The following is a 57,671-nucleotide window of genomic DNA, read 5'->3' as shown; positions in this document are numbered from 1 at the left end:
CCAGGGTGGCTCCGATTGGGATGATATAGATGGATACGATATCCATCCAAGGGCCCCACTTGAAAATGGGCTCCATGTTCAGGCCAATGCCCAGGCAGATGACGCACAGCAAAGCCAGCATGGCCTTCCGGTTCAGCCTGGGGAAGCGGTGAAGCAGAGACTCGCCCACCGCCTCAAACATGTTTTGCAGGGAGCTCACCCCGGCAAAGACCATGGCAGTATACAGGATCACCGCGAACAGCCGGCCCAGGGGGATGTCCTGCAAAATCCGGGGCAGGGTGACAAAAAGCAGGGAGGGACCGGCCCCCACGTCCAGCCCGTAGGCAAAGCAGGCGGGAATAATCACCAGGGCGGCCACCAGAGCGGCAATGGTGTCAAACAGGGCGGTCTGCTTGGCCAGGGAGACCACATCCTCCTCAGAGTTGAGGTAGGCCCCGTAGACAATCATGCCGCTGCCCGTGATGGACAGGGAGAAGAAGGCCTGGCCCATGGCCCAGATCCACACCATGGGGTCCAGCAGATCGGCCCAGCGGGGGGTAAACATATATCGGTAGCCCTCAGCCGCCCCAGGGAGAAAGGCCACCCGGACGGCCAGGATCAGGAAAATGATAAAAAACACAGGCATCATCACCTTGTTGGTCCGCTCAATGCTTTTGGCCCCCAGCAGCAGGGTGAGCAGGGTGCCCACCACCACAACAACATGGAAGGGGACCACAGAGTAGTCCGCCAAAGAGAAGGAGTCAAACCAGGCACCGGTGTCCACCGTCATCAGCGACCCGCCCGCCGAGGCGGCAAAGGCTTTCAGCACATAGGCGATGATAACGGCGTAGCCAATGGCGATACACATGGACCCGGCCAGGGGCAGCCAGCCCAGGGTGGCTCCGGCGGTTCCCAGCTCCTTTTTGCGGCTGGACCAGGCCATCCGGTAGGAGCCCAGGGTGCCTGTGTGGGCCCGGCGGCCCACGGCGTACTCAGCGGACAGGCCCACCGTGCCGAACAGCATGATAAAAAACAGGTAGGCCAGCAGAAAGGCCCCGCCGCCGTTGCTGCCCATCTTGGCCGGAAAGCCCCATACATTGGCCATGCCCACGGCGGAGCCCACCGCCGAGAGGACAAAGCCCCAGCCGCTGGAAAATCTATGCTTTTTTGTATCCATAAAATCTCCTCATCCTCACTGTGTTTCTTTCTACAGACCGAGTATAATATAATCTGCACAAAAAAGCAACGAATAAATCAGAGCCAAAACCGAAAATTTACCAGAGTGGGGTTTTACAGGTGTCTATAGCAAACGTCAAAAATCCTGGAAAACGGGTCGGCCAGGGGCCGACCCCTACAGATGATTTGCAGGGGCAGCCTTTGGCCGCCCGCCTGTATAGGCGGGGCCATTGTTTCTGCAGACGGCCCAGGCCGCCCCTGCGGCTTCGGTGTCAGCGATTTTGAAGCTTGCTGTAAATATAAAAATAGTCAAAACAATGGACGATATTCCAGATTATTGGTGAAATCGTCTCTTTCCTTTTTCCTGTTCAGGCGCTACAATGGGAATACCAAAGGAGCAGTATTATTTTTTATATAAAGGAGCGGTTTTTATGTCTATTCTGGTCTGCGGCGGAGCCGGCTATATCGGCAGCCATACCTGTGTGGAGCTTATCCAGGCGGGCTACGACATTGTTGTGGCGGACAACCTGTACAACTCCAGCGAGGAATCTCTCCGCCGGGTGGCGAAGATCACGGGGAAGGAAGTCCCCTTTGTCAAGACTGAGTTGTGTGATGAGCAGGAGGTGGAGGCCCTTTTCGCCCGGTATCCGGATATCGACGCGGTCATCCACTTCGCCGGGCTGAAGGCTGTGGGCGAGAGCGTGGCCAAGCCCCTGGAGTACTACTCCAACAACCTCATCAGCACCCTCTATCTGCTCCAGGCCATGCGCCGCCATGGGGTGAAGAACTTTGTCTTCTCCTCCTCCGCCACGGTGTATGGCGACCCCGCCACCGTTCCTATCCGGGAGGACTTCCCCACCGGCGGCACCACCAACCCCTACGGCACCTCCAAGCTGTTCCAGGAACAGATGCTTATGGACATCTGCGCCGCCGATCCGGAGCTCAACGTGGCCCTGCTGCGCTATTTCAACCCCATTGGCGCCCACGACAGCGGCCTGATTGGCGAGGACCCCAACGGTATTCCCAACAACCTGGTCCCCTATATTGCCAAGGTGGCGGTGGGCCAGCTGGAGAAGGTCCACGTCTACGGCAACGACTACCCCACCCCTGACGGCACCGGCGTGCGGGACTATATCCATGTGGTAGATCTGGCAAAGGGCCACGTGGCCGCCTTGAAAAAGCTGGCTGCCAACTGCGGCCTGTTCGTGTGCAACCTGGGCACCGGCAACGGCTACTCCGTGCTGGACGTGCTCCACGCCTATGAGAAGGCCTGCGGCCACGACCTGCCCCACGTGATCGACCCCCGCCGCCCCGGCGATATCGCCGCCTGCTACGCCGACCCCGCCAAGGCCCGGGAGGAGCTGGGCTGGCAGGCCCAGCTGGGCATTGAGGAGATGTGCGCCTCCTCCTGGAAGTGGCAGTCCATGAATCCCAACGGGTACAAGGGATAAGACCTCTGTGCAGGGCGCGACGGCCTCGGCGCGCCGCCCTTCAGCGCGATTCAATTACGGCGGGCCGAGTCGTCCCGCCCTGCGCACAGTGTGCATACACCAAAACAAATATTTAGGAGGATAACAGTGAACAAACCCGTTCTTGTCATCATGGCCGCCGGTATGGGAAGCCGGTACGGCGGCCTCAAGCAGCTGGACCCGGTGGGGAACCACGGCCAGCTTATTATCGACTACTCCATCTACGACGCCAAGCGGGCCGGCTTTGAGACAGTGATTTTTATCATCAAGCCGGAAATCGAGGCCGATTTCAAGGCCGCCATTGGCGACAGGGTGTCTCAGGTGATGGACGTGAAGTACGCCTATCAGCTCAAGGAGGATCTGCCTGAGGGGTACACCGTCCCCGCCGGGCGGACCAAGCCCTGGGGCACCGCCCACGCCGCCCTGGCCGCCCGGAAAATTGTGGACGGCCCCTTCGCCGTCATTAACGCCGACGACTACTACGGCCCCGAGGCCTTTCAGGAGATTTACCAGTACCTCTCCGCCCACCCCGATGGGGACGTCTACGAGTATGTCATGGTGGGCTATCTGGTAAAAAACACCGTCACCGAGAACGGTACTGTGGCCCGAGGGGTGTGCGAGGAGACGGAGGACCACTACCTTGCCCAGGTGGTGGAGCGCACCAAGATCGAGAAGGGTCCGCCCCCCCGCTTCACCGAGGACGACGGGGCCACCTGGACCCAGCTGGACGAAAACACCATTGTGTCCATGAACATGTGGGGCTTCAACCGCAGCTTTTTAGACGAGGCCCTGGCCCGCTTCCCCGCCTTTTTGGATAAAACCCTGGCGGAAAACCCGGAGAAGGGGGAGTACTTCCTGCCCACGGTGGTCAGCCAGCTTATCGACGAGGGCAAGGCCCGGGTAAAGGTGCTGCGCAGCGCCGACAAGTGGTACGGCGTCACCTACCGGGAGGATAAGCCCACAGTGGTGGCCGCTATCGCCGAAAAGACCGCGGCGGGGCTCTATCCCGACCGGCTGTGGGAGGTGTGAGCCATGGTTCAGGCAGAACAGACCCTTCAGGAGGTACTGGAGGCCTTTGATTTCGGCGCCCCTGTGGTGGGCGCCATCCGGTACGGCTGCGGCCATATCAATGACACCTTTGTGGTCCACACCCAGCCGGAAAACACCTGCTGCCGCCGGTTCATCCTCCAGCGCATGAGCTCCGCCGCCTTCAAGCGCCCCGACCAGCTGATGGAGAACATTATCGGCGTAACCGAGTTCTTGGGCAGGGAAATTGAAAAGCACGGCGGCGACCGCAGCCGTGAGGCCATGGAGGTCATCCGCCCCAAAAACGGCCAGTCCTTCTACACCGACAGTCAGAACGGCGCCTGGCGGCTGTACCCCTTTGTGGAGCACACCGTCTGCCACCAGGCGGCGGACACCCCTGAGCTCTTCGCCGCCTCTGGCCGGGCCTTCGGCCGGTTCCAGCAGCTTTTGAAGGACTACCCCGCCGGCACCCTCTACGAGACCATCCCCAACTTCCACAACACAGAGGACCGGCTGGCCAGGTTCAAGGAGGCCGTCCAGGCCGACAAGCTGGGCCGGGCGGCGGAATGCAAGCCCGAGATCGACTTTGTCCTGGCCCGTGAGGCCGACTGCTCCGTGGCTCTGGACGCCATGCGCTCGGGCAAGCTGCCCCTGCGGGTCACTCACAACGACACCAAGCTGAACAACGTCCTTATGGACGAGGCCACCGGCGAGGGCGTGTGCATTATCGACCTGGACACCGTCATGCCCGGCCTGGTGCTCTACGACTTTGGCGACTCCATCCGCTTCGGAGCCAACCACGCCGCCGAGGACGAGACCGACCTGTCCAAGGTCAATCTGGACATAGACCTGTTCGCCGTTTACACCGCCGCCTTTCTGGAGGGCACCGGCGGCTCCCTCACCGACATGGAGATCGCCTACCTGCCCTGGGGAGCCAAGCTGATGACCCTGGAGTGCGGGATGCGCTTTCTCACCGACTATCTGGTGGGGGATGAGTACTTCCATATCGCCCGTGAGAAGCACAATCTGGACCGCTGCCGCACCCAGTTCAAGCTGGTGGCCGATATGGAGTCCCACTGGCCTGAGCTGGAGTCCATTGTCAACCAATACCAAGGCAAATAGACAAGGAGGAGACAAGGTTGGACATTCTGTTTGACGAGGAACAGCTGCTTCAGCTGGTCACCAACCTCTACGTCCTCACCGGGCTGACCGCCAACATTCTGGACCCCCAAGGGCGGGACATTCACCTGTTTAAGGACCACCCTTCCTTCTGCCGGGCTATCAACAACCTGCCCGAGGGCCACCAGCGCTGTGTGGACTGCGACATGTGGAAGGTACGCAACTACACCGCCGAAAAGGGCTTTCAGTTCTACCGCTGCCACGCCGGGATCTGTGAAGCGGTTATGCCCCTTTACGACAAGAAAAATCCTCTGGCCTACCTGATTTTCGGCTGCTATCTGGACGACTCCCCCATTGAGGAGCAGTGGGAGCGCACCCGCCCGCTGCTGGAGTGGTGGCCTGACGGCCCCGACGCTTTGAAGGACGCCTTTTTCCAGTTCCTCCAGTACTCCCAGCAGGAGATCCAGGCCTACGCCGAAACCCTGGAGGCCCTGTCCGCCTACATCCGCCTCAAGGGCATGATCCTCACCACCGAGCAGACCGACACCCAGCGGCTGGAGCTGTTTTTGGACCAGCACTACATGGATAAGCTGTCACTGGCCTCTATCTCCAAACAGCTGCACATCGGGCGCACCAAGCTGTGCGCCCTGGCCAAGGAGCTGTCCGGGGGACAGACCCTGTCCTACCTCATTGCCCAGCGGCGCATTGGCGCGGCCAAGCGGCTGCTGCTTCAGAGCAACATGCCCATCTCCGCTGTGGCGGAGGAGGTGGGAATCAGCGACTACAACTACTTCTCAAAGGTCTTCCGCTCCATGACCGGCACCACCCCCAGCGCCTTCCGCAAGAAGGTGCGGGGCAGGGGCAGCGAATAAAACTGTCATATTTTGCAAGAATCGCTTCAAAATCGTACGAGCTTTCGTTGGTTCGTACGATTTTTCTAAAAATTGTACGTTTCACACTATAGATTCGCACAATGAACAAGTATAATTGGATTTGAAAAGACGTATTTGTGAATTATCTCTATACGTCTTATTTCGCGCAGATCAAAATCAATTCAAGAAGGAGAATGAAAATGAAAAAGATTCTTGCGACCGTCCTTGCCAGTGCCATGGTACTGGCACTCGCCGCCTGCGGCGGAGGCGGCGGCACCAGCACCCCCGCCAACAGCACCCCCGGCTCCAATCCCGGCACCAGCACCCCCTCCAACAGCGGAGACAAGATCGCTATCAGCGTGATCGCCGCCGAGTATGGCCAGAAGACCAAGGACTGGTGGGCCGGCTTCCAGAACGACTTCAACTCCACCCATGACAATATCGACCTCACCGTAGAGGTTGTGTCCTGGAACGACATCTACGCCGTGGTCAACACCCGTATCGGCGGCAACAACGCCCCCGACATCCTGAATATCGACGTATTCGCCGATTTCCAGGCCGACGACCTGCTGCTGCCCGCCCAGGAGTATGTCTCTGAGGAGACCTACGCCAAGTTCTACGACGCTTTCCTGGAGCAGTCCGTGGTGGACGGCACCGTGTGGGCCGTGCCCGACCTGGCCTCCGCCCGCGCCCTGTACTACAATGTGGACATTCTGGAGGCCGCCGGCGCCCAGGTCCCCACCACCTGGGATGAGCTGGTTGAGACCTGCAAGAAGATCCAGGCCTACGACTCCAGCATCTACCCCTGGGGTATCGACATGACCACCGACGAGGGCCAGGCCGCCTTCGCCTACTACATCTGGAACAACGGCGGCGACTTCACCGACGCCTCCGGCAACTGGACCCTGAACAGCGACGAGAACGTGGAGGCCATTGAGTTTGCCATCAGCCTGGTCAAGGACGGCTACACCAACACCGACCCCGCCAACGAGACCCGCTATAAGCTCCAGGACCTCTTCGGCAACAGCCAGCTGGCCATGATGATCGGCCCCAACTCCATCCCCACCTACATTGCCGTTGACAAAGACCCCAGCGAGGTTATTAACTACGGCACCGCCTCAATCCCCACCAACGACGGCAAGCCCTCCGTCTCCGCCGGCGTTATGGACCGCTTTATGTGCTTCGACAACGGCCACTCCGCCGAGAAGATCGAGGCCATCAAGGAGTTCTTCGACTTCTTCTATGAGGACACCCGGTACTCTGAGTGGGTGCTGATGGAAGACTTCCTGCCCGCCACCAAGACCGGCGGCGAGATTGCCGCCGCCGCTGACGAGCGCATGGCCGCCTGGGTTGAGATCGTGGGCTCCTGCAAGTTCTATCCCACCGCTCAGGCCAAGTGGAACGACGTGAAGCAGGGCGTTATCAACGTGGAGCAGCAGGCTCTGCTGGGCGGCAACGTCAAGGAGCTGCTGGACAATCTCCAGTCCGAGATCGCTGGCTGATTTCCTTCCCCGGTCCAAGCCTGAAACACACATAACCGCGGGGGCCGGGCCAAAACGGCCCGGCCCCCGCTTCTTCCAGCCGTTTTCAAAGGACGGCTCTTTCCGCCTTTTGAAAACGGCCGGAAGCCCAACTAAAATAGGGAGGTGTCTCCGTGAACGCAGCAGCCCCCAAACAATCCAAATCCACCCCCGCTAAAACCGCCCCTGTGAAAAGCACGCCCGCCCGCGGGCGTACCCTGCGCAGGGTAGAGCCCTATATCTGGATCGCCCCCAGCATCATCCTGATGGGCATTTTCATCCTGGCCCCCATTTTCTCTGTGTTCCAGCGGTCCCTGAACGATGTCAGCCGGACAGGCAAGCTGAAGGGCTTTAACAACTTTGCCAATTTCACCAACGTTCTCAAAAGCTCCGCTTTCAGTATGGTGCTGAAAAACACCATTGTGTGGACCATTGCCGTGGTGGTTATCTCCACTGTATTGGGCTTTATGCTGGCCCTGGTGCTCAACAATGAATTCCGCGGACGCAAGGTGGCCCGGGCCATTGTGGTTTTCCCCTGGGCTACCACGCTGGTGGTTCAGGCCAGCGCCTGGAACTTCATCATTGACAAGGATTACGGCACCCTGAACACCCTGCTGCTCAAGCTGGGCATTATCCAGCAGTCCGTCAACTGGACCCCCACCCCCGCGGCCTACTTCACCTGGGAGATCGCCTGCGGCATCTTTGTCACCATACCCTTTGTCACCTTCTGTGTGCTGTCCGGACTGCAAAGCATTGACGCCTCCTACTACGAGGCCGCCACAGTAGACGGGGCGGGCTACTTCCAAAAGCTGTTCAACATCACCCTCCCCCTGGTCAAGTCCTCTCTGACGGTGTCCACCGTGCTGAATATCATCTATGTGTTCAACTCCTTCCCCATCATCTGGACCATGACCAAGGGCGACCCGGCCAACACCACCGACACTCTGGTCACCTACCTGTACAAACTGGCCTTCTACAACAGCAAACCGGGCGAGGCCGCCGCCGTTTCGGTGATTGGCTTTATCATCCTGCTGATGTGCGCCAGTGTGTATATGATCTACACCCTGCGGAAAGGAGATGACGATCTATGACCCAGACGAAAAAGCCGGTCTCCATGAAAAAGGTAATTTTGCGCCTGCTGCTCTACTTTGTGGTGCTGGACGTGTGCATCATCACCCTGTACCCCTATTTCTCCATGCTGTGTACCGCCTTGAAGAGCCGGACTGAGATCTTCTCCGCCAATGGAACCATTCTGCCCATTCACGCCCTTTGGTCCAACTTTATCGACATCTGGAGCCGGGCCCCCATGGCAAAGTACCTGATGAACTCCGTGCTTATCGCCGGCGGCTCCACCCTGATTGCCATGCTGTGCGGCATCCCCGCCGCCTACGCCCTGGCCCGGATGAAGTTCAAGGGGCAGACCGCCTTTTTGGGCTTTGTTATCGTCTCCCAGATGTTCGCCCCGGTGGTGCTGCTGGTGGGTATCTATCAGGTTATGCTGTCAATGGGACTGACGGACAGCATTTGGGGCCTGATTTTCATCAACGCGGCCTTTAATCAGGCCTTCACCATCTGGCTGCTGCGGGGCACCTTTATGGGCATCTCGGCGGACATGGAACAGGCCGCCACCATCGATGGCTGCAACCGGGTCCAGTCCATGCTGCGGGTCCTTCTCCCCGTGGCCGCCCCCGGCATTGTCACCACCCTGATTTTCATCTTTATCAACGCCTGGAACGAGTATACCGTGGCCCTGTGCCTCATCTCCACCGACACCCTCAAGCCCCTCACCGTGGGCATCAACACCTTCAACGGGTATAACATGATTGAGTGGCAGTACCTCTTCGCGGCCTCCATCTTCGCCATTATCCCTGTGGTCATCCTCTTCATGTGCATTGAGAAGAACCTGGTCAGCGGCCTGGCTTCCGGCGGCGTGAAGGGCTGATTTTCCATCCATATCAGTACTTGCAAATCCCCAAAATCTGTTATAAAATAAAGGAGTCATGTATTATGAGAATCTATCGTGAAAAAGACTACGAGGCCATGAGCCTCCGGGCCGCCCAGGTCATGGCCGCCGAGATTATCCACCGCCCTAACTGCGTACTGGGTCTGGCCACCGGCTCCACCCCCATTGGCATGTACAAGCGGCTCATTGAGCTGAACAAAGAGGGCAAGCTCAGCTTTAAAGAGGTCCGCACCGTCAACCTGGACGAGTACAAGGGCCTGTCCCCCGAGCATGACCAGGGCTACCGCTACTTTATGCAAAAGCAGCTGTTCGACCATGTAGACATCCTGCCTGAGAACACCCGGGTACCTGACGGCCTGGCCTCCGACCCCGACGGCGAGTGCACCGGGTACGATGCCTATATCCGCTCCCTGGGCGGCATCGATTTGCAGCTGCTGGGCGTGGGCCACAACGGCCATATCGGCTTCAACGAGCCCGGCGACGTCTTTGTCAAGCCCACTCACGTGGTGGACCTGACCGAGCGCACCATCGACGCCAACGCCCGCTTCTTCGCCACCCGGGACGACGTGCCCAAGCAGGCCTTTACCATGGGCATTGGCCCCATTATGGCCGCTAAAAAGATTCTCCTCATTGCCAGCGGCGAGGAGAAGGCCGAGGCCGTTTACAACACTGTCTGCGGTCCCATCAACCCCCACTGCCCCGGCTCTATCCTCCAGCTCCACTCTGACGTGGTTCTGGTGGCTGATGAGGCTGCCCTCAGCAAGGTGATTGCCGCCGGGGTGGTCAAATGAGGATCACCGGCGGTCAGGTCTTTGACCTGGCGCAGGGCTTTGTCCTCCGGGACGTCTGCACCGACGCGGCGCTGATTGCCGAAACCAGCGGGGACGGCGCCGTTCTGGACGCCGCCGGGTGCTACGTCATCCCCGGTCTGGTGGACGTCCACTTCCACGGCTGCGTGGGGGAGGATTTTTCCGACGCCACCCCAGACGGTCTGCAAAAAATCGCTGACTACGAGCTGTCCCAGGGGGTCACCTACATCTGCCCCGCCGGTATGACCCTCCCCGAGGACCAGCTTACCGCCATCTGCAAAAATACCGCCGCCCACCGCCGGCAAAATACCGGCGGTGCCGAGGTGGTGGGCGCCCATCTGGAGGGTCCCTTCCTGTGCATGGCCAAAAAGGGGGCGCAGAATGGAGATTACCTCCATGACCCGGACGCCGCCATGCTGAAACGGCTGCAAGAGGCGGCGGAGGGCTGTGTGCGTTTGGTCACCCTGGCCCCTGAGCAGCCCGGGTCCATTGAGTTTATCCGGGCAGCAGCGGAGCTGGGCATTCACGTCTCTGTGGGCCATACTGTGGCCAACTACGAAACGGCCAAGGCGGCCTTTGAGGCGGGAGCCGACCACGCCACCCACCTGTATAACGCCATGCCCCCCCTGGCCCACCGGGACCCCGGTGTAATCGGCGCGGCCTGGGAGGTCCCCACCGTCAAGCCCGAGCTGATCTGCGACGGCATCCATGTCCACCCGGCTGTGGTGCGCCTCACCTTCGGCCTGTTCGGCAAGGAGCGGATGATTATCATCTCCGACTCCCTCCGGGCCACCGGCATGCCCGACGGGGAGTACCCCTTCGGCGGCCAGATGATCGAGGTCCACGGCAACCGGGCCACCATTCTGGGTCACCCGGAGACGCTGGCCGGCTCCGTCACCAGCCTGATGGGCTGTCTGCGCCAGGCCGTCTCTTTCGGCATCCCTGTGGCCGACGCCGTCCGCGCCTGTACCTACAACCCCGCCCAGTCCATTGGCATTGACCACCGGACCGGTACCCTGGACGTGGGCAAGGAGGCCAGTATTGTCCTGCTGAACCAGAAAGACCTGTCCATCAAGGCTATTGTTTTTAAAGGACAGCAGGTGTAGGAGCTGGAAAAAGCCTCCCTCTCTGAGGGAGCCTTAATCCGTTGGAATGAGCGGACCCGTTCGCTTTTCCAAATATAATCCAAGGGTCGGGACGCTACTCCATCTCGGACCGAAGGCCGCTCAGCGGGAACTGATCCGGACAGGGCCCAAGTGCGGATAAAAGTCTTACATAGCGCCCGGCACCAAAACAAAAGGAGGAAACATACCGCCGCGGCTTGCGGTGCAGCAGTGTGGAGACCTGCTGTAAAGCCCCTGAGGACTACGCTGCCCCAGGGCGAGGTGGAAAGGCGGAGGCCGCTCCATCAAAGCCGAACATTATGGCAACTCTGAACCTGAAGAACATCCAGAAGATTTATCCCCACAGCAACGACCAGAAGAAAGCCAAGAAAAAGAAGGGTGAGCCTGAGAAGAAGACCAACCTGCAGGTTACGGATCAGGGCGTTATCGCTGTCCAGTCCTTCAACCTGGACATCGCTGACAAGGAATTCATCGTGCTGGTCGGCCCCTCTGGCTGCGGCAAGTCCACCACTCTGCGCATGGTGGCCGGCCTGGAGGAAATCTCCGGCGGCGAGCTGTACATCGATGGCAAGCTGATGAATGATGTGGAGCCCAAGAACCGGGACATCGCCATGGTGTTCCAGAGCTACGCTCTGTACCCCCATATGACGGTGTATGAGAACATGGCCTTCCCCCTGAAGCTGCGCAAGATGGACAAGGACGAGATCGACCGCCGGGTGAAGGAGGCCGCCGAGATCCTGGATATCACCCAGTATCTGGACCGCAAGCCCAAGGCTCTGTCCGGCGGCCAGCGCCAGCGTGTGGCCATTGGCCGCGCTATCGTCCGTGAGCCCAAGGTGCTGCTGATGGATGAGCCGCTGTCCAACCTGGACGCCAAGCTGCGTAACCAGATGCGCGCCGAGATCATCAAGCTGCGCCAGAAGATCAACACCACCTTTATCTACGTTACCCACGACCAGACCGAGGCTATGACTCTGGGCGACCGGATCGTCATCATGAAGGACGGCTTCATCCAGCAGATCGGCACCCCTCAGGAGGTCTTTGACCACCCCGCCAATCTGTTTGTGTCCGGCTTTATCGGCATGCCTCAGATGAACTACTTCAACGCCAAGCTGGTCAACGAGGGCGGCAAGTACGCCGTGACCGTGGAGAACTGCAAGGTGGTGCTCTCCGAGGAGAAGCAGAAGAATCTGGCCGCTCACAAGGTACAGCCCCAGGACATCACTCTGGGCGTGCGTCCCAGCCACATGGTGCTGGCCAAGCAGCCCGGCAACACCCTGTCCGCCACGATCGACGTGTCCGAGCTGATGGGCTCCGAGGTCCACTTCCACGCCAACGCCAACGGCAAGGACGTGGTGGTGATCGTGCCCACCATGAACTCTGAGGGTGAGCGCATCGACTCCTACCACGCCGGCGACAAGCTGAACCTGACCTTCAGCGGCAACGTCTGCCACCTCTTCGGCAAAGACGGCAAGAATCTGGAGTTCTAAGCAATCCTTCCTCCCCGCAAAATCACCGGCCCCGCCTTTGATGGAAAGGCGGGGCCGGTTCAGTTTTTCTCAATGATCCGGGCGGTGTGTTTCAATTTCCAGTCTCCAGTATTGCGCCGGTTCAACCTGGCAACCAGAGCGGAAATTTCCCCCTGGGCCTGCTCCACCTCCGCCTTGAAGGAGCGGGCGGACAGCCGCAGGGCGCCGTGGCCCAGGATAATTAGCTGTTCCAGCCCGTCGGAGGTGGCCACCCGCACCCGGTGGTCCTTTCCCAGGTCGTAGGTGGCCTTTTCAATGTAGGCGTCCGCCGTTTCGGCCTCCTTGGTGTATACCACGTAGATGTTGTTCTTTTTCTCCACCGATCCCGGATTGCCCTTCACCTTGTAGGCGTCAAACACCAGAATCACCACGCACTTGCGAAAGCCTTGGTAATTGGACAAAATGTCCTCCAGAGCCCCCCGCGCCGCCGCCACATCCTGCCGGGCCAGCTCCTTCAGCTCGTCCCAGGCAAAGATAATGTTGTAGCCGTCCACCAGCAGATATTCCGGACCTGTTTTCTGCTCCCGGATGGTATACTTTTTGTCGTCCAGACTGGTACGGGCGGGCTTTTTTGTGGGCTGGAAGGCAAAATCCCGCTCCACCTTGCCGTATGTGCGCTCAAAGACGGCCTGGAGCTCCTTGTCCTGCTCCAAGCTGCCCCCCCGGTACTGCCGCTGTCCCCCGGCGGGGGCGGAGGGCTCCTCCCGGGGCGGCTCCACCCCCAGCCGCAGGCCGCTGTCCACATGCATATGCTCTCGCACCTTGTCCCATTTTACGGTGACCCCCGCCCCATGGGAACAGAAGACGGAGTCGGGCGGATTTTCAAGGTCCCGCTCCGGGTCGTAGCCGAATTGGGAGACAATCTCCTCCTGATTGGCGCAGGGCTCGTACCCCCGGAGGGAACAGGACAGCCGCCCCCGGCCGTGGGTGTAGGCAGTGACCTCTTTCCAGTAGTCCCGCAGGCCGGCCACCGGGGCGTGGCCGGTGAGGAGGGACAGCTCTCCCTCCTGTTCCGGGCCCTCCACGCTGCCCCCCATGGTCTGGAGGTCGTTCATAGCCCGGCCCACACAGTCGGGGGGGAGCTCCAGGGAGAAATCGTAGTGGGGCTCCAGCAGAACGCTCTCCGCCTGCATCAGGCCCTGCCGCACCGCCCGATAGGTGGCCTGACGGAAGTCGCCCCCTTCGGTGTGCTTGATATGGGCCCGGCCCGCTGCCAGGGTGATTTTAATGTCGGTGATGGGCGCCCCGGTGAGCACGCCCCGGTGGCGCTTCTCCATCAGATGGGTGAAGATGAGCCTCTGCCAGTTCAGGTCCAACTGGTCGGTGGGACAGGCGGAGGCGATACGCAGTCCGCTGCCCCTGGGGCCGGGCTCCAGCAGCAGGTGGACCTCGGCGTAGTGGCGCAGAGGCTCAAAGTGACCCACCCCCTCCACCGCGTTGGCGATCGTCTCCCGGTAGACAATCTTCCCTGTGCCGAAGGCCACTGTCACTCCGAACCGCTCCTGGATCAGCCGGGTCATCACCTCCAGCTGGACCTCCCCCATGAGCTGGAGATGGATCTCCCCCAGCGCCTCGTTCCAAACCACCCGGAGCTGGGGGTCCTCCTCCTCCAGCTGGCGGAGATTGCGGAGCATGGTGTGGACGTCGCAGTCCGGAGGCAGGATCACCTGGTAGGTAAGCACCGGCTCCAGCTCGGGCTCCAGGGAGGGCGGCTCCGCCCCCAGCACATCCCCCGGCCGGGTCCGGGTCAGGCCGGTGAGGGCGCACACCGTCCCGGCGGGGGCCTCGTCCACTGTCCGGTACTTGGTTCCAGAGTATATCCGTATCTGGTTCACCTTCTCCTGCCAGCCCTCCCCCTCCAGAACGGTACGCACCTTGAGACTGCCCCCGGTGAGCTTCAAATAAGTAAGCCGGTCGTTACCGTCCCGGGCGATCTTGAACACCCGGGCCCCAAAGTCACTGGGGTAGCTGGGGGGTACGGCGTACCGGGACAGGCCGTCCAGCAGCTCCTCCACCCCCTCCAGCTTCAGCGCCGAGCCGAAGAAACAGGGAAACACCAGCCGCCGGGCGGCAAGGGAGGCTGTGTCCTCCGCCGTTATTTCCTCGCCGGACAGATACCGGTCCATCACCTCCTCGTCGCAGGAGGCCAGGTCCTCCTGAAGGGGTTCCAGCCCGGCGGTAAAATCCAGACAGCCGCTGTCAAATTTGGTCTGTAATTGAGCCAGCAGGGCGTTTCGGTCGCTGCCCGCTAGATCCATTTTGTTAATGAAGAGGAAGGTGGGGATGGCATGCCGGGCCAGCAGCTGCCACAGGGTACGGGTATGGCCTTGGATGCCGTCGGAGCCGCTGATGACCAGAATGGCGCAGTCCAGCACCTGGAGGGTGCGCTCCATCTCAGCGGAGAAGTCCACATGCCCCGGCGTATCCAACAGGGTGAAGGCGGTGTCCGCCCAGGAAAATTCCGCCTGTTTGGAAAAGATGGTGATTCCCCGCTCCCGCTCCTGGGCGTCGGTGTCTAAAAAGGCGTCCTGGTGGTCCACCCGGCCCAGCCTGCGCACCGCGCCGCTGAGGTAGAGCAGCCCCTCGGACAGGGTGGTCTTCCCCGCGTCTACATGGGCCAACAGACCCATACAAATTCGCTTGACTGGCTTTTTTCCTGGTCCATCACCCATTACGTTCACTTCCTGATCTCTAATTACTTTATAAATATTTTATGAGGAATTATATCACATGAAAAATCATTAGTCGATAGACATTTCTGAATAGGGTGCAGTTCGCCCGTGAAAAATTGCTCTTTTTGCATAAAGGATAATAAATAGAGGTGCACGCGGGCTATTTTAGAGAAAATCAGGCCATGATACCAGAAAGCGAGGAAAAGGGGCATGGCAAAGCGAGAGAGATATCCCCTAGGGACGTTGCTGAAACAGTTTTCAACTGAGAGTCAGTGTCGGGAATATCTGGCAACGCTGCGGTGGAAGGCGGGGTATGTTTGCCCGAAATGCGGCTGCCGGCACCTCTGTCCGGCTGAGTTAAAGGGATAACCACATTTAAAAATTGTGTGGTTCATATGATTGCCTCCTATGGTTTACTCTGATTGTCATTTGTTTTCCCTTTCGGTACTTGTATATTAACTCTTCTGTGTGTAATTTGTGGGGTTGTTTTGTGTTAAACAAGTGAAAGTTTACACTTCATATTTTGTGGACAGATGCAAAAGATTGTGTACTATATGCGTCTCTCTTCTCTTGACTCATACGTAAGATACGTGTATAATGAGGATAGCTAAAGAGGAGGGATAGAGATGCCGATGACGCCGCATGAGATGATAAGGCTCCTAGAGGCTAATGGCTTCCGGTTGGAGAGGTCAAACGGTTCTCACCACTTCTTCCGAAATGAGGAAACAGGAAAAACCACCACGGTGCCAAAGCACAGTAAAGATTTGAAAAAAGGCACGGAACAGAAAATCCTGAAAGATGCAGGTCTGAAATGAGGAGGTTGCGATATGGATAAGCTCTACTACCCGGCAATCATGCATCCAGAAGATGAGGGCGGCTACAGCGTTTGGCTGCATGATGTCAGCGGGTGCATTTCACAGGGCGAGACCTTGCCCGAAGCGGTTGAAAATATCAAGGATGCTCTCGGCTTGTACTATGAAGATGCCGCAGAGGGAAAGTCGACGCTCCCCGCTCCGTCTGCTCCGAACGGCGCAGAACTGGAAAGCGGTGAGTTTGTGGTCATGATCGAGTTCTCGCCCAGCGAGTACCTCAAGGCCAGCTCTACTAAGGCGGTCAAGAAAACGCTGTCAATCCCCGCATGGCTTAATAATATGGCGGAGGCCCAGCAGTTGAACTTCTCCGCTGTACTCCAATCGGCGCTTGTGGAGCGGTTGAACGCAGGTCTGAGCGAGTAAAAAAATAAGCACAGTGGTTTCTGTAGCCGCTGTGCTTATTTGGATGACGCAGTTATATAAAACCCTAAGAGCCTGTTTAAAATCTTCTAATTTGGATATTGATGCATCCTATCCTCATCTCCTGTCTGTTTTCCCTTATTATCTACTTCTCTCCCCCTCTTGTCTAAAGTTTTTAAACAGGCTCTAACGCCTGATTGATTTTGGCCTCGTTGTCGGCGTCCAAGGATGCCGTGGATTCATCTAACAGCAGAATCGGCGCGTCTTTCAAAATGGCTCTTGCTATGGCGATCCGCTGCTTCTCTCCGCCGGAAAGCGTGTTGCCGCCCTCGGAAAGATGGGTATGATACCCCTCCGGCAGTTTCTCTATAAACTCATGGCAATGGGCGGCTTTGGCGGCGGCAATCACTTCTTCCTCTGTTGCGCTGTCCCGTCCGGCCTTGATGTTGTTGTAGATCGTATCCGCCAGCAGCGTATTTTCTTGAAAGACCTCGCTGATATAGTGCAGCAGCCCGTCAGGGTTCAGCTCCCGCACGTCCCGTCCGCCGATGCGGATGCAGCCCTGGGTCACATCCCAAAAACGTGCGATCAGGCTTGCCACCGTTGAATCAGGCGTTGTTCCTGCTGAAAAATTCTGACTATGGCATCGCCGCGATTGCGGCTAAAGTTGGCTATCACGGTTCCGGCTATTTCGCCAAGCTGTTCAAAAATGCCTATGGCATGGGGCCGAAGGAATATAGAAAAATATACGGGATTAAATAATCAGTCTGGATACGGATGTCAAAACAGGCAGAGCGGAGGACGTGTTGCATGCTCCGTTCTGCCTGTTGAAAATCCTGCTTTCTGCTATTCAGATGTGATTGCTTGATATAGTATGGCTGTCCAGTCACGCTCTCAAATCGTCTATTCACGTCAATCGGCTTTACTCAAGCGCCCATTTGAACGAATAATGTATAGAGGAATGCCACCATGATAAGAATTGCAATTTGTGATGATGAAGCCAATACCCGCGCCTATCTCTCGTCATTGATTAGGGCGCAGTCCTGCCCCTGTGAGATCGTGGAGTACGCTTCTGCCGGTGACTGCCTTGCAGACACCCAAGAACTTGACCTTCTTTTTCTGGACATAGAGCTGGCCTCCTCCGGCGACCGCCTGGATGGTATGGCTCTGGCCCGGACGATCCGGGAACGGACGACCGGAACGCAGCCGGTCATTATCTTCGTGACCGGCTATGAGCGGTATGTGTTCGATGCCTTTGACGTGGGGGCATTCCAATATCTGCTGAAGCCGGTGGACGAGGAAAAGTTTGCCCAAGTTTTTACCCGTGCGGTGGAGCAGATACAGACCCGCCGGGAAAACCCGCAGAAGGGACCTGTGCTGACGCTCCAATCCGCCAACGCCAGCAAGACCGTACCGCTGGACAGCATCTACTACATCGAAAGCAGCAATCACAAGGTCGAACTGCATTTGAAGGATGGCGTATTTGCCTGTTACGCAAAAATCGGAGATTTGGAGTTGGAACTGCAAGACCAGTTTTTCCGCATCCACAAGGGGTATCTTGTCAATCTCTCCTATGTGGACGGATACAGCAAAACGGAAGTAACACTGACAAATGGGGAGAGGCTTTTACTTTCAAAGTATAAGTACCAGGACTTTGTAAAAGCGTATCTTCATTTCTTGAAAAAAGGAGCGGGCCTATGAGTGAAACGGGATTCCGCATTTTCAACAGTGCTTTTTCCGCTGGGGCAGAACTGACCTACGCCATCCTGCTCACCGCATTTTTTAAGCCATTTGTCCCCGCCCAGGGCCGGAAGTGGCGAAAGCTGCTTATTGTTTTTTCTGCGTACATCCTCTTTGAGCTGGTATGCAACCGGGCGGCGCTCCCGCAAGGTTCCTTCGGGCTGATTTTGGCTGTGATGCTGCTGGCGGCGTCAAAATGGATTGGCCTGGAAAAATCCTTCATATTCCTCTTGACGCTGCTCTATTTTAACGCCAGGATTTCCAGCGGCCTGATGGTGCAAAGCCTGTACTTCATCGTGGAGCGGTCGCTGCCCTTCCAACTGGAACCGCCAAAGGCGGTCTTTCTCCGCGCCGCCCTGCTGGTTATGCTGTTCCTGGTGTCCCATGCCACTCTGTTGGCTGTCATGCTCTATGCCCTCCAGCGTCAAATGAGAAAACAGCGAATGACGCTCCAACGGCGGGAACTGTGCTATATCAGCTTAGTGCCAACGGCGGGGATTTTGTTCGGGCAAATGATTTCCCGACTGCTGATTGAGTTCGAGGACGGCGTTCTGCTTCAGCTCTATGAGCGCCACCCGGCGTTTTTGGCGGTAGTGCCGGTACTGGCCCTGCTGTTCTACGCCGGGGCCTGGCTGACCATCGCCTTTCAGCAGGGGATGGCGGCGCTGCGGGAGGAACAGGGTACCTATTTTATGGAGCGTCAGCAGACACAGGCGATCCGGGCGCGCATCCATGAGGCGGAACAGTTCTACGCCCGCATCCGCCAACTGAAACATGAAATGCGGGGCCATCTGACCAATATCAAGGGGCTGGCCGGTCGCGGCGAGTACGCCAGCCTGGAGGACTATATCGCCAAGCTGGACGAGAGCATGAACGGCTTTGAGCTGACGCTCCAGACAGGCAACCCGGTCACGGATGTGATCGTCAACGATACACGGCGGCGGAGCCTTGACCTGGGCATCCGTTTCCAGGTGGAGTTCCATTACCCCGATCCAGGGGCCTATGATGCCTTTGATGTGGGTATCATCCTTCAAAATCTTCTGCAAAACGCGGTGGAGGCTTGCGAGAAGGTCAGCGAGGGTGAGCGGTTTATCGTGCTGATTGGAAAGAGAAAAGGACGTTTCTTTCTGATCGAGGTCAAAAACTCTTTCACGGGTGAGGTGGTATTCGGGCAGGACGGCTTGCCTGCCACAACGAAACAGGAGGACGCCTCCATGCACGGCATCGGTCTTGCCAACGTGCGCCGGGAGGCGGAGAAGTATATGGGAGAATTGGAGTTGAAAGCAGTTCAACAGGAATTTTCCGCAACAGTTCTATTGCAGGAAAGGAGTAGTTTATGAGCGGCATGATTGATTGCAGATATTTGAACAGGATGTATAGCCCCCTGCTCGAAAACCGCACCGTTCGGAGTGCGGCGGCACGGACTTCCAGTTTTCTGGATATGGCGGCAAAGGTCAGCAGAGGCACGGCTGACATGCTGGAAATCAGCAGCAGGCCAGAAGTCACCAACGAGGGTGAAACATCAAATGTTGATGCTTACAAGAAACACCTGGAAAACAAATACGGACAGATCACGATTCAGAGCGTCGGAAAAGACCAAGCCAGCCTTCAAAAAGCGGGCGGTCGCATGAACGGCAACAGCGTTGTGATTGCGCCCAACATTTTAGAGGATATGGCAAATGACCCGGAAAAGGCAGCGTATTACGAGCAGAAGATTGATGATTTTTTCAATGCTACTCCAAGATTGAAAGCACAGTTCGCCGCCCAGGGCCTTAACTATGAGCCTTGCGGCGTGGTAATCCATGAGGATGGAAGTGTGACCTATATCGGTGGTTGTGGTGATTCCCCGGAGCGTGTGGCCGAGGTAAACAGGATCAATGCGGAAAAGGCCAAGAAAAAAGTGGAACAGCAGCGGCAGTATCAAGAGCAGGCTGCGGCGGCGGCAGCGGAACGCAGGGCGATGTGGGAGCGTACCGCACAAGCCGAGGCGCTGGAAAAGTCCTTTTCCAATATCGGTGATCTGCTGAAAATGCGGATGGTATCTGCCCCCACCGTTACGCCGGAGATTTCTTTACCGGCAGGAGCAAATATGTTTTTCCTCAATATGTAATGAAACAGGAAGGGTGATACAATGAGCAATACGATTCAACCGAGTTACGGGACACAGACATACAGCACCCCCACAAAGTCCCGTGAAACAAAGCAGACCGGGACGCAGGGCAGCAGCTTCATGGATATGGCGGCACAGGCCAGCAGAAGCAGGGCCGACACGTTCACCACTGGCCTGGGCGGTCTGGCAGGCATGGCGGCGATGCCCACCAGCCTGATGATGGATTTGTCGGTGCGGTCCGCCGGACAGGTGCAGGCGGCGGGTGTAGAATCCGTGGAGGCACCTTCCCTGGAAACGATGCTGAAAGCCAAGTACCCCAATCTGGTCTATCACGTCTTTGACGCCAGCAGCGGCTATTGGAGGACGCGGAACGACTACCCCCACTACCTGTTATATCAGGAGGGGGACAAAGCGAAGGAAACACTGGAGAATTGGCAGCCCACCGGGGCCAATCCCTTCTACGGCTCCATAGACGGCAGGTTTACCGCTCCCAAGGAGATTCACGCCCTGGGCAACGTCCCGCCTGGGAGCAAGGCTGTGGTCATCCATCCCAAGGTGCAGGAGCGCATGGAGACAGACAGCGCCTACGCCCAGGAGATTTTTGCGAAGATTGATACATGGTTTGCCTTTGACGCAGCGCGGAACGAGGCCATCATGCCCGGTAGTACATGGGATATGTCCCAGGCCGTTGCCATCGGTGAGGACGGGAATATCTGTAACGCCTGTTCTTCCAGTGCGGGCGGTGAGATCACCTATTCCAAGAGCGGCTCTGACGATGAAGAAAGCTGGTGGGATTTGCGTATGGCCCGCCACACCGAGTTTATGAAGCTGGCGGTGGAGAAACAGATTCAGCGGCGTATGCAAGCCTCCGATCTGCTTTCGGCCAGCGCAGCAAAATCCCAGCTTGCCGCCATGCTGACGGGCGGAAATCTGCAAGCGATCTTCGGCGACGAGATCGCCGGTGTCCCCACCGAAACCGTTCTGGCAATCACGCAGGCCCAGGTTTGGAGCGGCGTGGCAATTTTGTGATTATCCCTCTCAAAATAAAGCGGAAGGACAAGGCTTGGGCCTTGTCCTTCTGCTTCAACTCTTGGCAGGGAAATTATTTGCTGTGAAGGGTATCACAGGACATTGACTTCCGTTTTACCAATTAGGATGACAGCAACTTCATTCAAATTTACAGGAACAAGCCACTGGTAGGAGAATTTCATAGCAAGGTTGTCCTCAGTTGGACTTCCAATACCGCCGTTATTACCGATGATCTTGCCATTCTCCAATACTACCCTAATTTCTTGGTTAGAAAGGGATAGCGTTCCTTCTTCATGTGTATATTGCAAGCGTAAGCCAGTATTAGTCAATTCAATATTAGTGACTATAACCGGAATTTCTTCGTGCGTATCCAAGACCATTGCCATTACCTCGGTGTCGGGAAGTGAAATTACTTCTGGAGACTGACTACGGCCTATAACAAAGGAAAAATACCAGTCCCCTTCTAATAAGGTTTCTTGATTGTCAGTATGTGCGTCTTTTACAAGGTTCCGAAGTGTTAGCCAGACCTCTAACGGGCAAGTATCCTGATCCTGCATATGACCATTACTGCCTGCACCATTAAAATTTTCGAAAATAATCGTTGCGAAACTGGAAAAAGTATAGTACAATATGAAAAGCCTTTATTCCGTCTCGGTACGGAGCAAGGCCGCACTAGTCGGGGAGATAGCGGTGCCCTGTACCCGCAATCCGCTGCAGCGGGGATGAATCCCGGCCCCCGGACGTGTGGAGGTATCGTCTGCCCTGGAAAAGCAGTGATGACAGACCGGTCCCGCGCAACGTGGCTGGCGTGAACCGTGTCAGGCGGGGAACCGAGCAGCACTAAGCGTTTGGACGCGTGTGCCGTGGGTTCACTGGTCTTGAGCCGGCTGTCCAGGTAACGGGTATGTCCCGCGCTTCAAAGGCCGGTGTGCGGTCTTGCTCTGTGCCGAGTTAATTTTCCTCCATCAGAGAGGGAGCCTTTTGGAGGTGAACAGACAGTGTACCAGGCGTTATACCGCAAATGGCGGCCCTGTACCTTTGACGATGTGGTGGGTCAGGAGCACATCACCGACACCCTGAAGCGTCAGACGGCGGCGGGGCGGCTTTCCCACGCCTACCTGTTCACCGGCACCCGGGGGACGGGCAAGACCACCTGCGCCAAAATTCTGGCCCGGGCGGTAAACTGCCAAAATCCCCAGCAGGGCAACCCCTGCAACGCCTGCCCCGCCTGCTTGGGGATTGAAAACGGCTCCATTTTGGACGTGCTGGAGCTGGATGCCGCCTCCAACAACGGCGTGGACCAGGTCCGGGCCCTGCGGGATGAGGCGGTGTATACCCCCGCCGCCGTCCAAAAACGGGTGTACATTGTGGACGAGGTCCATATGCTGTCCACCGCCGCCTTTAACGCGCTTTTGAAGATTCTGGAGGAGCCGCCTTCCCATCTGCTGTTCATCCTGGCCACCACTGAGCTGCACAAGGTACCCGCCACCATCAAAAGCCGGTGCCAGCAGTTTGCCTTCAAGCGGATCTTGCCCATGCGGATCGCCCAGCGGCTGGAGTATGTGGCGGCGGAGGAAAAAATCCCCCTGACCCCGGAGGGGGCCGCCCTGCTGGCCCGCCTGGCTGACGGCGGCCTGCGGGACGCTCTGTCTCTGCTGGACCAGTGCGCCGGGGGTAAGTCCGCCGTGGATGAGCAGGCTATTTTGGATACCCTGGGCCTGGCCGGCAATGTGGAGACCGCCAACCTTATGGACCAGCTGGCCCGGCGGGACACAGCTGCCGCCCTGGACACCCTGGGCCGGCTGTATGCCAACGGCAAGGATGTGGGTTCGGTGCTGGGGGAGCTGTCCTCCCTGGCCCGGGACCTGCTGCTGCGCAAGACAGCCCCCCAGGGCTGTGGAGCCCTGATGGCCGGGGGCTATGATGAGGCCACTCTGCGCCGTCTGGGGGAACAGCTGTCCGCCCAGCGGCTGCTGCAAATGCTTACCCTCCTCCAGGACACCGCCGCCGGGCTGTCCCGCAGCGCCAACCGGCGCACCGATGCGGAGTTGTGCCTGATCCGTCTCAGCGACGAGAGCCTGGACCAGTCCTTTGCCGGGCTGTCCGCCCGGATCGCCCGGCTGGAGGAAAAAATTGCCCAGGGAATTTCAGCCCCGGTATCTGCCCCGGCCACGGAGCCCGTCAAGGCCCCGCCCAAACCGGCTGAGCCGGCTGTGGACAGCCGTCCCCCCTGGGAGGATGACCGCCCTCCTCTGCCGGAGGAGCCCCCAGAAGAAGCTGACTTTATTTTTGACTCGCCGGAGCCCATTCCAAAGGCGGAACCGCCCAGGCCTGGGGCTGTCAGGCCCGCTCCGGCTCCCACGCAGACCACCCCTGCGGGCCAGGGGGGCGGCGACAGCCGCTTTTGGCCCTCTTTCGCGGCGGGACTGCGGGGGAAGGTGCCCCCCACAGTGATGCCCTATTTAAACAATCCCGCCAAGGTGACCGGCGTTTGGAAAAACGGGAAGCTCACCCTGTGGGTGGACAGCGAGTTCACCCGCTCTATGCTGAACAAGCCGGCGGTGCTGGAAAAGCTGGCTCAGGCGGCGGCCGCCACCTTTGGCGGACAGCCCCAGGTCAGCGTAGTTACCGGAACTCCCCCGCCGGAGGAACCAGCGCAGTCGCCCGCGCCCCCTGCGGCGGAAAAGGACCCCCTGGACGATTTGATGTCCTTTGGCGGTCTGGACAATATTACCATTCAATAATCTGCCAGAGAGGAGTTTTTTGTTATGGCAAAAGGATATGGCCGTATGCCCGGTATGGGCGGCGGAATGAACATGAATATGATTAAGCAGGCCCAGAAGATGCAGCAGGACATGCTGCGCATGCAGCAGGAGCTCCAGGAGAAGGAGTATTCTGCCGCCTCTGGAGGCGGGATGGTCACCGCCACGGTCAACGGCAAGCATGAGCTGAAAAACCTGACCATTGATCCGGAAGCCGTGGACCCTGAGGATGTGGAGATGCTCCAGGACATGGTTGTGGCCGCTGTCAACGAGGCCATGCGTGCCGCTGACGCGGACGCCGCCAGCACCATGCAGTCCCTCACCGGAGGACTGAACCTGGGCGGCCTGGGGCTGTAATAAGAAAGCCCGAACATACCAAAAGCTGCTGGTTGATGATAAAAACCGCCGTGGATTGCTCCACGGCGGTTTTTTATGTATCCCGCAGCAGTTCCGCCGCGCCAATGATGCCAAAATCCTGTTTCAGCTGGGCAAATCGAAAGTCCACCGGCTGGGGGATGTGGTTGCGGCGGTCAAATTCCGCCCGTACCCGGTCAAAGAGGAGGGGACCGAAGTTGACCAGCCCTCCGCCGAAGACGTAGAGGTTGACATTAAGCAGCTGATAGATGTTGAAGGCGCACACCCCGATATAGCGGGCGGCCTGGTCCAGCATCTCCAGAGCAAAGGGGTCCCCCCCCTGACAGGCCCGGAGCAGCTCCGCGCCGTCAAGGCCAGGTCCCAGGTCCAGGCAGGTTTGCCGCCCGGCGGATTTCTTCCGAATCTGAATGGGGATAAACCGTCCGGAGGCCCAGGACATAAAGCACCCCCGGTTCTGACAGCCGCACAGCTCTCCCTCATCCGGGGTAATCAGCATGTGGCCGCACTCTCCGGCCCAGCCATAGCTGCCCCGGAAGAGCTGGCCATTGAGAATCAGTCCGCTTCCGATTCCGGTGCTGACGGCCATGTAAATCATGTTCCGGCTGCCCTGTCCTGCGCCAAAGCGGTGTTCGGCCAGGGCGGCCACGTTGCTGTCGTTGTCCAGCACCACCCGGACCCCAAGCCGCCGGGACAGGTAGTCCCGCATGGCAAAATCCCGGATGTTCACCATTGCGGAGGTCATGCACACATATCCCTGGTCAAAGAGGATAAAGGAGGGCATGCAAAGGCCTACCCCCTCCAGCTCCCCCGGAGTGAGGCGGTTTTTCTCCAGCAGCGCACGGACGCTGTCCTCCACCATGGCGCAGAAGGCCGGGCCGTCCGCCTCCACAGGGGTGGGCTGCTGAAAGCGGTCCAGCAGATTGTTCTCCCGGTCAAACAGGCCGTAGGCCACCTTGGTTCCTCCTGCGTCAATGCCGATTCGATAAGCGCTCATAGACAATCTCCTTCCAACAAATGGGGATTTATTGGCCCTGACAGACCTGAATATCCGCCCCCTCCAGGGCGGCAGCCTGTTCCTGGGTAAGCCCGCCGTCGGTAACCACGGCGGAGACGGTCAGGTTCAGGGGGACCGTGCCCCGCTGGGCAAATTTTCCGCTCTCCGTGACCACCACCACCTGGCCCGCATGCTCTGCCATATCCCGCACGGCCTGAACTCGCAGATGGTCGCTTCCGGCAAAGCCCAGCTCCCGGGACCAGCCGTCCGCCCCCACAAAGAGGTGCTCCACATAGAACTGCCGGGCGCACACCTTGAGGATGGGGCCCACCATGACCTGGCTGTCATTCTGAAAGTCGCCCCCCAGCAGTACCACCCTGGCCCCCTCCGCCCGACGGATGTAGCTGGCGATAAAGGCGCTGTTGGTGATGATGGTGGCCCCTGGCTTGCTCTGGGCGATCTCCTCGGCCAGCAGGGCGCAGCAGCTTCCGCTTTCAATCATCACTGTCTCTCCGGGGGACACCAGCTCCGCCGCCCTTTGGGCAATGCGCCGCTTCTCCTCGTAGTGGACGGCCAGCCGGCCGTTTACATCGTCCGGACTGCCCAGCACGGCAAAGCCGTGCTCCCGGCGGAGGATACCCCGCTCCTCCAGGGCGTCTAGGTCCTTTCGCACCGTCACCTGGGACACCCCAAGCCGCTGGGCCAGGACAGTGACCTCCATCCGTCCCCACTGGGACAGCAGCTCCAGAATCTGCGACTCCCGCGCTCGTTTCATAGCGGCACCTCCCTGTTATCGGAAGGTGCAGTCCAACCCGGCGTCCAGAAAGATCTGGCGGTAATCCGTCAGGTTCTCCGGATGGAGCTGGTCTGTACCGTCGTAGTCGTAGGGGACGCCCATCTGCTGGTACTTCCGTTCCCCGAACTGGTGGAAGGGGAGCAGATGGACCTCCTTCACCTCCAGGCCGGTCAGAAGCCGGGCCAGCCCGCTGGCGTCCTCCAGCGTGCTGTTGAACCGGGGAATCACCGGGATGCGGGCGATCATAGGCTTGCCTGAGGCGGCGGCAGTACGGAGGTTATCCAGGATGAGCCGGTTGTCCACCCCGGCGCCCTCCCGGTGTTTGCCGGGGTCGAAGTGCTTGACGTCGATCAGGAGAAGGTCGATCTCCTCCAGCAGCATCCGGAAATGCTCCGGCGAGGCGAAACCGGTGGTCTCCGCAGCGGTGTGGACCCCCTCAGCCCGGGCCGCCCGGCACAGGGCGGCGGCAAAATCCGCCTGCTGGAGCACCTCCCCGCCGGACAGGGTCATTCCGCCCCCGGACTGGTCATAGAAGGGCTTGTCCTGCAAGACCTCGGCCATAACCTGGTCCACCGTCACCTCCCGGCGGCGGCACCGGTCGTCGTTGAGCAGCTGGGCCTGGACGGCATACCGGTTTTGGGACTCCGGGTTGGCGCACCAGCGGCAGGCCAGGGGACAGCCCTGAAAAAAGACGGTGGTACGGATGCCGGGGCCGTCGTTAATGCTGAATTTTTGAATGTTAAAGATATGGCCGGTCAGTTCCATGGACAAAAGCCTCCTGTCAATTGTACCACCATTATACCAGCCTGAGGGGCGGCATGTAAAGGCGCAAAAGGGCACAAAGTTACAAAAGAAAATTTGTATACTTTTATTCGTAAGTTTTCGTTGACTTGCAGATCGAGGTCTGCTATGATGAGATCAAACCTGGGGGAAGCCTTCCCCACTGGCAGTTTTGAACAGGAGGTCGCGGACTATGAAAAATACACAGCATTTTGGAGAACTGACAGCCCGGATGAACCACTTCCGGGAGGAACTTTTGGAGACAGAGCCTCAGGTGTGCGCGGAGCGGGCCATCCTCACCACCCAGAGTTACCGGGAGTACGCCGACCAGCCCGTCACCCTGAAACGGGCCTACATGCTCCAGAACATTTTGGAGCACATGAGCATTTTCATTGAGCCCGACACCCTGCTGGCGGGCAATCAGGCCTCCGCCAACCGGGCGGCCCCCATCTTTCCGGAGTACGCCATGGACTGGGTTATCCAGGAACTGGATGAGTTTGAGGGCCGGGACGGCGATGTATTCCGCATCAGTGAGAAGACCAAGGAGGAATTGCGGGAGATTTACCCCTTCTGGCAGCACAACACCCTGCTGGACAGAGGACTGGCCGCCATCCCCCCGGACAGCCGGGTGTTCTACGACCTGGGCATCATCAAAGCCGAGGGCAACATTACCTCCGGCGACGCCCATGTGGCGGTGGCCTACGCCGATCTGCTGCGGTTAGGGCTGAAGGACTATGAGGCCCGCACCAGGGCCTGCCTGGAACAGCTGGACCTGACCGACTGCAAAAATCTGAAAAAGTCCTACTTCTACCGGGCCATTCTGATTGTCATTGACGCCGTCCGGGCCTTTGCCGCCCGGTATGCCAATCTGGCGGAGGAACAGGCCAAGTCCGCCCCCGCACAGCGGGCAGAGGAGCTGACCGAGATGGCCCGTATCCTGCGCAAGGTGCCCTACCAGCCGGCGGACACCTTCCAGGAGGCGGTGCAGTCCCTGTGGCTGGTCCACCTAGTGCTCCAGATTGAGTCCAACGGCCACTCCCTGTCCTACGGGCGGATGGACCAGTACCTGTACCCCTACTACGCCAAAGACCTGGCTGAAGGCCGGATTACCGAAGACAGCGCCTGCGAGCTGATGACCAACCTGTGGCTCAAGACCTTTACCATCAACAAGATCCGCTCCTGGAGCCACACCCAGTTCTCTGCCGGGTCCCCCCTGTACCAGAACGTCACCGTGGGGGGGCAGACCCCGGACAAGAGAGACGCGGTTAACCCCATGTCCTACCTGATTCTGCGCAGCGTGGCCCAGACCCGCCTGCCCCAGCCCAACCTGACGGTGCGCTACCACGCCGGATTGTCTGAGGACTTCATGTCCGAGGCCATTGAGGTGGTAAAGCTGGGCTTTGGCATGCCCGCCTTCAACAACGACGAAATCATCATCCCCTCCTTTATTTCCCGGGGAGTGAAGGAGGAGGACGCCTATAACTACTCCGCCATCGGCTGTGTAGAGACGGCCGTCCCCGGCAAGTGGGGCTACCGGTGTACCGGCATGAGCTTCCTCAACTTCCCCAAATCCCTGCTCATCGCCATGAACGGCGGCGTGGACCCCCAGAGCGGCAAAAAGCTGACCCAGGGGGCGGGCCACTTTACGGAGATGACCTCCTACGACCAGCTGGCCCGCGCCTGGGATGTGGTAATTCGGGACTTCACCCGCCACAGCGCCATCATTGAGAATGCCTGCGACATGGTGCTGGAGGAGGATGTGCCCGACATCCTCTGTTCCGCCCTGTGCCAGGACTGCATTGGCCGGGGGCTGACCCTCAAGGAGGGGGGCGCGGTGTACGACTTTATCAGCGGCCTCCAGGTGGGCATTGCCAACCTGGCCGACTCCCTGGCCGCCATCAAAAAGCTGGTCTTTGAGGAGAAACAGCTCACTCCCGCCCAGCTGTGGCAGGCCCTCCAGAGTGACTTTGCCGGGGAGGAGGGGGAGCGCATCCGCCAGCTGCTTATCCACGAGGCCCCCAAGTACGGCAATGACGACGACTATGTAGACCGGCTGGTGGTAGATGCCTACAACGTCTACATTGACGAGATTAAGAAGTACCCCAACACCCGCTTTGGCCGGGGCCCTATCGGCGGTATCCGGTATGCGGGCACCTCCTCCATCTCCGCCAATGTGGGCCAGGGGCGAGGAACCCTGGCCACCCCGGACGGACGTCACGCCGGTGAGCCCCTGGCCGAGGGCTGCTCCCCCAGTCACGCTATGGATGTCCACGGCCCCACAGCAGTATTTAAAAGCGTGTCCAAGCTTCCCACCGCCGATATTACCGGCGGCGTCCTCCTCAACCAGAAGGTGACCCCCACCCTGTTGTCCCGAGAGGAGAACAAGACCAAGCTCATTGCCCTGATCCGCGCCTTCTTTAATGCTCTCCATGGCTACCATGTGCAATATAACGTGGTCTCCCGGGAGACCCTGCTGGATGCCCAGGTCCACCCGGAGGACCACCGGGACCTGATTGTCCGGGTGGCCGGGTACAGTGCCTTCTTTAATGTGCTGTCCCGCCAGACCCAGGACGACATCATTGCCCGCACAGAACAGACACTGTAATCACGCCCTCCAACCCATGAACCGCCCCGGCCAAAACGGATGATAGACAAAAGCCCCCAGATGCAGGCAAGCGGAAGCACTGCATCTGGGGGCAAAATATTTGAGGACTGACAGCTGAGTTTCTTTGACTAATAATTCTCACGACGGGAGAATGCGGCGGCCAGGGCCGCCATCACTATGCCAATGCTTGCGGCCACCGCCGCCAGAAGCACAGCTATACGTTTCATGGATAGACCTCCTTTTGTTCCTTTGGCCCAGTCTTTTTGGTTTGAGCAGCTTCCTCTTCTATAACATAATGCAGAAAAGGCGAAATAACCTTTTCTGCATTTAATTTACTGCATCAGCAAGTTTTTGCCCAATGATTTACATAACAGAAGCGCATAAGGAAACCTCAGGGGAGTTATCCACAGTTTCCACAGGTTTTTCCACAGTGCGGGTGACATAACGCAATATCATCCCAGGGAGATGTCTCTGGTGGCGCAGGCATTCAGGTCCCAGCCGGCTGTGCGGCCCGACTGGTACTCATAAAAGCCCTGGCAGCCGATCATGGCGGCGTTATCTCCGCAGAATTTCAGTTCCGGGAGGAAGAGCCGGTCTCCGCTGCGGGCGCAGGCGGCCTGGAGGTCGGCCCGGATGCGGCTGTTGGCGGCCACTCCCCCGGCCACGGCAATTTTCCCATAGCCCATTTTCCGGGCAGCCAGCATGACCCGAGGTACCAAGCTGTCGCTCACCGCCCGGCCAAAGCTGGCGGCAAAGGAGGGCAGGTCCAGCTCGTCGCCCTTTTGCTGGCTGTTGTGGATCAGGTTCAGACTGGCGGTTTTCAGCCCGGAAAAGGACATATCCAGCTCCGCCCCGGACACGTGGGCCACAGGCAGGACATATTTCTGGTCATCTCCCCCCTGGGCCAGCTTGTCCATGGGACCGCCCCCGGGGTAGCCGATACCCAGCACCCGGGCCACCTTGTCAAAGCACTCCCCGGCGGCGTCGTCCCGGGTGGAGCCCAGGACAGCCATTTCCGTGTAGGACCGCACGTCCACAATGGCGGTGGTCCCCCCGGAGACGCACAGGCAGACGAAGGGGGGCTCTAAATCAGGGTGGGTGATGTAGTTGGCGGCAATGTGTCCCCGCACGTGATGGACAGGGATGAGGGGCAGGTCCAGGGCCATGGCCGCCCCCTTGGCAAAGTTGACCCCCACCAGCACCGCCCCGATCAGTCCAGGGGCATAGGTGACGGCCACAGCGTCCAGATCCGCTTTTGTCAGCCCGGCGTCCGAGACAGCCTTGTCCGTCAGCGCGGAAATGGCCTCCACATGCTTCCGGGAGGCGATTTCAGGTACCACCCCGCCGTAGACGGTGTGCATCTCAATCTGGGAGGATACACAACTGGACAGTACCGTCCGGCCGTCCCTTACCACGGCGGCGGCGGTATCGTCGCAGGAGGATTCAATGGCTAAAATATTCATAAAAACACCACTTTCAAGGGGAATATCGCAGGGCGGGACGGCCTTGGCCCGCCGCTTTTCGTAAAAAGATACATGGTAACAAAGCGATGGGTTGCCGCGCACTATGGATGCTCTGAAAACTCCCGGGTCATGATGACGGCGTCCTCCTTTGGACGCTGGTAGTAGCCGGGGCGCAGGCCGGCCTGCTGAAAGCCGAATTTCTCATACAGGGCAATGGCGGGAGCGTTGGACTTGCGTACCTCCAGGGTGAGGAAGGCCAGGTTGGCCGCTCCAAACCGGCAGAACACGTCCAGCAGGGCGGAGGCCACCCCGTGCCGCCGGGCGTCGGGGGCGACGGCGATATTGTCAATGTAGCCCTCGTCCAGCACGGCGTGGAGGCCGGCGTAGCCCAGGATGTTGCCCTCCTCCCCGTCTTCGGCCACGATAAAGCTGGCCTGTGGGTCGAACAGGGCGTCCTCCAGCAGGCGCTCGCTCCAGGGGTCGGTAAAGCACTCCCGCTCCAGTGCCGCGATCTGAGGGATGTGGCTGCGGTCCATGGGGACGATTTCGTAGTACATAGAAAAACTCCTCTAAATATGAAGATACCAGATTGTCATAATGGCAAAGTCTGCGAACAAATGAATGATCCACGAATTGTAAATCGTTTGATCTCTTTCATCCACATAGTCGAAAATCAATCCACCAACTGTCAATCCAGCCACTGCCAAAAGCAGCAGCGGCAGCGGAAAGGATGCGCCAATCATGGCGATGTGATACACTGCAAACAGGATGGAACTGAACAGATATGCCGTCTTCCGGGCCGCGTATTTTGATAATTGAAGAAACGAGACGTGACGGAATAAAAACTCCTCCAAAAACGAGTTGCCAAAGGAGATATAGAGGGCGACCCAAATAAAGCTGCCGTTGTCCACCTTTTGATCGGCTGAAAGGGAAGCGACCAGGGACGCATAATCGAAAATATTGGTGGTCAGCGCGTAGCCTCCTATAATAATAGCATAGATGGAAGCGCCAAGCGCCAGTAATTTCAGGACGCTCTTTTTGTTTAAAGCAAAGGAGCGGTCAAACAACCTGATGCTTGCCGCTTTTGCGAATGTGAGTGGAAACAATAGGAAGACCACAGCTTTTGCCGCTGATTTCACAGCATACACCGGTTCGACGACCGTTTCAACAAAGGCCATCACCACACAGCATACCAGAACAAGACCCATGATCCCGTATGTGTTTCCTCTGTTTTTATCTGTCATGATGATTTTCTCCTAAACACAAAGGACAGGGCGATCAAAGCGGTTCCAACCACATAAGCCGGCCAATACAAAAAGCTCCACATAAGCAAGTAGTCCAAAAATGATGTTTTATGAAAGCCTACTCCGCTGAAATCAAGCAGACTTGTGACAAAGCAGAAGCCAAAAGCAAACACAAAAGGAGCGCTCCCTAAAAACAACAGGATTGTCCAGAGCCATTGTTTGTGTTTCATTCAGGGCACCCCCGTCAGCACCCGCAGGGCCAGCCGTCCAAAGTGGCGGGCGGTGGTGTAGACGGCGTAGCGGGTGGTGGTCTCCATGGGGTAAACGTCCTCCCCCCACTCCTGGGCGGAGGCGGGAGCGGGGCCCTCATAAATCACACAGGAGGCCAGCCGGCGCTCCAGGGAGCGGACGGTGGGGCAGTCGGTTTCCTCCACTCCGGCCAGGTGATGCCGGGCCAGAATGTCCTGCACAAAGGTGACACAGGTGTAGGCCTTGGAGATGGCGGGCCGCAGGTGGACCAGTGAGGCCAGGGCGGCGGGGGTGTTGTAGATATACTCCTCCCGTTCGTTCCACAGCCGCTCCAGGTGGTTTTGGAGGTAGGTCCACTGGGGCTCAGGCACCTCCACCCGGCAGATCTTCACCCGGGCGGCCCCGGCGAAGGATTGATACCGCAGGATGGACTCCACCACAAAGCCGCCGTACAAGGGGATGGTCCGGTGGAGGCGGGCGAAAGTGTACATCTTGTGGATGTCACGGCTGAGGGAGAGGGACACATGGTTATACCGGTTGCGGGTGGCCTTGCGGATAAGGCGGCCCATCCCGGTGGGTGTGGCAGAAAAGACGATATAAACGGCGTGTTCCACAGGAGTCCCTCCTTACTATGGACGTTTTTTCCAGAGCAGCCAGCCCACTCCGCTTCCAATCAGGCCAAAGAGGCTGGGGCACATAACCAGAATGCCCAGCAGAGCGTCCCAGTTGCTGTGCTGCTCCAGATACTGCCAGCCCCACAGAAAGCCCGCTCCGAACAGCACCGGCGGAGCCAGCCAGACCGCTTTGATGGGGCACCGGCAGAGGACCAGCTGGAGCACGCAGAAGGGCGCACTGAGCATGGCGAAGGCGGTGAGAGTGGAAAACAGCGAAAAGACCGTACTAATCAGCATTGCGGACATCTCCCTTCCGGTACAGCTTCCAAAAGCTGTATACTGCCCAGGCCAGAGCGCAGCCTATAGCCGGGGCGGCGCACCACCACGCAACAAGAATCCACCCCAGGATATACCACTCGGCAAAGCTCATAAAGCCCAGTCCGACCACAAGCATAGGCAGAACCGGGACCAGATGCCACCACCAGGGCTTGGACAGCCGGTACAGAAGCAGCTGAATCAAAAACATAGGGATGCCGTGAAGGTGCAGAACCAGCCCTTGCTGCAAAGGGGTGGGGTTGATAGGAAGCTGGGAAAAGCAGTCCGCAAAGAGAAAAACATAGACAGCCAGCAACAGCAAAAACAATGCCAGCAGAATTTTGTTGGTACGGGTTTTCATGGGATGACCTCCTATCCTGTAGAGGTGGACATTGTCCGCCCGCATGATGGGTGTGGAGTAGGGGCCGCCGCCCTCGGCGGCCCGGTCTTAGGGTCATCCTTAGTGTATCAAAGGAAAATCCTCCCGGCAAGGGATTTTGGATGGTCGGTCGTTTTTGGGGGATAAGTGGTCAGGAGCCCTATTGTCCCCGCAGGGGTAAGGCTCCCTTCGCAAAGGGGGCTCTGCCCGAAGGGCGGTGGGGGGTTTCTCCAAGAGATGGATGTATTTCGATAGGGGAAAACCCTCCGTCATGGCTTCGCCGTGCCACCTCCCTTTGCGAAGGGAGGCTTTTTCGCTGCGGCGGGACGGGAGCTTTAATGGGCCTCCGCCCAGGTTTTCCCTGCGTGGGTCTCGGCCAGCAGGGGGACGGACAGGGCGGCTACGCCCTCCATCTCCTCCTGGAGCAGCTTGCAGACGGTTTCCGCCTCCGCCTCCGGGCACTCCACAATCAGCTCGTCGTGGACCTGGAGGACCAGCTTTCCCTCCAGCCCCTCGGTCTTGAGCCGGTCCCACACCCGGATCATAGCCAGCTTGATAATATCGGCGGCGGTGCCCTGGATGGGGGCGTTGAGGGCCACCCGTTCCCCAAAGGAGCGGGTGTTGAAGTTGGAGGACTTGATCTCGGGAATCCACCGCCTCCGCCCCCACAGGGTGGAGACATACCCGGCCTGTTTGGCCTGTTCCACCACGCCGTCCATATAGGCCCGGACCCCGGCGTAGTGGGCAAAGTAGCGGTCCATATAGTCCTTGGCTTCCTGGACGGTGACACCAATGTCCTGGGACAGGGAGAAGGGGGAGATGCCGTAGACAATGCCGAAGTTTACCGCCTTGGCGCTCCGGCGCATCTGGGGGGTGACCTCCGCCGCCGGGACGCCGAAGACCTGGGAGGCGGTGATGGTGTGGATGTCCTCCCCGGACTGAAAGCCGTCAATCATGGCCTGGTCCCCGGCCATGTGGGCCAGCAGGCGCAGCTCAATCTGGGAGTAGTCCGCGTCTACCAGCACCTTTCCCACCGGGGCGGCGAACATTTTCCGCAGTTCCGCCCCCAGCTCGGTGCGGACAGGGATGTTCTGCAAATTGGGTTCGGTGGAGCTGAGCCGCCCTGTGGCGGTGACGGTGTTCTGGAAGGAGGTGTGAATGCGGCCGTCCGGGCCGATCACCTTTCCCAGGCCGTCGGCGTAGGTGGATTTCAGCTTGGTGAGCTGGCGGTACTCCAGAATGTGTTCAATGATGGGGTGCTCTCCCCGCAGCTTTTCCAGCACGTCGGCGTTGGTGGAGTAGCCGGTTTTGGTTTTTTTCACCGGGGGCAGGCCCAGGTTGTCAAAAAGGATGCGGCCCAGCTGCTGGGTGGAGTTGATATTGAAGGAGTCCTCCCCGGCCAGCTGGTAGATGGTGTTCTGCACCTGATTGATGCGCTCTGACAGCATATGGCCGAATTCCGCCAGCGCCCCCCGGTCGATCAGAAAGCCCTCCGTCTCCATCCCGGCCAGCACCTGGCACAGGGGGAGGTCCACCGTCTCATACAGCTGCCACATATCCAGCTCCTTGAGCCGGGCGGTGAGAGTCTCCCGCAGATCGTCAATGAGGAGGCTGTGGCACATCATGGCCTGGGCAGGGGGCTCCGGGTCGGACAGAGGGCTGAAGGCCTCCTCCTCCAGGTAAACTGCGGCCTTGGGGAACTGCTGGCTGTAGTAGGTCAGGCCCAGCTTTTCCAGCTCGTAGCTGCCGTCACTGGGGGCCAGAAGATAGGCTGCCACCTCGGTGTCAAACACAAAGCCAGCGGGGGTGATGCCCTCGGCCAGCAGGGCGCGGCACAGTTTTTTTACCCCGTGGGCCGCCTTTTTAATGGCGGGGTCGGAGAAGAGCGTCTGAATGATCTCGTTGTAGTTTTCCAGCTTGTCTGCTCGCAGCAGGCTGGCGTTCCAGGCGTCGTCGTTCAGGCGGCACTCCACGCATACCGCATTCAGTGAGGGAAGGGCAACAACGTGCACGACCTCCTTGGTCCGCCACAGCTCCAGCAGCTCCTGGGCGTACTCCGGAGAAATCTCCGTCTCCAGATAGCAGCCGCCTTCCACAGCGGCGGGGATGTTCGAGCCGGCTTTCACCTCCCCCTGAGGGGCTGTGAGGCGGTATTTGTCAATGAGCTTGGAGAACTCCAGATTCAGGAAGAGCTGATACAGCCGGTCGTTGTCCGGTTCCCGACGCAGGCTGTCCTCCGGCTGGAAGGTGATGGGGGCGTCGGTGCGGATGGTGGCCAGATCGTAGGACAAAAAGGCGCTCTCCCGGCCCTCGGCCAGCTTCTTCACCAGGCCGGGCTTGGCGGCCGCATTGGGGGCGGAGCAGATATCAGGCATGTGGTCATACAGGTGGGCAATGGTGCGATAGAGCTGGATAAGTGCCATGGCGGTTTTCTCCCCCACCCCCTTGACGCCGGGGTAATTGTCGGAGGAATCCCCCATGAGGGCCTTCAGGTCGATCATATTTTTTGGGTCAAAGCCGTACTCCTCCCGGAAGCTGTCCGGGGTGACATCCCTGGTGGTGGTGTGGCCCATGCGGGTGGACACCAGCTTGACGGTGGTTTTTTCCGTCACCAGCTGGAGGGAGTCCTTGTCCCCGGTGACAATCACTGTATCCCAGCCGTCCTCCTCGTCCAGCCGGGCAATGGTGCCCAGCAGGTCGTCCGCCTCCCAGCCGTCCAGCTCGTACATGGGGATGTTCAGGGCGGACAGCACCTCCTTTAAAAGGGGCATCTGGCTGGCCAGTTCGTCGGGCATCCCCTTGCGGTTGGCCTTGTACTGGTCATAGGCCAGGTGGCGAAAGGTGGGAGCGGACCGGTCAAAGGTGACGCACAGCGCGTCAGGGGAGACCTCGTCCAGCAGCTTGTTCATAATATTCAGAAAGCCGAAAATAGCGTTGGTGGGCTGGCCCTCCCGGGTGGTCAGGCTCTGGCTCACCCCATAAAAGGCCCGGTTGACAATGGAATTGCCGTCGATAACCATCAGTTTTTTCATAGCGGAAGTCTCCCTCAGTTCAAAATCTTGATGTTATAGTATACCAGCTTTTGGGACGTTGGGCAAGACGACAATGTCTGTTTTGCTAAAACCCTCTTTTTGTAAAAAAACGCTTGCATTTCTACGGAATATCTGTTATGATATCAGTCGAAGCTTTTTTAAAGGCGATTTCATAGATTCTCATAGCGAGGAGGTAAGCAACATGGCCAAATGCGAATTTTGCGACAAGGGCGTGACCTTCGGCATCAAGGTTTCCCACTCCCACCGCCGCTCCAACCGCGCCTGGAAGCCCAACGTGAAGCGGGTAAAGGCAATCGTGAATGGTACCCCCACTCACGTGTACGTCTGCACCAGATGCCTCCGTTCCGGTAAGGTCACCCGCGCTGTGTAATGGAACATAAAAAATCCTCTGTGCTTAGGCACAGAGGATTTTTTATTTCTCAAGTGATTGACAGAAAAGCCCTCTGTCGATTATACTAAAAAAGGAAAAAACCGGAGGGCTTGCCTCCGAGCATAGTGCAGAATACACAGCGGAGAGGAGACTGATCCATGTCAGAGCAGCAAAAGAGCGTGAAGCTGGGGGAGATTATCCAGGAGTTCAACCTGGAGATTCTGCGCACGGCTCCCGATTATGAGAACGTACCCCTGAGAGCCCTGGACATCAACCGGCCCGGCCTGCCCCTGACAGGCTTTTTTGAGCATTTTGATACCGAACGGCTGCTGCTTATCGGGCTGACTGAGCAGGCCTTTCTTACAGATCTGACCCCGGAACAGCGGCTGGAGAGATTTGACCGTCTGCTGGCCTATCCGGTGCCGGCCCTGATCCTCACCCGGGGGATGGACCCCTTCCCGGAGTGCCTGGAGATGGCGGAAAAGCACAATCGGACGGTACTGCGCAGCACCTTGCAGACCTCCATCTTTATGAGCGCCCTCATCAGCAGCATGTATAACCATCTGGCGCCGCAGATCACCCAATCGGGTGTAATGCTGGAGGTCTACGGCGAGGGGGTGCTCATCCAGGGGGAGTCCGGGGTGGGCAAGAGCGAGGTGGCCATTGAGCTGCTGAAGCGGGGACACCGCCTGGTGGCCGACGACGCGGTGGAGATTAAGGAGACCAGCCGCCATACCCTGCTGGCCACCTCCCCGGAGCTGATTCGGGGCTATATGGAGCTGCGGGGCATCGGCGTGATTGACATCAGCCGTCTGTTGGGGATGGGAGCCATCAAGCCCTTTCAGGAGATCGACCTGGTTATCAACCTGGAGCCCTGGAACGACAAAGCGGTATATGACCGTTTTGGTCTGGACGCCCACTTTACAGAGATTTTAAGCGTGAAGGTCCCCTGTGCCACTATTCCGGTAAAGCCCGGCAGGAATCTGGCCGCCATTGTGGAGGTGGCCGCTATGAACAACCGTAACCGCAAGATGGGCCACAACGCGGCCCAGGAGCTAACCAACCGTATGGATAAGCTGTTTGCGGAACAATTAGAAGGAGGAACAAACTGATGCATTATATTGGGATTGACGTAGGCGGCACCAATCTGGTGGCCGGTCTGGTGAATGAGCTGGGGCATATCTTCAACAAGGTCAATACCCCTGTGGCTAAGGACATGACAGCGGAACAGTTCGGCGCGGAGCTGGTACGGATGGCCCGCCGGCTGTGCGAGGTGGGGGAGGTTGACCCCTCCCAGATCAACTCGGTGGGAATCGGGCTGCCCGGCGCAGTGGACAACAAGGCGGGGCTGTTTGTCCAAAACCCCAATATGCCCTTCCGGAACAAAAACGTGCCCCTACGGGAGATGTTCCAAAAGGAGTGGGATGTCCCTGTTTTCCTGGGCAACGATGCCAACTGCGCCGCCGTGGGCGAGTACTGGGCAGGGGCGGCCAAGGGCTGCGACCCGGTGGTGATGATTACGCTGGGAACCGGTATTGGCGGCGGCCTGATTGTTGACGGCAAGCTGTTCACCGGCTTTGCCAACGCCGGCATGGAAGTCGGCCACATGATTATCCAGCCCAACGGCATCCTGTGCGGCTGCGGCGGACGGGGCTGCTGGGAGCGGTATGGCTCCGCCACCGCCCTGATCCAGCTCACCCGGCTGGAGATGGAACGGAACCGGAGCAGCGAGCTGTGGACCATTGTGGACGGCGACAGCTTTAAGGTGACCGGCCGCACACCCTTCCAGGCCGCCCGCCTGGGGGACGCCGCCGCTAAACGGGTGCTGTCCAACTACCTCCAGGGGCTGTCTGTGGGTATGATAAACCTGGTCAACATTATCCAGCCCGAAATTATCTGTCTGGGCGGCGGCGTGAGCAACGCTGAAGACGATCTGCTTCTGGCCCCCCTGCGTGAACTGGTTTGGCGGGGCTGCTTTGACAAGGCCAACCACGTCCGCATTGAGAAGGCCTCTTTGGGCAATGACGCCGGCGTCGTCGGCGCGGCGCTGCTGTGTAATCTGGTGTAATACTATCATTGTTTTCAATGGATATTTACAGCGGAAATGAAATATTCTTGTGAGCCAGCAGGACCGCTAACAGCAGCGCAAGGATGCACACAAGCTTAGAACCTGTATTCACAGGTTCTTATGTTGTATGATCTGCTGAAGGGCGGTAAAAAGAGACAGTACTCCAAGAAGGAACTGCTGAACATCATGGGCAACATTTGTGTGCTTTGTACGCCCAGTGGGCCATTGACCCACTGGATAAAGAACAAAAACCGCGTTTTTCAAGTGTGTTGACTATACTGAGCGAAAAAATCCTGGTAAGGGTAGAAGAAAACATCAAAGGGGGTGCCATTATAGAATGGCACCCCCCAGTAATTCCAAGGCTTCAATGATGAAATTATGTTTTACACATTAAACCGGAACAAGATAATATCCCCATCCTGGACCACATATTCCTTGCCCTCAGAGCGGATCAGACCCTTCTCCCGGGCGGCGGCCATAGTGCCGCAGGCCATCAGGTCATCATAGGAGACAACCTCAGCCCGAATGAAGCCCCGCTCAAAGTCGGAGTGGATCTTGCCCGCTGCCTGAGGGGCCTTGGTACCTCGGGTGATGGTCCAGGCCCGGCACTCATCCTCACCGGAGGTCAGGTAGGAGATCAGGCCGAGCAGGGTATAGCTGGCCTTTACCAGCCGGTCCAGGCCGGACTCCGCCACCCCCAGGTCGTCCAAAAACATCTGCTTCTCCTCGGGCTCTAACTGAGCGATCTCCGCCTCCAGTTTGGCGCATACAGGAATCACTTGGGCCCCCTGCTCCCGGGCCCGCTCCTCCACCTGCCTGTAGTAGTCCACGGCGGCGGGGTCGGAAAAGCCGTTCTCGTCCAGGTTGGCGGCGTAGATCACCGGCTTGAGGGACAGCAGTTCACAGTCAGGATACTCGGCCCCAATGTCCACCTGGGTATAGCTTCGGGCGGATTTTCCATCGTTGAGCCAGGAGCGCAGGCCCTCAAAGTCCTCCGCCTCCTGAAGGAACTTTTTGTCCCCCTTGGCGGCCTTTTTTGCCTTGTCGATGCGGCGCTCCACCATCTCCAGATCGGCCATCACCAGTTCCAGGTCGATGGTATCAATATCTCGGATAGGGTCGGTGGCCCCTTCTACATGTATGACATTGTCGTCGTCAAAGCAGCGGACCACATGGACAATGGCGTCGGTGGCCCGAATGTTGCCCAAAAACTTGTTGCCTAGACCCTCTCCCTTGCTGGCCCCCTTCACCAGACCGGCGATGTCCACAAACTCAATCACCGCCGGGGTGGTTTTCTTGGGGTGGTACATCTCGCTCAGCTTGTCCAGCCGGGTATCCGGCACAGCCACCATACCCACGTTGGGGTCGATGGTGCAGAAGGGATAGTTGGCGCTCTCTGCGCCGGCGTTGGTAATGGCGTTGAACAGGGTGCTCTTGCCCACGTTGGGCAACCCTACGATTCCTAATTTCATATTGCTTTACATCTCCTTAGAAAGTTCTGATTTATCAATGGTTTTCAGGTTTTGCTCCTTTGGAGCTTCACCATTACTGAACCATTTCTTCACCATTTTGCCACTAACTTATGTGCAGTTACATTTTGATGGCCTCAAATTGTCGTACGCCGGCGGTCAGTGAGTCATCTGTCACATGCACATATTTATCCATGGCGGTCTGGATACTGACATGACCCAATAGCTTCTGAAGTACCTTTTCTTCAACCGTGAGATACTTGATATCACTGGGAACGCGCACCGGCTTGGTGTATCTAACCCCGTCCACAGGATGTTTAGGGATCACACCACTCATTACAGCAGAGCAAAGCACAGTACCCATAGCGATATAGATTTGTTGGATAGTTGAGCCTGCGTAATCGGCATCCATTCCAATCAGAATGTTCTTGCAGTGCATGGGTAGCACATCCTGCAGAAGCATCCTGCCAATTACCGCTTGAATGTTGTTTACATACCTTTCACGGTAGTTTCGGCGAGTATTAGGGGCCAAATCACCTATAATGTTCTCAATCCAAAACTCAAACCATGCGTCTGCCGTCCTATCAGGTGACGCGAAGTTTTCTTCATGCGGCTCAGCACTCTGTCCTCCCTGCCATGTCAACAAATCGAGCTAAGTATAACCCATTCCTTCTCTGACAAATTCTTTTGCCACATTCTCTGCCTTTCAAGTTCTTTCCTATGCTTCGGCTTCTTTCTCACAAAGAAAGAGAGCGCACTACTACACCATGAGTATAGCAGATACCGCCCTCTTTCTCAAGCGTTATTTTCCGCTCTTTTCGATATGTCATATTATGTGGTAATACTGAAAATTGAATGGCTCCAGTAGAAGTAGATAATAAAAGAATAGCCCCTGGAGCATAGAACTCATCGTGATAGTTTCCTGTCTACCTGTAAATACATTTCCGTCACCGCCTTTGCACAGACCCCGGAGGGACAGGACGCGACCGACGACAGCGGCGTTGTCTATGAGGAACCCAAAGAGGAAGAACCCCTTATGAGAGTACACGGCACTCACCAGACTCTATTGTATTTTCTCATTTCCTTTGAGTTCTGGCAAGGCGTGGGGAAATTTGACGCTTACGTCACGGCTTCGCCGTGCCACCTCCCTCAGAGAGGGAGGCTTTCTAATAGTCTGAAACCGCCGGTACTGCCGGCGGTTTTCCTTTTTATGGACATACCTCTCCTTCCTGCTGCATAGGATGGAAGCAACAGACCCTTGGTCGTTTGACGATATAGTCAACACACTTGAAAAACGCGGCTTGCGTTTTTTATCCAGCGGGCAACGGCCCGCTGGGTGCAGGTGTTGCCTATAAAGTCCAAAGCCAGGCCGCTTATGCGGCCTTCTGCGGCGGAAATTGCCACAGGCTTCAAAAGAATCTTTTCATTCTATTGAAGTACTTTGACTATAGGAGTGTTGCTTTATGCAGACGAATAACAACAAAATCTTTCTCCGGGGGCGGCTGGCCGCCCCGCCCTCCCTCTCCCATGTAAACCACGGGGTGGAGTATATGCTGCTCCCCCTGTCGGTGTGCCGTCTGTCCGGGGCGGAGGACACCCTCCATGTGGTGGCCTCCCGGGAGCAGCTGAGCGCCCTTCCTCCTCTGGATGCGGGCAGTCCCCTCACTGTCTCGGGGGAAGTACGTACATTTAACAACCGCAGCGGCGTGGGCAGCCGGCTGGTGGTCAGTGTCTTTGCCAAAACGCTGTCCCAGGAGGAGGGGGAGGACGAGAACCACCTGGAGCTGTCTGGGACCTTATGTAAACCACCGGTTCTTCGTTCCACCCCCCTTGGGCGTACCATTTGTGACATGATTCTGGCCGCCAACCGCCGCTATGGCCGGGCGGACTACCTGCCCTGTATTGCCTGGGGCAGTCTGGCCTACCGCTGCGGGGCCATGGAGGTGGGCGACCGCCTGGCCTTGGAGGGCCGCCTCCAGAGCCGGGTATACACCAAGGAGATCGACGGCCAGATTCAGGAGCGCACCGCTTTTGAGGTATCCATCATGTCTCTGGCTGACGAAAACAGCAGCATCAATCAAAACGCATAATTTCCCTGAAACGGCAAAACAATAGAGATACACTCATTTTCAAGGAGGTATCTCTATGAAACGCGGCAATTCCCTCCGCCAGGCCGCCGCGCCCCTGCTGGCGCTGGCCCTGGCGCTCTCTCTGACCATCCCAACCTCCGCCTTTTTCTGGAGCAAAAAGACAGAGGCCCCCTATGTGGCGGATTTTTCCAAAAACGGGCTGATCGGCTCCACCATTCCCTTCGCCGCAGAGGACTTTGTGGTCAAACCTGACGGCAAAACCACCCTCAGCGGCATCACCATTGAAGCTCTGCCCGACCCGGGCGCCGGTACGCTGTGCATGGGTGACATACCTGTGGAGATTGGGGCCTATGTGGACGCCACCGCCCTGTCCGGTCTGCGGTTCCAGAGCGCCAAGTCCCCCACTGTCACCACCACAACGCTGGTGTTCACCCCTGCCCTCTCCTCTCAATTAGAGGTTCCCCAGGCCACAGTAACCATCTATCTTCTCACCGAAACCAATAATCCCCCGGTAGCCCGGAACATGGAGCTGACCACCTACAAAAATGTGGCCATCACCGGCTACTTTGACGCGGTGGACGGAGAAGGGGACGCCCTCACCTTCCAGCTCACCTCCACTCCTGCCCGGGGGGCGGTCACCCTGGCGGAGGACGGCTCCAGCCAGTTTGTCTATACCCCTTATGAGAACAAAACCGGCTCCGACTCCTTCACCTATGTGGCCATTGACCCGGCGGGCAATACCTCACCCGAGGCCAAAGTGTCCCTGCGCATTGACAAACCGGACACCAAGGTGACCTACTCCGACCTGTCTGGCCACCCCATCCAGAAATCCGCCATCCGTCTGGCGGAGGAGGGCATCTACGTGGGACGGTATGTAGACGGCCGCTACTTCTTTGACCCAGACCAGACCGTCACCCGGGCCCAGTTCCTCACCATGGCCATGTCGGTGGCCGGGCTGGAAGACCTGGAGGGAGTCACTCTCACCGGCTTCTCTGATGACGACGCCATCCCCACCTGGGCCAAGGGGGCCGTATCCGCCGCGCTGAAGGCGGGGGTGGTTCAGGGCTCCCGGGATGAAAACGGCGCCCCTGTTTTCGGCGCGGAGGATACCATCTCCCGGGCCGAGGCGGCGGTGATGCTGGACAATCTGCTGGAAATTACCGACGTACCGGTGGCGGTCTTCTCGTTTGACGGGAGTGACCACTGGGCCGCCCAGGCGGCGGCCAACCTGTCCGCCTCGGGAATTATCCGTGCGGATACCGCCGGAGCTGTTCAGCTGGCCGACACCCTCACCATGGCCGACGCCGCCGAGATGCTGGACGGCGCGCTGGATATGATGAATGCCCGCGGCGGCCAAAGCTGGCTGCCCTGGGCCTAAGGAATGCCATAACAGGAGCGGCACACTATAGTCAACAAGTGCGTGCTTTGTACGCCCAGTGGGCCCATGGTCCACTGGATGAAAAAACACAAACTGTGTTTTTTCAAGTGTGTTGACTATATGGCGCCGCTCCTGTTTTCAATCAATCCGGCTGCTGGCCGTCGTGGGCCTTCCACTGGCACTCTATCAGCCGCATTTGGGAGAATACCGCCGGAAAGGAGGAGTCTTCCGGGGAACAGGCGTAGATGCCAAACCGGATCTTCCCGCCTCCCCGGTGCATGTGACAGATCCGCATCTGCTGCCATACCTCTCCGTTGGAGGAGCACTCAATGCAGTAGTCATCCTCTCTGCGGCTGAGGCGATACCACATGGATTTCACCGAGGCGTCGATGGCTGTTGTGGCCCAGTCGGACCAGCCCAGATTGGTGACCACGCTGCCCAGGTGCTGAAACTGCTCATTCTCGTACTCAACAGAAGCCTTCAGCCAGTTCTCGCTGTCCAGATACAGCACCACGCCGCACTGGTCAAACCGGCGGTGGCTGTCCTGAAATTCTGTCTTCACCACAAAGCTGAAATATGGTTCCTCCGTCTCCATCTGGAAAACCGGGGCGTTGTCGTTCTGAAAGTGATAATAAGTCCTTTGCCAAAGATCGGTGCAGGGTTTGGTGACAATCTCCACCTGATCCTCCCCCACTGTGCAGGCCTTCGGCTCTCTTGTCCATTGAAATCTGGAAAGGTCCATCCCTCAATTTCTCCTTTGCTCAAAAATATAAAAACCGCCGAAGGACAACCCTCAGCGGTTTATGGTTCTTAGTAGAACTTCTTGCGGTTCTTGCGGGCGGCCTCAGACTTCTTGCGGCGCTTGACGCTGGGGCTCTCGTAGTGCTCACGCTTACGGACCTCGGCCAGCACTCCGGACTTGGCGCAGCTGCGCTTAAAGCGCTTCAGGGCGCTCTCCAGAGACTCGTTTTCTCTCACACGGACTTCCGACATTTATATTTCCCTCCCTCCGCGCGCGGCGGGGGTCTCCCGCTCACGTAGGGCCATGTTTATGGCTTTAACATTACCATTATATTGCCTTTTGGCCATTCTGTCAAGAGAAGATTTGTAAACAGCCTGTGAATCTTAGAATCCGCCGTTAAATTTCTTTTGAACCCTTGCAATCACGACAAAAGCTATTATCATTCCAACCAGCAAAATACCAATTGAAGTCATTACAACGGGCACTGTTTCTTCAAACAAGGCCACCGCTCCACTAAAAATCAGGGAAGCAGCAAGCACAAACAGCCCTTTTGAAAATGATTTTCCATAGTCTCTCTGGTCCGCCTCTTTTACATGCTTCTGATGATAGGAATGAATCAGATTTATGTTTCCCCTATAGATGGAAACCGCAATACCCACAAATAAGGCTGCGATTGCAAACAGAAGCACCGAGTAGACAATCATACCAAAACCTCCACAGCACATATGAAATGTCACCGTAACCGGCATACGCTCACCCCCTTTCGGGTGGTGTAGCTGAACCGCCTCGCCTGTATTGAACGGTGCCCACACAAAATGTACCATAATTCTACTATGGTGTCAAGGTAAGCCGCTCCCCTTTGCAAGGGAGCGGCTTTTTTCGATATCACTGGGGCTTGAAAATCAGGCTGACCAGCTTGCCTTTGACCACGATGGACTTCACCAGGGTCATCCCCTCGGCCAGCTTGGCGATTTTGGGCTCGGCCAGAGCGGCGGCTACCACGTCCTCGTCGGAGGCGTCGGCGGCCACTACGATATTGGCCTTCACCTTGCCGCCCACCTGGACGGCCATCTTGGCGGTAGCGGCCACGGTCTTGCTCTCGTCGTACTCGGGCCAGGGCTGGAGGCACACCTGCCCGCCGTAGCCGTTCATCTCCCACAGTTCCTCACACAGGTGGGGGGCAAAGGGGGACAGCATCAGCAGCAGAGCCCTATAGTCGCCCTTGGTAGCTCCCTTGGCGTAAAAGTCGTTGACCAGGGACATCAGCGCGGCGATGGCGGTATTGAACTTCATAGCCTCAATGTCGTCGGACACCTTTTTAATGGCCCGGTGGACCGCCATCTCGTTCTCAGCGGAGCAGCCGTCCCCCTCTTTCAGTTTTTCACTGAGATTCCACACCCGGTCCAGGAACTTCTTGCAGCCCCGGACTGACTCATCCGACCAGGTGGCGGTCTTCTCAAAGTCGCCGATAAACATGATATACAGCCGCATGGTGTCCGCGCCGTAGTCCCGGATCACGTCGTCGGGGTTGACCACATTGCCCAGGGATTTGGACATCTTCACCGAGGGGCGCATGGCCTGGGAGCCGTACTTGTCAATGAGGGCCTGCTTCTCCTCCTCTGTCTCCACGTTGCCCACATAGTGGGGGTTTTTGCCCAAAATCATGCCGTGGCTGGTGCGCTTGGCGTAGGGCTCAGCGTGGGGAATCACCCCGATATCGTGGAGGAAGTTGTTCCAGAAACGGGAGTAGAGCAGGTGGAGGGTGGTGTGCTCCATGCCGCCGTTGTACCAGTCCACCTGGCCCCAGTAAGCGAGCGCCTCCTTGGAGGCCAAAGCGTCCTTGTTGTCCGGGTCCATATACCGCAGGAAGTACCAGCTGGACCCTGCCCACTGGGGCATGGTGTCCGTCTCCCGCTTGGCGCTTCCGCCGCAGCAGGGACAGGTGGTGTTCACCCAGTCGGTCATCTTGGCAATGGGGGATTCGCCGTTGTCGGTGGGCTCATAGCTCTCCACCTCGGGCAGCAGCAGGGGCAACTGGTCCTCGGGCAGAGGCACCCAGCCGCACTTCTCGCACCATACCATGGGGATGGGCTCGCCCCAGTAGCGCTGGCGGGAGAACACCCAGTCCCGCAGCTTGTAGTTTACCTGCTCGTGGCCGATCCCCTTCTCCTCCAGCCACTTGGTAATGGCAGGGATGGCATCCTTGACGGTCATGCCGTTGAGGAAATCGGAGTTGACCATAATGCCGGTGTCGTCCTTGGCGGTGAAGGCCTCCTTCTGCACGTCCTCGCCGCCGGAAACCACCTCGATAATTTCACAGCCAAATTTTTTGGCGAAGGCCCAGTCGCGGGTGTCGTGGGCGGGGACGGCCATGATGGCCCCGGTGCCATAGGAAGCCAGAACATAGTCGGAGATGAAGATGGGGATCTCCCGGCCGTTCACCGGGTTGACAGCTCGCACACCCTGGAGCATCACGCCGGTCTTCTCCTTGTCGGCGGACAGCTCGGTGCGCTCAAAGTCGGACTTCCGGCCCGCCTCCTCCACATAGGCGGCCACCTCGTCCCAGTTTTGCAGCTTGTCCTTCCACTCCTTCACAAAGCGGTGCTCCGGAGAGATAACCATATAGGTCGCACCGAACAGGGTGTCGGGGCGTGTGGTGAAGACCACGATATCGTCCCCGGTGGTGGCCTTAAAGGTGACCTCCGCGCCGGTGGAGCGGCCGATCCAGTTGCGCTGCTGGGTCTTGACCCGGTCGATAAAGTCCACAGTGTCCAGCCCGTCAATAAGCTTCTGGGCGTAGGCGGTGATTTTCAGCATCCACTGGCTCTTCTCCTTGCGGACCACCGGCGCGCCGCACCGCTCGCACACGCCCTCCACAACCTCCTCGTTGGCCAGCACACACTTGCAGGAGGTACACCAGTTTACCGGCATGGTGGTCTTGTAGGCCAGGCCGTGCTTGTACAGCTGGAGGAAAATCCACTGGGTCCACTTGTAGTAGTTGGGGTCGGTGGTGTCCACACACCGGTCCCAGTCGAAGGAGTAGCCCAGCATATGGAGCTGGCGGGTGAAATTCTCAATGTTCTGCTTGGTGATGATAGCGGGGTGGATGTGGTTCTTGATGGCAAAGTTCTCAGTGGGCAGGCCAAAAGCGTCGTAGCCGATGGGGAACAGAACGTTGTAGCCGTCCATCCGCTTCTTCCGGGCAATGACATCCATAGCGGTGTAGGGCCGGGGATGGCCCACATGCAGGCCCGCTCCGGAGGGGTAGGGGAACTCCACCAGGCCGTAAAATTTCGGCTTGCTGGTGTCGCCGTTCTGGCAGGCGAAGGTCTTTTCGTCCTTCCACTTTGTCTGCCACTTCTTCTCAATGGCGGTAAAATCGTACTTCAATGCAAACACTCTCCTGTATCGTCTGGCCTGATGGCCGAATCGACAGCATTTCCATGTTATTATAGCGGAACAGCACTGTAATTGCAAGGGTTTTATCAAAAGGTCCTTGTTGTGTATTTCCTGCCGCCAAAGGAGCCTCTGCCGGTTTAGCTGGTTGCAAGTAAAAACAACCGGCCCAGCGGGCCGGTTGTTTCATTTTACATAATTGACTGGAAGCCGGACTTTTTCACATCATCCTGCTGTTGGGGTTCCTCCACCGGGTTGGCCTTGGTAGTGGTGCGGGTGGTGCCGCCGGAGACGTACACATCGCCGCACTCAGGGCAGATATCCGTGTGGATGGTTACCGACTGGCTGACCACCTTCCGGTCCTCCCGCTGAGCCTTGGCCTGCTCCCGGACCACGTGCTCCTGCTCATGGCCACGCACGGCGGCGGCAGCCTGCTCAGGGGCGACGTTGGTGGCCGTCTTGAAGGAGACGCCGGGGTCGTCAGAGCCGTCTTGATATTTGCGGTTCTTACAGGTCTGGCACTCGGCCTCCTCCATGACCTCCTGGGGGGACTTGGACTCTTCGCCCTCCTCCAGGCTAATCTTCTGTTCGCCCTCCTGACCAACTTTCAGGCTGTCCTGCTCCTGGTTCTTGCCCAGCAGCTTCTCCAGCTCCTTGGACCGGTCCCAATACAGCAGTTCGTTCTCCTTGCCCTCCAGCTCCTCATCCAGATACCGGATGCGGGACCGCACCGCCATCTCGGCGGGGTCGGCCCCCTCCCGTATGGTGGGAAACTGGAAGCGGCTGTCCTCCTGGGCCTCCTGAGTCACGCCCCGCTGGACGGCGGGCACCTTGTCCACCGGCTGCACCGGGATAGTCTGGGCCCGGGACACCGCACTCACCGGTTCAGTACTTCTGGGGTTTGCGTTTTTGTTTTGATAGGCCTGATAAGAATTTCTGTTTTGATAAATAGAGTAGTAACCGCTGATGCTGCCATAGCTTCCAATGGCTCCGATCCCTCCGATGGCTGACATTGCGGGCACCCCTTTCCTGGCAAATTTACTGGAGTCATTATACTAAATTTCCCCCGGCTGTGCAAGAGGTCTCAAAAAATTTTCATCCGCCAGTCTTTCCATCCCATCTCCATCCCCCTCCAAATCAGGGTAAAAGTGCTCTGCGCCTTGGGCCGCCCGCAGGAACAAATGGGTCTGCCTGTAACAGTCGGGCGGCCAAAGGCCGCCCTTACATGTGGCAGCAAAGCTGATGATTGCTATTAGGTCTGTGGATTCCGGCTGTCGAGCTGCGCCGGTCTCTTGTTGACGCCTGTTTTTGGCGCAATTTTGTCGCGTTTTTATCAGCTCAGCATAGCGTTCAGCGTCTCCAACAGCTTGCTGATGTTGATCGGCTTGGAGATATGCCCGTTCATACCGGAGCGCAGGGCCTCCTGTTTATCCTCCTCAAAGGCATTGGCCGTCATGGCCAGGATGGGGATATCGGCCTTCCGGTGGTCCTCCAGCCTGCGGATGTGCCGGGTGGCCTCGTAGCCGTTCATCACCGGCATCTGCACGTCCATCAACACCAGCTGGTACCAGCCCGGCTGTGACTGGGACACCTTTTCCACGGCCAGCTGCCCGTTTTCCGCCGTCTCAACCTGGAAGCCCGCCTCCTCCAAAATGGCGGTGGCAATCTCCTGGTTCAGCTCGTTGTCCTCCACCAGGAGGATACGGCCGGTGTGGACCGGCTCCTCCGGACTGCTCTCCTTCTCCTCGCCCTCAAGTCCTACCAGTCCGGCCAGGCAGCTGCGCAGCTCAGACAGGAACAGGGGCTTGGAACAGAAGGCGTTGATGCCCGCCTCCCGGGCCTCGTCCTCGATATCCGCCCAGTCGTAGGCAGTGAGGACGATAATGGGCACCTGCTCGTTGATCTCCTTTCGGATACGCCGGGCCACCTCAATGCCGTTCATATCGGGCAGCAGCCAGTCGATAATGTACACGCTGTAGTTGTCGTCGCGCATCACGGCCTGGCGGGTGCGCAGCACCGCCTCCTTGCCGGACAGGGTCCACTCCGCCCGCATACCGATCTGCTGGAGCATGCAGGACACACTGTCACAGGTGTTGAAGTCGTCGTCCACCACCAGGGCCCGGCAGTTTTTCAGCTCCGGGATTGTCTGGGGCTCCCTCTCCCCGGAACACAGGCGGAAGGTAATGATTACAGTGAACTCTGTGCCCACCCCCTGTTTGCTCTTCACCCAGATGTCGCCGTCCATCATATCCACAATGTTCTTGGTGATGGCCATACCCAGTCCGGTGCCCTGGATGCCGCTGGTGGTGGAGTTGCGCTCCCGCTCGAAAGGCTCGAAGATACGGGACACAAAGTCTTCACTCATACCCACGCCCGTATCTTTGATACAGAACTCATAGGTGGCATGGCCCGCCGGGGCGCCGGGCTTCTCTGTCACCCGGATGCTGACCACCCCGCCTGCCGGGGTATATTTTACCGAGTTGCTCAGCAGGTTGAGCAAAATCTGGTTGAGCCGCAGCCGGTCGCAGTATATCTCCTCATTTACCACGTCCACCGCGTCCATATACAGCTCCAGTTGTTTGGCATGGACGTCCGCCTGCACAATACTGCGCAGGCCGTGGAGGATGTCGGGCATGGAGCAGGGCTTCTCCTCCAGCGACATCTTGCCGCTTTCAATGCGGCTCATGTCCAGCACGTCGTTAATCAGGCTGAGCAGATGGTTGCCCGAGGTCATAATCTTTTTCAGATAGCCCTCCACCTGGTCCCGCTGGTCGATATGGGTGGTGGCCAGGGCGGTAAAGCCGATAATGGCGTTCATGGGGGTGCGGATGTCGTGGGACATGTTGGACAGGAACACGCTCTTGGCCTTGTTGGCCCGGTTGGCCTGATCCAAAGCGTCCTTCAGCACATCCATCCGCTCCATCTCTTTGCGGGTTTCCTCGTCCACGCTGCGGAAGCCCAGCACCACGGCCCGGGTAGACTCCCAGTCCCCTGTGCGCACGGCCTTCATCTGGAAATAGCGCAGCCTGCCGTCACAAATTGTACGGTAGTTGGCATAAAACTGCCCCTTTGCCCCCAGTTCAATGCGCAGGCGCTCCCGTGTACAGATCTGCCTCATCTGCTCACTGTCCTCAGGATGTACGCACTGATTTACGTAGCGTTCCATGCACTCCTCCAGGCTCAGCTCGCCGGAGAACAGGTTTTCCAGCACGCCCAGATCACATTTGTGGCTCCGCAGAGCCTCGCCCAGGCCGGTGTCCAGATCGAACACACATACCAGGTTATAGTCAATCGCCAGCGCTTGAACCAGCTCCGCCTGGCGGCGCTTCTCCCACTGGCGCTGTTCCTCCTCACGCTGCTTTTGAATGGTACAGTCCAAAAGGAAGCGCTGGCATAACAGCTCTCCGTTCTCCTCCACCAGCTTCACATTTCCCATAACGTGGCGGATGTCCCCGTCCACGTGGCGGACACGATACTCGATATTCACGTTGTCGTCCACCTTGACCAGGGACTGGATACAGGCGCGCAGCCTCTCTTTATCCTCATCCACCACAGAGGAGGCAATCATATCAAAACCGGCCGCCTTCATAGCCTCTTCCGACTCATAGCCCAGGATCTCCAGGGCGGCCCGGTTGATGCTGATGATGCGGGAGCCGTCCAGGCTGTGGCGCACCACGCCGCAGTCCATGGTGGTAAACAGATTCTCCAGCTCCCGGTTTTTGTCGATCAGCTCCTTCTCATAGGCCCGCTCCTGGGTCACGTCGATACCCAGGCCCACAGTGCCCATCACAGTGCCGTCGCAGTCGTACAGAGGGGACTTGTAGGTGGTAAGCAGCCGCTCTCCTCCACCGGTTTGGATGGTCTCCTCAGAGATGCAGGTCTTCTTCAACTCCATGACGGTCCGCTCTGACTCAATGCAGACGGGGTCGTCCTCCTCCACATCCCAGATGTAGGCGTGTCTTCTCCCCTGTACCTGTTCCTTGGATTTATTTACCGTAGCGCAGAAGCTGTCGTTCACCTTTTCGTGAACGCCGTCCTTGTCCTTGAACCAGACCAGGCTGGGGGTGTTGTTGATGATGGTCTCCAGGTACTGGCTGGTCTGCCACAGCTCCATACTCTGCTTCTGCTTCTTCTGCCAGCGGGTAAACCGGAATACCAGCTCCGCCTCAGACATGGGCAGCACCCACAGCTCATCAGCCAGAGACAACCCGTCCCCCAGGATTTCCACCTGCTCCTTGTCCGACAGGAGAATCAGCTGGGCCGACTCCTTCTTCCCCTCCGCCAGCGCTTTAACCGCCTCTTCACCGCCCAAGGGGACCGCCAAGATTACATCCGCCCGGGCCAACAGCGCCGGCCGGGGCTCACTACTGTCCAGAAAAGAATGGTTAAAGGATTCCAGCGGCGGCAGCTTCTGGATCGTCTCCAACACCTCAGACGGACAGTTAATCAGATAAAACTCCATATGGCAGCGATACATAATCGTCCCCTCCAGCACGGCAAAACTATTCACTTTATTTTAATCCCCTTCAAGCCTTCTGTCAACATTAAAGGGAGTAAAAACACGCAAATCAATTTTCAGAAGTCCTGCCGAATTTGCAGGCGGGACGACTTGGCCCGCCGCCGGTTGGAATCTTTTTCCAACAGCACACCGGAGTCGTCCCGCCTATAGCGCTAAAATTGATTTCTGCGGGAGTAAATTGCAATCTTCAAAATTGCGGCCAGCGGGCCGCCGAGGGCGGCGACCCTTACAAATCATCTGTAGGGGTCAGTCCCCTGGCCGACCCGTTCGTCAGGATTTTTGACGTTTTCTAAAAATTACTGCGGAGCGGCTGAGCCTGAACGGAGGCCATTCTCCTGCCCTCTTGCGGCCTGTTCCATAATCTCCAGGTTGCTTTTCAGCCGTTCGCTGCCCGGTTCCAGTGCCAACGCCTTCCTCGCCTCCTCCGCCGCTTCTTTGTAAGCTCCGGTGTAGTAAAAGGCCATAGCCATCAGATCGTGGGGCAGGCTGCCCCAGGCGGCGGCTTCACAGATGTAGCTCCGGGGACGTACCGTAATGGCCAGGGCGCAGGCGGTAAAGTAGAGCACCCCTTCCCACTCCCCCTGCTGATAGAGCATGAGGGCCAGGTCGGTGTAAGGCTCCCGCAGATGGGGGGCCTCGGTAATGGCCCGGAGGTACCAGTCCCTGGCCTGGGCCGGGTCCCCCTTCTCCCAGCAGGATTTTGCAATATACCGCATTGAGGCCGCCCGCTCGTCCCGCCACACGGCGGTGGGCATGGCCAGATGTCCCTTCAGAGTTCGGATGCAGTCATCCCAGCGGCCCTTGTACATATACTCCCGGCCAAGGTAGTGGACATTGCGGTCGTCTCCCGGCTCCTCCTGAACAGACAGCTCCAGAAGGGGCAGATACTGGCTCCGGGACTTGGCCGGGTCTGGGTGGTGGTCCAGCTGGACGTTTTCTGCCGTCACCATAGGTCCAGGGCTCCCTTCCCCCACCCATTTCAGCACCTCGTGGACCGGATGGACCCACTGGTAGCCGTGACGGGCGTGGATCTTCTCATACCAGAATACCACGCCCTCGGAGCCGTCGGCGTTAAAGGACCATGTATACCGGTAGGAGGCCTGTCCCGCCCCCGGCACCCAGACCTTTTCCAGCTCCTTGCGCCAGCCGGGATGGAATACCTCGTCCAGGTCGGTGCAGACGCAGATATCTGTATCCTGGGGCACCAGCTCCAAGGAGCGGTTCCGGGCCGTGTCAAAGCGCCAGGGCGTGATGGTCTCTGCCGTCACCTCCGCTCCCCGAGCCCGCAGCCGCTCCACTGTCCTGTCGTCAGAGCCGGTGTCCAGCACCACCACACGGTCCGCCTCCAGCATGGAGTCCATCCACCGGTCCGCAAACTGCTCCTCGTTTTTGCAGATCGCATAAACACATATGTTGTACTTCCCCATAAAGCCTCCTTATAAAATGGCCGGCGCCCCCAAAGCAGGAGCGCCGGCAATCAGGTTGGAATCAGGTCGCAATCACGCCGGCGGTCCTCAAAGAGGCCAGCAGCTCATTGATCTTGTCTACAATCTCCGGGGTTCCGCTCCCACCATCCAGATTAGCCACCGCAGGGCCAGGCGTAATGGCAGGACCAGCAGGGCCGGTGGGACCGGTGGGACCCTCAGCACCAGCGGCACCAGCGGCGCCGGCAGCGCCAGCAGGACCGGCAGGGCCGGTGGGACCAGTAGGACCGACAGGACCCTGGGCACCGGTGGCGCCTGTAGCGCCTGTAGCACCAGCAGGGCCAGTGGGGCCCTGGGCACCAGCGGCACCTGTAGCGCCTGTGGCACCGGCAGGGCCGGTGGGACCAGTAGGACCGGCAGGACCCTGGGCACCGGTGGCGCCTGTAGCGCCAGCTGCACCAGCAGGGCCAGTGGGGCCCTGGGCACCGGTAGCACCTGTGGCACCGGCAGGGCCGGTGGGACCAACAGGACCGGCAGGACCCTGGGCACCGGTGGCGCCTGTAGCGCCTGTAGCACCAGCAGGGCCAGTGGGGCCCTGGGCACCGGTAGCACCTGTGGCACCTGTGGCACCGGCAGGCCCGGTGGGACCAACAGGACCGGCAGGACCCTGGGCACCGGTGGCACCTGTAGCGCCAGTAGCACCAGCAGGGCCAGTGGGGCCCTGGGCGCCTGTAGCGCCAGTAGCACCAACAGGACCAGTGGGACCCTGGGCGCCGGTGGCGCCTGTAGCACCTGTGGCACCGGCAGGGCCGGTAGGACCAGCAGGACCAGCAGGACCGGCGGGGCCCTGGGCGCCGGTGGCGCCCGTAGCACCGGTAGCACCAGCAGGACCGGCGGGGCCGGGAATTCCCTGAGGACCGGTGGGTCCGGTAGGAGGGGTGTGATTAGTACACTGGAATTTACACTTTCACTGTCCAGTTCTTCCTATTTGCGACAGCTTTTTCGCTTTCGGTCAGTTCCTCAGCGCCTGGGTTTCCGGTCAGCGTAAGAATCCTGGCGGTGGTAACCTCCGGCAGGCTGTTCAGCAGGCGGACCAGAGCCTCATGTCCCATAGAACAGTTTTGCAGCGATATGGCTCCTCCCGTCCACCCCGTTACTGCAGGGTCAAACCTGATCTCACCCAGGCTGAGGCAGTTATAAAACATACTGCCCACAGAAGCCGCCTTGGCCACCTTCAGCACAGGAATATCAGTCAGTGCGTAACAGCCCGAAAAAATATTTCCCATAGCTGTCGCCTCTGTACAATCCAAGGGTGGAACCGCCGCAATCGCGCTGCATCCGTAGAACATGTTGGTCATATTTGCCGCCTTCGACGTATCCAGCGGTGGAACGCTTAGAAGGTGCGCACATCCGGAGAACAAATAACCCAGATCCGTCACCTTGGCTGTGTCCAGCAGGGGAATTGCGGCAAGGGAGGCGCAGCCCTTGAACATGCTGTTCATATTTGTCACATTCGCTGTATTCAGCTCGGGAATGGCGGTAAGGGAGGCGCAGCCGTTGAACAGATTGCTCATATCTGTCACGCCGCTGGTATCCAGCTTTAACACGGCGGTCAGGGCACTGCAATTATTGAACATACCGCTCATACTTGCCGCTCTGCCGGGCCCGTCCCAGGTAAAAAATCGGAGCCCTCTCAGCTCCCGGTTTTTTGTCCCGTTCCCGCAGAGCACCGCCGTTCCTTTGGGCAGGCGGCACTTGATTTCCACAATATTCCACCCGGAAAAATTGAGGGGCGCAGTTTTCCCACTGTGGGCGGAGGGCTCCCAGGTCAGAATATCGGTCCCGGTGATTCTGACCACCGCCTGCTTCATTCCGCTGTCCGTCAGGCCGTCGTATGCGCTGGCGAACAGCTCCGTCTCATAGACATCTCCACTGGCAGCGGCGGTGGAGAACAGCGCGCTGAACACGCCCCCTTCACTGATGGTGCCCAGCTCAACAGTATAGCTTCCAGAACAGGTCACTGTAAAGGCCAGCAGCGTGCTCAAGCCGTCTGTAATATGGACCAGCAGATACATCTCGTCGTCTTCGGGCTCAGGGATTGTCAGCCAGCTCGCCGGGCGGGCAGTCCTGTAGACCTCCTCCGGGGCCGGCGCTTCTGTGCCGGTTTTGCCCCCGGTAATACTGCGGATGGCCTCAGCCAGATTCCCGCTGTTTCGCTGCTCAGGCAGCGTCCCCCCTCTGTCCCCCACGGCGGAGTAAGCCTGGGCGATATTTTCCCTGATCCTGTCAATCTCACTGTGTACACTCATGGCCTCACCTCAGATCGCCGCCAGCGCGTCCTCAATGTCGCCGCTCAAGGTCACTGTGCCTCCGGCAGTGTAACCGGCGGGAATTGATACACTGGAGATGGTCAGGCCGTCCATAGAAGCGGTAATCTTCCCGTTGTTTGGCATCACACCGGCAACGGTCCTGCCCGCGGCGTCCACAATCATCTTCCCTGTCAGCACATCCCCAGCCCCGGCGGTGACTGTGCTCACATCCTGATACATCTCGGGGATGGGGGCCACGGTCACGTCAGACAGGCCATAGTAGCCCGCGTCCGGGGTAATATTCTGCTGGAGCCTGGTGGGGGTGGCGGACTTGGACTGCAAGCCGTAGTTTCCGCCGCCGGACACGCCGGAAACCGTTCCGCTGCCATTGTGGTAGCCCTTGGGGATGGTATAGGTGTCCCCCTCCTGAACCGTGACGGACACGGCCCCCCGGTTTTCCATCCCCTCTACTGCGGCGGCCAGCTTGTCCAGCCCGTCAGTGTTCTGCGCCATGCCCAGTTCCACCAGCTTGGCCCGGATGGTGTTGCGGCCGCTCTGAATTCTGCTGATTTCAGCTGCGATACTCATAATTTTCCCTCCTTTAAATTGTCTCCAGTAAAGCTTCAATATTTCCCACGGCCAGCTGTACCGCCGCCGCGGTGATGGGCAGGGTGTTGTCGCCGGAAAAATCGCTTACGGCGTCCACTGCTACCACGTTCCCCTCCTGTTTCAGCCCGTGGCCGATGGTGTAGGGGACGCTTATCTCTCCCTTTGGAAGCTGCACGGTGGACAGCGTCCTGTCCCCCGACATCAGCGACAGATTCTGTCCGTCCCGCCGCAGAGCGCTGCCTCTGGATTCCAGCCTCTGCTCCCACAGGTCTGGGGTGGGCGGCTGGGCGGGCTGGCCG

At 58.4% G+C, this 57,671-nt stretch carries 51 protein-coding genes, 1 other RNA gene and 2 pseudogenes (2 of these 54 cut by a window edge); 27 read left to right on the top strand and 27 right to left on the bottom strand.

Features of this window, described 5'->3' with window-relative positions; translation table 11 throughout:
* Positions 1–1,156: the 5' portion of a sodium-dependent transporter gene (locus tag NFS22_RS02085; RefSeq protein ID WP_251316112.1), read on the bottom strand. Its footprint begins 170 nt before the window's first position; 1,156 of the gene's 1,326 nt are visible here — the first part of the coding sequence; the start codon lies at positions 1,154–1,156; its stop codon lies beyond the left edge, outside the window.
* 430 nt (positions 1,157–1,586) lie between these two features.
* Here NFS22_RS02085 and galE point away from each other — a divergent pair, with 430 nt between their 5' ends.
* From galE to NFS22_RS02035, 10 genes are all read left to right on the top strand, one after another.
* On the top strand, positions 1,587–2,606 hold the full coding sequence (gene galE, locus NFS22_RS02080; protein ID WP_251316111.1) for a UDP-glucose 4-epimerase GalE: 1,020 nt from the start codon (positions 1,587–1,589) through the stop codon (positions 2,604–2,606).
* Between the two features lie 126 nt (positions 2,607–2,732).
* Positions 2,733–3,653 (top strand): nucleotidyltransferase family protein, encoded by a 921-nt coding sequence (locus NFS22_RS02075; protein ID WP_251316110.1) that lies wholly within the window; start codon positions 2,733–2,735, stop codon positions 3,651–3,653.
* A 3-nt stretch (positions 3,654–3,656) separates the two neighbouring features.
* Positions 3,657–4,772 carry a phosphotransferase enzyme family protein gene (locus tag NFS22_RS02070; RefSeq protein WP_251316109.1) on the top strand — a complete coding sequence of 372 codons (1,116 nt, stop codon included), beginning with the start codon at positions 3,657–3,659 and terminating at the stop codon, positions 4,770–4,772.
* Positions 4,773–4,789: 17 nt separating this feature from the next.
* Entirely contained in the window at positions 4,790–5,641 is an 852-nt protein-coding gene (locus NFS22_RS02065; RefSeq protein WP_251316108.1) for a PocR ligand-binding domain-containing protein, read from the top strand.
* Positions 5,642–5,841: 200 nt separating this feature from the next.
* Positions 5,842–7,143, top strand: coding sequence for an ABC transporter substrate-binding protein (locus NFS22_RS02060; protein ID WP_251316107.1), 1,302 nt, complete (start codon positions 5,842–5,844; stop codon positions 7,141–7,143).
* A gap of 152 nt (positions 7,144–7,295) precedes the next feature.
* On the top strand, positions 7,296–8,252 hold the full coding sequence (locus NFS22_RS02055) for a carbohydrate ABC transporter permease (RefSeq protein WP_251316106.1): 957 nt from the start codon (positions 7,296–7,298) through the stop codon (positions 8,250–8,252).
* Complete coding sequence (locus tag NFS22_RS02050) at positions 8,249–9,103, top strand: carbohydrate ABC transporter permease (protein WP_251316105.1); 855 nt, start codon at positions 8,249–8,251, stop codon at positions 9,101–9,103. Before NFS22_RS02055 ends, NFS22_RS02050 begins: the two co-directional genes overlap by 4 nt.
* 65 nt (positions 9,104–9,168) lie before the next feature.
* On the top strand, positions 9,169–9,915 hold the full coding sequence (gene nagB / locus NFS22_RS02045; RefSeq protein ID WP_251316104.1) for a glucosamine-6-phosphate deaminase: 747 nt from the start codon (positions 9,169–9,171) through the stop codon (positions 9,913–9,915).
* Positions 9,912–11,039: an N-acetylglucosamine-6-phosphate deacetylase gene (gene nagA, locus NFS22_RS02040; protein WP_251316103.1), complete on the top strand. Its 1,128-nt coding sequence runs from the start codon at positions 9,912–9,914 to the stop codon at positions 11,037–11,039. The genes nagB and nagA overlap by 4 nt, the downstream gene beginning before the upstream one ends.
* A 317-nt stretch (positions 11,040–11,356) precedes the next feature.
* Positions 11,357–12,547, top strand: a complete 1,191-nt coding sequence (locus tag NFS22_RS02035; protein WP_251316102.1) for an ABC transporter ATP-binding protein — start codon at positions 11,357–11,359, stop codon at positions 12,545–12,547.
* A gap of 59 nt (positions 12,548–12,606) precedes the next feature.
* Here the strand turns inward: NFS22_RS02035 and NFS22_RS02030 are convergent, their stop codons facing one another.
* A complete protein-coding gene (locus NFS22_RS02030) occupies positions 12,607–15,258 on the bottom strand; it encodes a translation factor GTPase family protein (protein ID WP_251316101.1) in 2,652 nt (883 codons plus the stop codon).
* A 210-nt stretch (positions 15,259–15,468) separates the two neighbouring features.
* Between NFS22_RS02030 and NFS22_RS02025 the strand changes: the two are divergent.
* From NFS22_RS02025 to NFS22_RS02015, 3 genes and pseudogenes are all read left to right on the top strand, one after another.
* Positions 15,469–15,606: pseudogene (locus tag NFS22_RS02025) on the top strand (transposase); the annotation flags it as partial.
* A 278-nt stretch (positions 15,607–15,884) separates the two neighbouring features.
* Positions 15,885–16,073: a type II toxin-antitoxin system HicA family toxin gene (locus NFS22_RS02020; RefSeq protein WP_251316100.1), complete on the top strand. Its 189-nt coding sequence runs from the start codon at positions 15,885–15,887 to the stop codon at positions 16,071–16,073.
* Positions 16,074–16,085: 12 nt separating this feature from the next.
* A complete protein-coding gene (locus tag NFS22_RS02015) occupies positions 16,086–16,493 on the top strand; it encodes a type II toxin-antitoxin system HicB family antitoxin (protein WP_251316099.1) in 408 nt (135 codons plus the stop codon).
* A gap of 181 nt (positions 16,494–16,674) precedes the next feature.
* Here NFS22_RS02015 and NFS22_RS02010 read toward each other — a convergent pair.
* Positions 16,675–17,097 (bottom strand): annotated as a pseudogene (locus NFS22_RS02010) (ATP-binding cassette domain-containing protein); the annotation flags it as partial.
* On the opposite strand from NFS22_RS02010, the gene NFS22_RS02005 reads away from it, so the two are divergent.
* The 5 genes from NFS22_RS02005 to NFS22_RS01985 all read left to right on the top strand — a co-directional run bounded on the left by NFS22_RS02005 (position 17,073) and on the right by NFS22_RS01985 (position 21,369).
* The gene (locus tag NFS22_RS02005) at positions 17,073–17,252 is read left to right on the top strand and encodes a helix-turn-helix domain-containing protein (protein ID WP_251316098.1); all 180 of its coding nucleotides are present in this window, start codon (positions 17,073–17,075) and stop codon (positions 17,250–17,252) included. The pseudogene NFS22_RS02010 and the gene NFS22_RS02005 sit on opposite strands and share 25 nt — an antisense overlap.
* A 207-nt stretch (positions 17,253–17,459) precedes the next feature.
* Positions 17,460–18,191 carry a LytR/AlgR family response regulator transcription factor gene (locus NFS22_RS02000; RefSeq protein WP_251316097.1) on the top strand — a complete coding sequence of 244 codons (732 nt, stop codon included), beginning with the start codon at positions 17,460–17,462 and terminating at the stop codon, positions 18,189–18,191.
* The gene (locus NFS22_RS01995; RefSeq protein WP_251316096.1) at positions 18,188–19,570 is read left to right on the top strand and encodes a sensor histidine kinase; all 1,383 of its coding nucleotides are present in this window, start codon (positions 18,188–18,190) and stop codon (positions 19,568–19,570) included. The genes NFS22_RS02000 and NFS22_RS01995 overlap by 4 nt, the downstream gene beginning before the upstream one ends.
* Entirely contained in the window at positions 19,567–20,340 is a 774-nt protein-coding gene (locus tag NFS22_RS01990) for a DUF6033 family protein (RefSeq protein ID WP_251316095.1), read from the top strand. The genes NFS22_RS01995 and NFS22_RS01990 overlap by 4 nt, the downstream gene beginning before the upstream one ends.
* Positions 20,341–20,361: 21 nt before the next feature.
* Positions 20,362–21,369, top strand: coding sequence for a hypothetical protein (locus NFS22_RS01985; protein WP_251316094.1), 1,008 nt, complete (start codon positions 20,362–20,364; stop codon positions 21,367–21,369).
* A 92-nt stretch (positions 21,370–21,461) separates the two neighbouring features.
* On the opposite strand, the gene NFS22_RS01980 is transcribed toward NFS22_RS01985, so the two are convergent.
* Positions 21,462–21,926, bottom strand: a complete 465-nt coding sequence (locus NFS22_RS01980; RefSeq protein WP_251316093.1) for a hypothetical protein — start codon at positions 21,924–21,926, stop codon at positions 21,462–21,464.
* A gap of 110 nt (positions 21,927–22,036) precedes the next feature.
* On the opposite strand from NFS22_RS01980, the gene ffs reads away from it, so the two are divergent.
* The 3 genes from ffs to NFS22_RS01965 all read left to right on the top strand — a co-directional run bounded on the left by ffs (position 22,037) and on the right by NFS22_RS01965 (position 24,488).
* Positions 22,037–22,303: signal recognition particle sRNA large type (gene ffs / locus NFS22_RS01975), an RNA gene on the top strand.
* A gap of 64 nt (positions 22,304–22,367) precedes the next feature.
* Positions 22,368–24,113, top strand: a complete 1,746-nt coding sequence (dnaX, locus tag NFS22_RS01970; protein ID WP_251316092.1) for a DNA polymerase III subunit gamma/tau — start codon at positions 22,368–22,370, stop codon at positions 24,111–24,113.
* Positions 24,114–24,137: 24 nt separating this feature from the next.
* Positions 24,138–24,488 carry a YbaB/EbfC family nucleoid-associated protein gene (locus NFS22_RS01965; RefSeq protein WP_251316091.1) on the top strand — a complete coding sequence of 117 codons (351 nt, stop codon included), beginning with the start codon at positions 24,138–24,140 and terminating at the stop codon, positions 24,486–24,488.
* 73 nt (positions 24,489–24,561) lie between these two features.
* Here NFS22_RS01965 and NFS22_RS01960 read toward each other — a convergent pair whose 3' ends face one another.
* The 3 genes from NFS22_RS01960 to NFS22_RS01950 are packed head-to-tail and all read right to left on the bottom strand — an operon-like array spanning position 24,562 to position 27,061.
* On the bottom strand, positions 24,562–25,500 hold the full coding sequence (locus NFS22_RS01960) for an ROK family protein (RefSeq protein WP_251316090.1): 939 nt from the start codon (positions 25,498–25,500) through the stop codon (positions 24,562–24,564).
* Positions 25,501–25,528: 28 nt separating this feature from the next.
* On the bottom strand, positions 25,529–26,275 hold the full coding sequence (locus tag NFS22_RS01955; RefSeq protein WP_251316089.1) for a DeoR/GlpR family DNA-binding transcription regulator: 747 nt from the start codon (positions 26,273–26,275) through the stop codon (positions 25,529–25,531).
* A gap of 15 nt (positions 26,276–26,290) precedes the next feature.
* The gene (locus tag NFS22_RS01950; RefSeq protein WP_251316088.1) at positions 26,291–27,061 is read right to left on the bottom strand and encodes a glycyl-radical enzyme activating protein; all 771 of its coding nucleotides are present in this window, start codon (positions 27,059–27,061) and stop codon (positions 26,291–26,293) included.
* Positions 27,062–27,269: 208 nt separating this feature from the next.
* On the opposite strand from NFS22_RS01950, the gene NFS22_RS01945 reads away from it, so the two are divergent.
* Positions 27,270–29,681, top strand: coding sequence for a glycyl radical protein (locus NFS22_RS01945; RefSeq protein WP_251316087.1), 2,412 nt, complete (start codon positions 27,270–27,272; stop codon positions 29,679–29,681).
* Positions 29,682–30,133: 452 nt separating this feature from the next.
* On the opposite strand, the gene tsaD is transcribed toward NFS22_RS01945, so the two are convergent.
* From tsaD to polA, 8 genes are all read right to left on the bottom strand, one after another.
* Positions 30,134–31,144 (bottom strand): tRNA (adenosine(37)-N6)-threonylcarbamoyltransferase complex transferase subunit TsaD, encoded by a 1,011-nt coding sequence (gene tsaD / locus NFS22_RS01940; protein ID WP_251316086.1) that lies wholly within the window; start codon positions 31,142–31,144, stop codon positions 30,134–30,136.
* A gap of 101 nt (positions 31,145–31,245) precedes the next feature.
* Entirely contained in the window at positions 31,246–31,701 is a 456-nt protein-coding gene (gene rimI / locus NFS22_RS01935) for a ribosomal protein S18-alanine N-acetyltransferase (RefSeq protein ID WP_251316085.1), read from the bottom strand.
* A 12-nt stretch (positions 31,702–31,713) separates the two neighbouring features.
* Positions 31,714–32,388 (bottom strand): CPBP family intramembrane glutamic endopeptidase, encoded by a 675-nt coding sequence (locus NFS22_RS01930; RefSeq protein WP_251316084.1) that lies wholly within the window; start codon positions 32,386–32,388, stop codon positions 31,714–31,716.
* Positions 32,385–32,618 carry a hypothetical protein gene (locus NFS22_RS01925; RefSeq protein ID WP_251316083.1) on the bottom strand — a complete coding sequence of 78 codons (234 nt, stop codon included), beginning with the start codon at positions 32,616–32,618 and terminating at the stop codon, positions 32,385–32,387. The genes NFS22_RS01930 and NFS22_RS01925 overlap by 4 nt, the downstream gene beginning before the upstream one ends.
* Positions 32,619–33,251: a hypothetical protein gene (locus NFS22_RS01920; protein WP_251316082.1), complete on the bottom strand. Its 633-nt coding sequence runs from the start codon at positions 33,249–33,251 to the stop codon at positions 32,619–32,621.
* Between the two features lie 15 nt (positions 33,252–33,266).
* Positions 33,267–33,548 (bottom strand): hypothetical protein, encoded by a 282-nt coding sequence (locus NFS22_RS01915; RefSeq protein ID WP_251316081.1) that lies wholly within the window; start codon positions 33,546–33,548, stop codon positions 33,267–33,269.
* A complete protein-coding gene (locus tag NFS22_RS01910) occupies positions 33,538–33,927 on the bottom strand; it encodes a hypothetical protein (protein WP_251316080.1) in 390 nt (129 codons plus the stop codon). Before NFS22_RS01910 ends, NFS22_RS01915 begins: the two co-directional genes overlap by 11 nt.
* 353 nt (positions 33,928–34,280) lie before the next feature.
* Positions 34,281–36,977 carry a DNA polymerase I gene (gene polA, locus NFS22_RS01905; protein ID WP_251316079.1) on the bottom strand — a complete coding sequence of 899 codons (2,697 nt, stop codon included), beginning with the start codon at positions 36,975–36,977 and terminating at the stop codon, positions 34,281–34,283.
* 202 nt (positions 36,978–37,179) lie between these two features.
* Between polA and rpmB the strand changes: the two genes are divergently transcribed.
* From rpmB to NFS22_RS01890, 3 genes are all read left to right on the top strand, one after another.
* Positions 37,180–37,368: a 50S ribosomal protein L28 gene (gene rpmB / locus NFS22_RS01900; protein WP_160571042.1), complete on the top strand. Its 189-nt coding sequence runs from the start codon at positions 37,180–37,182 to the stop codon at positions 37,366–37,368.
* 158 nt (positions 37,369–37,526) lie between these two features.
* On the top strand, positions 37,527–38,480 hold the full coding sequence (hprK, locus tag NFS22_RS01895) for an HPr(Ser) kinase/phosphatase (RefSeq protein WP_251316078.1): 954 nt from the start codon (positions 37,527–37,529) through the stop codon (positions 38,478–38,480).
* Entirely contained in the window at positions 38,480–39,436 is a 957-nt protein-coding gene (locus NFS22_RS01890) for an ROK family protein (RefSeq protein ID WP_251316077.1), read from the top strand. Before hprK ends, NFS22_RS01890 begins: the two co-directional genes overlap by 1 nt.
* Positions 39,437–39,819: 383 nt before the next feature.
* Here the strand turns inward: NFS22_RS01890 and ychF are convergent, their stop codons facing one another.
* Entirely contained in the window at positions 39,820–40,908 is a 1,089-nt protein-coding gene (gene ychF, locus NFS22_RS01885; RefSeq protein ID WP_251316076.1) for a redox-regulated ATPase YchF, read from the bottom strand.
* A 118-nt stretch (positions 40,909–41,026) separates the two neighbouring features.
* Positions 41,027–41,548: a tyrosine-type recombinase/integrase gene (locus NFS22_RS23990; protein ID WP_420908822.1), complete on the bottom strand. Its 522-nt coding sequence runs from the start codon at positions 41,546–41,548 to the stop codon at positions 41,027–41,029.
* Positions 41,549–42,368: 820 nt separating this feature from the next.
* Between NFS22_RS23990 and NFS22_RS01865 the strand changes: the two genes are divergently transcribed.
* Positions 42,369–42,995 carry a single-stranded DNA-binding protein gene (locus tag NFS22_RS01865; RefSeq protein WP_251316075.1) on the top strand — a complete coding sequence of 209 codons (627 nt, stop codon included), beginning with the start codon at positions 42,369–42,371 and terminating at the stop codon, positions 42,993–42,995.
* 55 nt (positions 42,996–43,050) lie between these two features.
* The gene (locus NFS22_RS01860; protein WP_251316074.1) at positions 43,051–44,373 is read left to right on the top strand and encodes an S-layer homology domain-containing protein; all 1,323 of its coding nucleotides are present in this window, start codon (positions 43,051–43,053) and stop codon (positions 44,371–44,373) included.
* A 142-nt stretch (positions 44,374–44,515) separates the two neighbouring features.
* Here the strand turns inward: NFS22_RS01860 and NFS22_RS01855 are convergent, their stop codons facing one another.
* The 10 genes from NFS22_RS01855 to NFS22_RS01810 all read right to left on the bottom strand — a co-directional run.
* Positions 44,516–45,115 carry a DUF1349 domain-containing protein gene (locus NFS22_RS01855; protein ID WP_251316073.1) on the bottom strand — a complete coding sequence of 200 codons (600 nt, stop codon included), beginning with the start codon at positions 45,113–45,115 and terminating at the stop codon, positions 44,516–44,518.
* 68 nt (positions 45,116–45,183) lie between these two features.
* Complete coding sequence (gene rpsU / locus NFS22_RS01850; RefSeq protein WP_023348912.1) at positions 45,184–45,366, bottom strand: 30S ribosomal protein S21; 183 nt, start codon at positions 45,364–45,366, stop codon at positions 45,184–45,186.
* A 132-nt stretch (positions 45,367–45,498) separates the two neighbouring features.
* A complete protein-coding gene (locus NFS22_RS01845) occupies positions 45,499–45,864 on the bottom strand; it encodes a hypothetical protein (protein WP_251316072.1) in 366 nt (121 codons plus the stop codon).
* A gap of 136 nt (positions 45,865–46,000) precedes the next feature.
* Positions 46,001–48,505, bottom strand: coding sequence for a leucine--tRNA ligase (gene leuS / locus NFS22_RS01840; protein WP_251316071.1), 2,505 nt, complete (start codon positions 48,503–48,505; stop codon positions 46,001–46,003).
* Between the two features lie 197 nt (positions 48,506–48,702).
* Positions 48,703–49,524: a hypothetical protein gene (locus NFS22_RS01835; RefSeq protein ID WP_251316070.1), complete on the bottom strand. Its 822-nt coding sequence runs from the start codon at positions 49,522–49,524 to the stop codon at positions 48,703–48,705.
* A gap of 320 nt (positions 49,525–49,844) precedes the next feature.
* Entirely contained in the window at positions 49,845–52,988 is a 3,144-nt protein-coding gene (locus NFS22_RS01830; RefSeq protein WP_251316069.1) for a hybrid sensor histidine kinase/response regulator, read from the bottom strand.
* Positions 52,989–53,326: 338 nt separating this feature from the next.
* Positions 53,327–54,457, bottom strand: coding sequence for a tetratricopeptide repeat-containing glycosyltransferase (locus tag NFS22_RS01825; RefSeq protein WP_251316068.1), 1,131 nt, complete (start codon positions 54,455–54,457; stop codon positions 53,327–53,329).
* 956 nt (positions 54,458–55,413) lie between these two features.
* Entirely contained in the window at positions 55,414–56,763 is a 1,350-nt protein-coding gene (locus NFS22_RS01820; RefSeq protein WP_251316067.1) for a BspA family leucine-rich repeat surface protein, read from the bottom strand.
* Positions 56,764–56,772: 9 nt separating this feature from the next.
* A complete protein-coding gene (locus NFS22_RS01815; protein WP_251316066.1) occupies positions 56,773–57,351 on the bottom strand; it encodes a hypothetical protein in 579 nt (192 codons plus the stop codon).
* A gap of 13 nt (positions 57,352–57,364) precedes the next feature.
* A protein-coding gene (locus NFS22_RS01810) for a hypothetical protein (protein WP_251316065.1) crosses the window boundary here: on the bottom strand, positions 57,365–57,671 show its 3' portion. Its footprint extends 320 nt past the window's final position; 307 of the gene's 627 nt are visible here — the last part of the coding sequence; its start codon lies off the right edge, out of view; it ends in the stop codon at positions 57,365–57,367.

The organism is Flintibacter muris (assembly GCF_943192995.1).
GTDB classification, from domain to species: domain Bacteria; phylum Bacillota; class Clostridia; order Oscillospirales; family Oscillospiraceae; genus Lawsonibacter; species Lawsonibacter muris.
This window is presented reverse-complemented; position numbering and strand designations above follow the sequence as displayed.

Coding starts and splice junctions, on each gene's coding strand:
- NFS22_RS02060 (WP_251316107.1), top strand. CDS start 5,842: ATGAAAAAGATTCTTGCGACCGTCCTTGCCAGTGCCATGGTACTGGCA.
- nagB (WP_251316104.1), top strand. CDS start 9,169: ATGAGAATCTATCGTGAAAAAGACTACGAGGCCATGAGCCTCCGGGCC.
- NFS22_RS01890 (WP_251316077.1), top strand. CDS start 38,480: ATGCATTATATTGGGATTGACGTAGGCGGCACCAATCTGGTGGCCGGT.
- NFS22_RS01860 (WP_251316074.1), top strand. CDS start 43,051: ATGAAACGCGGCAATTCCCTCCGCCAGGCCGCCGCGCCCCTGCTGGCG.
- NFS22_RS01985 (WP_251316094.1), top strand. CDS start 20,362: ATGAGCAATACGATTCAACCGAGTTACGGGACACAGACATACAGCACC.
- NFS22_RS01845 (WP_251316072.1), bottom strand. CDS start 45,864: ATGCCGGTTACGGTGACATTTCATATGTGCTGTGGAGGTTTTGGTATG.
- NFS22_RS01980 (WP_251316093.1), bottom strand. CDS start 21,926: ATGCAGGATCAGGATACTTGCCCGTTAGAGGTCTGGCTAACACTTCGG.
- galE (WP_251316111.1), top strand. CDS start 1,587: ATGTCTATTCTGGTCTGCGGCGGAGCCGGCTATATCGGCAGCCATACC.
- NFS22_RS02020 (WP_251316100.1), top strand. CDS start 15,885: ATGCCGATGACGCCGCATGAGATGATAAGGCTCCTAGAGGCTAATGGC.
- NFS22_RS01930 (WP_251316084.1), bottom strand. CDS start 32,388: ATGACAGATAAAAACAGAGGAAACACATACGGGATCATGGGTCTTGTT.
- NFS22_RS01950 (WP_251316088.1), bottom strand. CDS start 27,061: ATGGAACTGACCGGCCATATCTTTAACATTCAAAAATTCAGCATTAAC.
- NFS22_RS01825 (WP_251316068.1), bottom strand. CDS start 54,457: ATGGGGAAGTACAACATATGTGTTTATGCGATCTGCAAAAACGAGGAG.
- NFS22_RS01960 (WP_251316090.1), bottom strand. CDS start 25,500: ATGAGCGCTTATCGAATCGGCATTGACGCAGGAGGAACCAAGGTGGCC.
- NFS22_RS02030 (WP_251316101.1), bottom strand. CDS start 15,258: ATGGGTGATGGACCAGGAAAAAAGCCAGTCAAGCGAATTTGTATGGGT.
- NFS22_RS01945 (WP_251316087.1), top strand. CDS start 27,270: ATGAAAAATACACAGCATTTTGGAGAACTGACAGCCCGGATGAACCAC.
- rpsU (WP_023348912.1), bottom strand. CDS start 45,366: ATGTCGGAAGTCCGTGTGAGAGAAAACGAGTCTCTGGAGAGCGCCCTG.
- rpmB (WP_160571042.1), top strand. CDS start 37,180: ATGGCCAAATGCGAATTTTGCGACAAGGGCGTGACCTTCGGCATCAAG.
- NFS22_RS01910 (WP_251316080.1), bottom strand. CDS start 33,927: ATGAAAACCCGTACCAACAAAATTCTGCTGGCATTGTTTTTGCTGTTG.
- NFS22_RS01855 (WP_251316073.1), bottom strand. CDS start 45,115: ATGGACCTTTCCAGATTTCAATGGACAAGAGAGCCGAAGGCCTGCACA.
- NFS22_RS01830 (WP_251316069.1), bottom strand. CDS start 52,988: ATGTATCGCTGCCATATGGAGTTTTATCTGATTAACTGTCCGTCTGAG.
- NFS22_RS01915 (WP_251316081.1), bottom strand. CDS start 33,548: ATGCTGATTAGTACGGTCTTTTCGCTGTTTTCCACTCTCACCGCCTTC.
- NFS22_RS01820 (WP_251316067.1), bottom strand. CDS start 56,763: ATGAGTGTACACAGTGAGATTGACAGGATCAGGGAAAATATCGCCCAG.
- NFS22_RS01835 (WP_251316070.1), bottom strand. CDS start 49,524: ATGTCAGCCATCGGAGGGATCGGAGCCATTGGAAGCTATGGCAGCATC.
- polA (WP_251316079.1), bottom strand. CDS start 36,977: ATGAAAAAACTGATGGTTATCGACGGCAATTCCATTGTCAACCGGGCC.
- NFS22_RS02015 (WP_251316099.1), top strand. CDS start 16,086: ATGGATAAGCTCTACTACCCGGCAATCATGCATCCAGAAGATGAGGGC.
- nagA (WP_251316103.1), top strand. CDS start 9,912: ATGAGGATCACCGGCGGTCAGGTCTTTGACCTGGCGCAGGGCTTTGTC.
- NFS22_RS01815 (WP_251316066.1), bottom strand. CDS start 57,351: ATGAGTATCGCAGCTGAAATCAGCAGAATTCAGAGCGGCCGCAACACC.
- NFS22_RS01955 (WP_251316089.1), bottom strand. CDS start 26,275: ATGAAACGAGCGCGGGAGTCGCAGATTCTGGAGCTGCTGTCCCAGTGG.
- NFS22_RS02050 (WP_251316105.1), top strand. CDS start 8,249: ATGACCCAGACGAAAAAGCCGGTCTCCATGAAAAAGGTAATTTTGCGC.
- NFS22_RS02035 (WP_251316102.1), top strand. CDS start 11,357: ATGGCAACTCTGAACCTGAAGAACATCCAGAAGATTTATCCCCACAGC.
- ychF (WP_251316076.1), bottom strand. CDS start 40,908: ATGAAATTAGGAATCGTAGGGTTGCCCAACGTGGGCAAGAGCACCCTG.
- NFS22_RS01965 (WP_251316091.1), top strand. CDS start 24,138: ATGGCAAAAGGATATGGCCGTATGCCCGGTATGGGCGGCGGAATGAAC.
- NFS22_RS02070 (WP_251316109.1), top strand. CDS start 3,657: ATGGTTCAGGCAGAACAGACCCTTCAGGAGGTACTGGAGGCCTTTGAT.
- NFS22_RS01995 (WP_251316096.1), top strand. CDS start 18,188: ATGAGTGAAACGGGATTCCGCATTTTCAACAGTGCTTTTTCCGCTGGG.
- NFS22_RS01865 (WP_251316075.1), top strand. CDS start 42,369: ATGCAGACGAATAACAACAAAATCTTTCTCCGGGGGCGGCTGGCCGCC.
- NFS22_RS02000 (WP_251316097.1), top strand. CDS start 17,460: ATGATAAGAATTGCAATTTGTGATGATGAAGCCAATACCCGCGCCTAT.
- hprK (WP_251316078.1), top strand. CDS start 37,527: ATGTCAGAGCAGCAAAAGAGCGTGAAGCTGGGGGAGATTATCCAGGAG.
- rimI (WP_251316085.1), bottom strand. CDS start 31,701: ATGTACTACGAAATCGTCCCCATGGACCGCAGCCACATCCCTCAGATC.
- tsaD (WP_251316086.1), bottom strand. CDS start 31,144: ATGAATATTTTAGCCATTGAATCCTCCTGCGACGATACCGCCGCCGCC.
- NFS22_RS01925 (WP_251316083.1), bottom strand. CDS start 32,618: ATGAAACACAAACAATGGCTCTGGACAATCCTGTTGTTTTTAGGGAGC.
- NFS22_RS01990 (WP_251316095.1), top strand. CDS start 19,567: ATGAGCGGCATGATTGATTGCAGATATTTGAACAGGATGTATAGCCCC.